Origin of the sequence: Nostoc sp. FACHB-152 (assembly GCF_014697475.1) — a bacterium.
GTDB lineage: Bacteria > Cyanobacteriota > Cyanobacteriia > Cyanobacteriales > Nostocaceae > Nostoc_B.
In genome coordinates, this window is sequence record NZ_JACJRV010000047.1 from 1 (window position 1) to 56,711 (window position 56,711).

Genomic DNA, 56,711 nt, shown 5'->3' on the forward strand with positions numbered 1-56,711 from the left:
CGAACTCTAGCTAGTGCCACTGCCAAACTCAACCTCTGCTTCATCAGGCTCATGATTAAGAGGCTTGCAGGTTCTTCCTAAGATGTCAAATGGGTTCTATAGAATGAAAAACCAAGTTTTCATAAACTTTCAAATGTTTATTTTGGACAAAATATCTTGAGTGTAGATGTTGCTGTTTGCCCTCCTCTCATTACAACTACCAATGACGTAAATCATTAAGGATACAGATGCTCCCTTTGCTAAGAGAGCATCTGTTTACAGAAATTCTGTTAATTTATAATATTTGAGACTTACAGCTAGTAACTCTGACAATAGTTAGAGATTTATGCAACAAACCTGTGTATAGGTTTAAAAAATAGCTCATAATAGCTTTCTTAAGCCATAAATGCAGAGATGAGACAAGTTACAAGGTTTTACCCTTTGTAAAGAAGCTTGTGAATTTTACTTTAAAAACAGCTAAACCCAACATTGATAAAGTTGTTGGGTTCTATGCTTCTTATTGTTGATGCTGTGATTTATTACCAAAGCTTATCCCGGAAGCTGTTTTTTTAACGCTTCCAACCCAGCCCAACGGTTATCAACAGGCTTATCTGAAATATCATTAGCACTGCTCAAAATACCTGGGCAATTAAGGTCACACAGCTGACGCTGAGGTATTTCTAAACACATTTGCTCGTACAACCATTCGCTAGGATAAAAATAGCCATTGGGTGAGATAGTTTCTACCAAATCTTCCATAGCCACTTCTCGCTCTAAAGGCAAGTCTTGTGCTTGACTTGCATCTTCATCCAACCAAATAACTTCTTTGGTGTTTAGCGCCAATCTGTGATTGTACTGCTGCAAACAGCGGTTACAAGTACAAGTAATGATTGTTTCTGCCTTGCCAGTAACTTCTAGGTAGTTACCGTGATGTTGAACACGTAAGCGACCGCGAACGGGTGTCAATGTTTCCAGTCCGGGCAGAAACTCTGTCACTTGAATTTCCTCTGTCCGCTCCGGGGCTTTGGTTAGCTGCGGAATAAAAATTGCGTCCATAGGATTTGTGAGGCATCCTCACGAAAACTGATGTTACAAATCAGCAAAATTGCTGAAGTTAGATATCTATTTTAGCTCTTGGAGCAGTCGAAATTATTGACTGGGTGAGCTTTCATAATTTCAGAGCCGAACGAACAACTAGATGACGATGTGGTTCTTTGCCGCGACTGAATGTTTCCAAATCAGAAAATTCCTTCAAGAAGGTATGGATTTGCCGTCGTTCAGCTGAACTGAGGGATTTTATTTCCACTTCTCTACCGGAAGTACGTACTTCATTGGCTGCATCTTCAGCTAAGGCACGAATTTCTGCTTCTCTTCTCACCCGATAACCATTCAACTCAATGGTATAAGATGCTTGCTCTTCCTGTGGTTGGTTCAGGTTAAGAACAGAATTTGCGAGATACTGAATCGCATCTAGTACAGAACCATCAGCACCAATGAAAATTTGGATTTGCGTTGGTGTTAAGTTGGTTTCGTCAATCGTCAACCAGTAATTATCTGGTTCTGGGGAATCTTCATCTTGAAACTGGGCTATTTCTAAATTGCCCCGGATATCAGCAGAGACACCAGTGAGTTCTAGCAGTGATTTTAACCACTGCTGACCTCGCTGCATGGAACTATTACTCATCTATTAACCTGTAGCCTTTTTCTTAGAACTTTTTGGCTCAAAAGGTAATGACTTTTGTTCGGTGACTGCTTCTTTCTCCTGCGTAGCTACAATTTTTTGTAATTCCTCTGGTAAGGGTTCGCGGGAGAGCAGATAAGTTTGCAAAGTCTGGAAAATATTACCAATTACCATATACATCAGCACCCCAGCCGGTAAGGGGAAGAACAAAAACATCCCAGAAAAAATAACTGGGGTAATTTTGTTGACTGTATCCTGTTGTGGGTTGCCGCCACTGGAGTTCTGCCCAGAAAGTATTTGGCTAACGTAAAGACTGATCCCAAAGAAAATCACCATAGCAACGATATCCCAGTGGATAGTACCGTCGGGATCAATTGCACCAACTCTGCCTAAAGCATCAATGAAGAGGAATCCTTTATCTGCTGCCAGTCCGGGAATTGTACCTTGAAGGGTGACATCTCCTGGCTGCAAGGCTTCAATATTACCTTGGGCATCGATTTTGATTCTTTCTTCACCTTTGGTAATTTTCCATTCGGGAGTTAGCTTTGTTTCTGGGTGTTCGGTTAATAAGACATCAAAAGGTTTACCTTCTAATGTCTGATATTGTATTTTTGTTTTTTCTCCCACTGATAGTTTGTTACCACCAGGGAGGATAGCAGTTACTTTATGGTGTTCCCCATCAGCAACATAAATGTTTTGGGGGGCAGTAGCAAAAGCTTGGGGTTGAATTCTTTCAATTTGTTCAGCAGGAAAGATTTGCAGGTTAACAGAGTAGTTAACTCCAGCAAAAGGTGATCCCCGTAAAGTGGCAAACAGAGCTAACAATACAGGCATTTGCAAAAGCAGTGGCAAACATCCTGCTAAGGGGTTGCCAAACTCCTTTTGGACGTTCATCATTTCTTCTTGCTGCTTTTGCGGGTCGTCCTTATAACGCTCTTTGATTTCTGCCATCCGCTTTTGCATCAGAGGTTGCACAATTCGCATCCGCCGCATATTGCGGATTGAACCAGCACTCAGGGGATAGAGCGCAAAGCGGACTATCAATGTCAAGGCAACGATCGCCAATCCATAGCTCGGCAAAATGCCGTAGAAAAAGTCTATGATTGGCAACATTACGTTGTTTGAGAGGAACCCGATACCAAAATCCATTATTCTGAATTCAACCTGAGGTACTGTAAATTTAACTGAATCTAATTTATCTAAATCGTGATTCGGCTGCGACTATATCTCGCTACGGATAGCCGCACCAGGGCGAAAGTTGGGAGTGGGGAGTGATGTGTAGGGAATGGTATGAGTTTTTGATAAGTGGGAAGTTTTGAATTTTTTATCTTATACAGAATTCCCTACTTCCTACTCCCTATTCCCTACTTCCCATTTTTTATTTAGCACCAGTGTAGGTGGGGTTTTTAGTGGTGATTCTTTCAGTGATGTAGTCATATACTTCACGAAACTTGGGAATTGCCCGCATTTCTAAACGACTGCCATTTCTGAGGGTGACTACCATATCGCCCCAGATGCCTATGCCACGGGGAACTTTAACGATGTTGACAATTTCTGAATAGATAATGTCAGTGCGATCGCGTCCCATCCAACCCCCAGTTACGGAAATCCTGCGGTCTGTAATGCGATAACGTAGCCACAATGCTCTGACAATTGCCCCAATTGTTAAGGGAATAGCCACAACAGTTAGTCCAAGCAGTAAATTGAGAATTAAGTCCCCAATGTGTGGCCCGCCTTCATAATAAACTTCTTCACGAATGCCCATTTAATACCTCAGTTTGTGCCAACAACTGCTTTAATTCTTGCAGAAATTGTTGGCTTCCGCACTCTTGTTCTGCTGCTGTTGGTTTTACAACAAATACTAACCGCCATCCTGGTGCTAATTTTGGCAACAACTGATGCAAAGCTGCTGTCATTTGACGCTTAATTCGGTTACGCACTACTGCCTTTTTACTGACTTTCGTGCTGATTGATATACCAATTTTTGTACTAACAACTTTGGAATTAGTTGCTAGTGTAGTTGTGGCAGCATCCAAAGAAAGATCTTCGGAAAACTTTGGTCGTAAAGCTCTCAATGTGAAATGAGAACTCTGCCGCCGAATTCCTTCTCGGAAAACTGCCTGAAAATCTTGACGAGATTTGAGTCTATTCGCCTTAGGCAAAGCCACAGCTGCTCTGGTTGCTGAAAATGCTCTAAACGCTCAAACGATGACGGCCTTTTCTTCTTCTAGCCCTAATTACATTTCTGCCATCTGGTGTCCGCATTCTGGCACGAAATCCTGAGGTTCTTTTTCTCTTACGGCAAGTGCCGCCTAGCGTTCTTTTCATACTGTTGTCCTCTAAGGCGATTATGATAAAAAGTCACAATCTATAATCTTACCATCGTCTATAGTCAAGAGTCCATAAAATTAATTCTATTAACTATTGACCGTTGACGCTTGATTCAACTGATACTCAAAATCCAAGATCCCAAATAACGCAATAGTGGCACATCGCCAGGCGAAAGAACTTGACAGTTGAAATAGTAAACGCCACCAAAGGATGGATTCTGCACGTTAGATAACACTAAATCGACTCTACTGCCTGCTGGGACAGGTTCTTGAGGAAATATTTCAATTACTCGACCTTCTTTATCCCATTTAACTTCTGAAAGGGGTACTTTTTTGCCTTTCACTCGGACTTCTATTTTTTTAGGATCAAAACTTCCTTTGTAGTATTTAGGATAGGTAATGGCAAATTGAGCAACTGCCAATTTCATCTTTTGTTGGGGAATTTTTAGAATATATCTATCTCTACTGTTAGTCTGTCCACCAAAATCTAAGCGGAAGGGTAGCTGATTTTCTGATTTGACACCGCTAAATAGTGTGAGTCCAGGTAAGCTTTGACCTAAAGCTGTAGTAGTCAAGCCAGTCAGCAGACAGCTACTTACTACTAAAGCCGTAAATACTGCCAAGTGTGGCTTACGTCGCTCAGAATTGCCCCCAAGTAAACGTTGCATAGTTAAGCTCCTCTACCAGATATAGCTTTATTTATGTAAACACCTAAGTTTAGTATTCTTAACTAAACTTTACTACTGAATTCTTGACATTGGACGATAACTTAAAACAAAAAGTGCCGTCACTCATAAAATAATCGAGTCTCAACTCAAAAAATCGCTGAAATTTACTGTCACTATTTGCTAAAAAATTAAGCTTTTGAATTTTGTATTTTTCTGCTTGCTGTCTAAAAAAAGGTGAATATATTACTAAATATGTACAAGTGTATCTAATTTTGATGTCTTTGTCATAAAAATTGATCCAGGCTATTAGCGATCGCCAAGGAAATTAAGCTAGATTGAGAAAAATAAGGTGGCATTACAAAAAGAGTAATCTTTAAAAATTACCTAAAATTATTAAGCTTTCAAACTTTTACAATATTGCAATATGTAAGTAAGGCAAAATTTTCAAATTCCGAAAACAAGCTAAAGACAAAGACCTACACTAAAGAATCAACCTAGGATTGGCAGTATGTGAACCTATGGGTCACTATCAGTAAGCGTGACCAAATCCAAAAAGCAAAGTTAGGCTTTGTCTGCATCAGCAAGAGTAGGAAATATCAAGGTCAAGGTTCAATCTACAAGCAAAGCGCGATCGCGCTGCAATAAGTGCAGATCCACTATCAGCGTGGAAAATTCCTAAACCAAGGAAAATTGCAAATTTTGCAGATATGTAAGTATTTATCTTTAGGAGATTTCATGAGAATAGCAGTTGCTAAAGAAATAGAAGTTTGTGAACGTCGTGTGGCATTAAATCCTGACACCGTTGCCCGATTAGTAAAACAGGGTTTAGAGATATGGGTAGAAAAAGGTGCAGGAGAGCGATCATTTTTTAGCGATTCTGACTATGAAGCAGCAGGAGCAACAATTATTAGTGATGCTGCTCAATTATGGAATCAAGCAGATATTTTACTTAAAGTAAGTCCACCGCAAGAGCGAGAAGATGGACGTTCTGAAATTGATTTACTAAGAGAAGGATCTGTCTTAATTAGCTTTCTGAATCCTTTAGGAAATCCGGTAGTAGCGCAGCAGTTAGCTAACCGTAAAGTTACAGCTTTGAGCATGGAATTAATTCCCCGCACCACCAGAGCGCAAAGCATGGATGCACTCTCTTCACAAGCATCATTAGCAGGTTACAAAGCTGTATTAATTGCCGCCGCCGCATTACCAAAATACTTCCCGATGTTAACAACAGCAGCAGGTACAATTGCCCCAGCTAAAGTATTTATTATGGGTGCAGGTGTTGCAGGACTGCAAGCGATCGCCACAGCTAGACGCTTGGGAGCAGTAGTAGAAGCCTTTGATATTCGTCCCGCCGTTAAAGAAGAAGTCCAAAGTTTAGGCGCAAAATTTGTTGAAGTCACACTAGACGAAGAAACCACCGCAGCAGGTGGTTACGCCAAAGAAATTTCTGAAGCTAGCAAACAACGCACCCAAGAAGTTGTCGCTGAACACGTCAAAAACGCTGATGTGGTAATTACTACCGCCCAAGTTCCTGGAAGACAAGCACCAAGACTAGTTACAGAAGAAATGGTAGCTCAGATGAAACCAGGTTCAGTAATTGTCGATTTAGCTGCTGAACAAGGTGGTAACTGCGCTTGCACAGAACCCGGCAAAGATATTGTTTGGAATGGTGTAACGATTATTGGCCCGATTAATCTACCTTCATCTATGCCAGTCCACGCTAGCCAATTGTATTCCAAGAACCTGACATCTTTACTGCAACTATTAATTAACAAAGAAAAAGCTTTGCAAGTAGACTTTGCCGACGACATCATCGATGCAGCTTGCATTACCCATGCAGGTGAAATTCGCAATCAACGAGTCAAGGATGCGTTACAAGCTATCAATATTCAACAACCAGCAGTTAATTAGAGGTTAGGGACTAGGGACTAGGGACTAGGGATTAGAGGCTAGGGACTATGGGCTAGAAATAAGCAAATTGTGCTTGAATCTGCCCATAACTTTAGAACTAGTTTTTTAATCTACATCTAGCCTCTAACCTCTCACATAAGGAGTTTTTCAACATGACAGACGCATTACTTGCAGCTTTGTTTGTATTTGTGTTGGCATCTTTTATTGGCTTTGAAGTCATCAATAAAGTGCCACCGACGCTGCACACACCTTTAATGTCAGGCTCAAACGCGATTTCTGGTATTGCAGTACTTGGAGCGATTGTGGCTGCGGGTGCTAGAGAAACAAATATCTCGGTAATTCTCGGTTTGATTTCGGTGGTGTTAGCCACAGTTAACGTCGTCGGTGGATTTTTAGTCACCGATAGGATGTTGCAAATGTTTAAGAAAAAGGAGATTAAGGCGTGAGCGACTTTTTACCAACTGGGATTCAGCTGACGTATTTAGTCGCTGCATCTTTATTCATTTTGGGTTTGAAAAAGCTGGGATCACCGGCGACAGCGCGGAATGGGAATGTGATTGCAGCAGTAGGAATGCTGTTGGCAATTGTCGCCACCATGCTGGATCAACACGTATTAAACTACGAAATGATTTTGTTAGGCTTGGCAATTGGTTCGGCGATTGGTGCGATCGCAGCCTACAAAGTCCAGATGACAGAAATGCCCCAAATGGTTGGTTTACTAAATGGTTTGGGCGGTGCAGCTTCCGCACTAGTTGCCGTTGCAGAATTTTGGCGGTTGTTAGATAGTTCTCAACCCATACCCCTGGATGTCAACATTTCCATGTTGTTGGATGTGTTAATTGGTGGTGTCACCTTCACAGGTAGTTTTCTAGCCTTTGCTAAGTTACAAGGTTTAATTAGCGGTTCCCCAATTACATTTCCATTTCAACAACCATTTAACCTGTTACTGCTGGGTGCTTATCTAGCTGGTAGTGCTTACTTAATCGTCACACCAGATAGCTTACCTATATTCTTGGCAGTAGTTGCAGTTTCCTTGGTGCTGGGTGTGATGTTCGTCATCCCGATTGGTGGTGGCGATATGCCTGTAGTCATTTCGCTGTTAAACTCCTTATCGGGGATCGCCGCCGCCGCCGCTGGGTTTGTGGTGATGAACAATATGTTAATCATCGCTGGCGCATTAGTAGGAGCTTCCGGGATCATCCTCACCGAGATTATGTGTAAGGCAATGAACCGTTCTCTATTCAGCGTGCTGTTCAGTGCTTTTGGTTCAGTGAGTGCAACTGGCGGCGGTGCTGCTGGTAGTAGTACAACCGATCAAAGTGTTCGCAGCATTGATCCCGAAGAAGGCGCGATGATGTTGGGTTATGCGCGTAGCGTGGTGATTGTACCGGGTTACGGTATGGCAGTTGCCCAAGCGCAACACAGCGTAAGAGAATTGGCAGATCAACTAGAACGCATGGGTGTAGATGTTAAGTATGCTATTCACCCTGTAGCTGGGAGAATGCCTGGACACATGAACGTCTTGCTGGCTGAGGCAAATGTACCTTATACCCAGTTGTATGACATGGATGATATTAATCCTCAATTAGAACAGGCAGATGTAGCTTTAGTAATTGGGGCTAATGATGTGGTAAACCCTGCGGCGCGTAGCGATACTAATAGCCCAATTTATGGGATGCCGATTTTGGAAGTAGATAAAGCCAAGCACACAATTGTAATTAAGCGCGGTATGAGTGCAGGTTTTGCTGGTGTAGATAATGAGTTGTTCTACAAAGATAAAACCACAATGTTGTTTGGTAGTGCGAAAGATATGGTTGCGAAGTTAGTTTCTGAAGTAAAGCAACTTTAACGAACCGCAGAGGCGCAGAGAGCGCGGATTAAAAAATTAAAGAGTTGGCTTGCCTTGGGAGTGTAATGCTTCTAAGGCAAGTTTTTAATTGGGAAATTAGCCCAAGCATAGGCGCAAAGGACAGAAAATGTATTAGTTATAACCCACCTTCCGCACCCAAATTAGTTACCTTCACCCTAAACTCAAGATTCCTGCTGAAAAATTTACAGATAAAGGCAAAATTCTCAACCACTGTAGACCTAAAAGAGGTTCAGGTATGCCATCACTAGCTAAAACAGGAATAATGTAGTCCTGTTCATCCAAACTTATTTTGCCTTCATATATATTGAAGAAAGCTTCTCCTCTTGCCATTTGCATAATGCTATTACGTTGAATTAAAGGCCATCCTATACTTTCAGCATCTTGTATATCAAGTGCCAACCAGCCAGAGGTAAATCCTGTGTCTAATAAAACCTCGATAGGGTAGTTGTCTCCATCAAACGAAATTATCTCTACATCGAAAATTAGCTCTCCAATCTCACCAAATCTCCCCAAAATCATATCCGTCCACAAGTACCTGTTTCATTGAGACGGAACGTAACAAGCCAACCAGTAGGATATTTTTGGCGTGCTTTTTTGTCAGCAATATTTTCATCTAGATCAATAAAATAATCACCACTGTTTGGTTCAATCACAATAAAACAGTTGTAATGTTCATCTATTAATTGCGGACAAACTTGATCAAAAATAACACGAGCTTTTTGTCCACGAGCATTATTTTCTGCTTTCCGTTTAGCTAATTCTTCTGGTGGTATTGTAAACTCTGGAAAGATTCTTCCTAGTTGACGGCGGCGCACGGGTTTTGTATTAGTCATAGTTGCTTTAATTTTGTTTATCTTTTGGTGTTTATCTTAGCAAGAATATTGGTGCGATCGCTCCAGTTATGATAGTTCATTAACTATTCGTCAATCCACTTTTGATAGCCGCAATTAACTAAAAGTTGTTTTAACTTAGTAATATCTTCAGCTTTGGGAATATCAACTGACTGTACTCGGTATACATCATTGAGTACCACACTATAGTCTTTACCAATGTAGTAGGCGATAACTTCGGCTACGTTTCTATCTGACATTTCCTCACTTAGTAATGCTAAAAGGACTTCATAATTTTCTTCTTCAATTCCATTAGGAAAAGCACATTGAATTAATCTATAGGTGCTTTGTAGATGGGGCGGAATAGTTATTTGCATAATTAATTACCAGTTAACGGAAAAGGTGGATGAATATATACGAGAAAATCCACGCCTTGAGCAGAAGCGGCTCTAACAGCTTTTGTATCTGCTGTTGTGGTCACAATACCTAATTGATCACCTGTACCTAAAATAATAATATCGCTTATTCCTAACCTTCTTGTTGGCTGTAGGTTTAAGGCTCTAGGTGATGGGTTATCTGGAATTATGGTTACTTTTTGCAAAAATCTTCTAGCTCTATCCTGTTCTAATATTCCACCAATACTTTTGACTATATTAGTGAACTCACCAAAAGCAGTTTGAGTCATTAGCATTTTTTGAGCATTTATATATTGTCGCAACAAGTAACGGACAGAAGAACCTTCTGCAATGAAAGCTATAGCCGTTACAGTATCTAGATTCACCATGTTATGGTTAAACTTCAAACCCTCCGGTTGATTGAATCTTAAAATTTATATATTTTCCAAGCCCAAGTACATATAAATTTACAAGTTTGATGCTTTTGTATTGCCATGTAAAATAAGCAAAATTTTTAAATCAATAAAAAAGTAGATAATTCATGAGTGTTTTCATTTGTCGGCTTTATGTAAATTTGACAGTATATATTTGTTGAGTATAAACATAATTTTGCTTTTGAAAAAGTAATAAAAAAAACATATGAAGGAGGCAACATAATATTTATACATATCTCAATAAATTTACAGTCATTCCTCATCTGAGAAAGACTAGTTCCTTGCTGCTTCTGTGACCACATCTGTATCTAGCTTTAATCTTTCTGCTATTTGCTGAATACTTAACCCTAGTTCTAGCAAAAGTGGCACCATTTTTAACTTAGCTTGTATTTCTCCTTTTTCAAACGCTTCTTCATAAACTTTGGTGTTCCGAATCAGGTTTAAATTCAACATGGTTTTTACTTCCTAACAACTTAGATTAGAAAACTTAAAATTGTTTGCTAGAAACTAATACAATTGAGTGTGATAATAATAAGTTTTATGGTTATAAGTAATTTTACGATAATTCTCTAAAAATAACACCCACTTAATAAGCGTAAAAATTCGGAGGCACAGGGATAAAATTACGGAGATGATGTAATTTAGGATGCACAGCAACTTATTTATGTAGCCATTAAAAATAAGTTTCTTGCAATTACATCTTAACTAGTCTCATCTATTACAAAATATGGATTTTATTGATCAAATAAAAGCTGTATCTCAGCAAATTCCAAAACTAAAAGAGCAAGTATTGACTGAAGAAGCTACCAAAAACGCTTTTGTAATGCCTTTCATTAATGCACTAGGGTATAACGTTTTTAATCCAACAGAAGTTTGCCCTGAGTTTACGGCTGATGTACCTGGTTTAAAAGGAGAAAAAGTAGATTATGCAATTAACATGAATGGTGTTCCTATCATTCTTATTGAATGTAAATGGTGTGGTGCGAGTCTAGAACATCCAAAACATAGCTCACAATTACACAGATACTTTCACGCTACAGAAGCTAAGTTTGGTATCTTAACTAATGGTATTCTCTATAGATTTTATACTGATACAGAGAAAACTAATGTTATGGATGAGAAACCATTCTTTGAGTTCAACATGATGGATTTTAATGAATCTATGGTGAATGAGCTTAAACGGTTTTCTAAAATAGCGTTTAATCCTGAGCAGATGGCAGATTTTGCCAAAAATCTTCTTTACACAAAAGAGATTAAGCGACTTATGGCAGAGCAGCTGACTGAACCCTCGCCGGAATTTGTTAAATTTTTTGCTAGCCAAGTATATACAGGAAGATTAACTGTATCAGTCACAGATAAATTTACAGAAATTACAAAGCGTTCTCTCAAGGAATTTATTAATGATCGAATCACAGATAGATTAAAATCAGCTATTGATCTTCCTGATACTATGACTACAGGAACACAATCTACCGCTAATCAAGATACAGAAGTAGATATAGAAGCAGATTCTTCCTTATCTGGAAATGAAGTTCCTATCACAGAGGAAGAAATGCAAGGGTTTTTAATTGTTAAGGCTATTTTACGAGAAGTTATTGATATTAGCCAACTTAAATTTAGAGGCACAAAAAACTATTTTGGAATTAACCTTGATAATAAGGTATCTAAAACTGTTTGCCGACTCTGGTTTAAGTCAAGTAAAAAATATATCGGCATTATTGATGTGGATGGGAAAGAAGCTAAAAAATCCATTTCGAGTCTAGATGAGATTTATGGATTAGTAGAAATTCTAAAAGATAGAGCTAAATATCTAACTCAAAACAGTGTAAAGCAGCCAAAATCAGTAGAGTTATATGAGTCATAGTTATCTATGATTTCGTCTAAGGTTCAGGGGAATAACAGTCTAGCTATAGCAACAAATAAAGAAAAACGGTAGAGGATAAATTTCTCTACCGTTTTTGAATTTTTATTTGAGAATCAAATCCCAAACTTTAATTACGACTCAACACCTTGAGGCATTAATTCTCGGCGCTGTTGAGAACTAACTTGCACGTTGCCGTTTTCATCAACATCAACTAGGGCGATATCGCCATCTTTGATGCGACCAGACAGAATTTCTTCTGCTAGGCTATCTTCCAGCAAGCGCATAATTGCCCGGCGTAACGGTCTTGCACCGTAGCTTGGGCTGTAACCTTCTTGGATGAGGCGGTCTTTGAAGCGTTCGGTGACTTCTAAGGTTATGCCTTTTTCGGTCAATCGACCAAACACTTCTTTGAGCATGATGTCGGCGATTTCGGTAACTTCGGCCTTGCTCAATTGACGGAAGACGATAATCTCATCTAGACGGTTGAGGAATTCTGGACGGAAGTACTGTTTCAGTTCTTCGTTGACCAAGGAGCGAATACGGTTATACTGCGATTCGCTTTGATCTTCGGCAAACTCGAAGCCGATACCGCCGCCGCCTTTTTCAATTACCTTGGAACCGATGTTGGATGTCAAAATCAGCAAGGTGTTCTTGAAGTCAACGGTGCGACCTTTGGCATCAGTTAACCGACCGTCTTCTAAAATTTGCAGCAGCATATTGAAGACATCGGGGTGGGCTTTTTCGATTTCGTCGAATAGCACCACGGTATATGGACGACGGCGTACAGCTTCGGTTAATTGACCGCCTTCGTTATAACCAACATAACCAGGAGGCGAACCAATCAGTTTGCTGACGGTGTGACGTTCCATATATTCCGACATATCCAGGCGGATCATTGCTTCTTCAGAACCGAAGAAGTAAGAAGCCAAGGATTTTGCCAACTCTGTTTTACCTACACCAGTCGGCCCGGAGAACACAAAGCTAGCAATTGGTCGATTGGGGTTCTTCAAACCGACACGCGCGCGGCGAATTGCCCGTGAAACTGCTTTCACAGCATCTTCTTGACCGATTAAACGCTGATGCAATGTGTCTTCCATGTGCAGCAGCTTCTCGGATTCAGATTCGGTGAGTTTGTTCACCGGAACACCTGTCCAGGAGGCGACGATGTGAGCAATGTCTTCTTCGGTAACTACGGGTTCTACGCCGTCACCGCTAGCACCGTTGGTTTTGCTTTGTGCGATCGCCCGGATTTCGGCTTTGATTTCCATTTCTCGATCGCGCAGTTCCCCGGCTCTGTCAAAGTCTTGGGAACGCACTGCATCATCTTTTTCTTTTAAGATTTGGCGCAGTTCTTTATCTAACTCTTTGGCTGCGGGAGGCAGTTGGGAGTTGATTAACCGCACGCGCGAACCTGCTTCATCAATCAAGTCGATGGCTTTATCTGGCAAGTAGCGATCGCTGATATAACGGTCAGACAATTTCGCTGCTGCGACTAAAGCTTCATCAGAAATTTTCAACTTGTGATGTTGCTCGTAGCGATCGCGCAATCCATGCAATATTTCTATAGTTTCATCGACTGTCGGTTCACCTACCATCACTGGCTGGAAGCGGCGTTCTAAGGCTGCATCGCGCTCGATATGTTTGCGGTATTCGTCGAGGGTGGTTGCACCGATACATTGCAATTCACCTCTAGCCAATGCTGGTTTGAGGATGTTGGCTGCGTCGATGGCACCTTCGGCTGCACCTGCACCAATTAGGGTGTGTACCTCGTCAATCACCAAAATGACGTTACCCGCAGAGCGGATTTCATCCATGATTTTCTTGAGGCGTTCTTCAAATTCACCCCGATATTTGGTACCTGCTACCAGCAAACCGATATCTAGTGTGACTACGCGTTTGTCTTCCAGGATGTCGGGGACATCTTTGTTGGCAATACGGCTCGCTAAACCTTCAGCGATCGCAGTTTTACCAACCCCTGGTTCACCAATCAGCACTGGGTTATTTTTTGTCCGGCGACCCAAGATTTGGATTACACGCTCAATTTCTTTCGCGCGTCCTACGACTGGATCAAGTTTATTATCCGTCGCCATCTGGGTTAGGTTCGAGCCGAATTCATCCAAGGTAGGAGTCTTCGTGCGTCCCGATTGCCCGGTCGCCGAAACCTCTGCTGTTTCTCCCAGCATTCGGATGACTTGGGTTCTTACCTTAGATAGATCCACCCCAAGGTTTTCTAGCACCCTGGCTGCTACACCTTCCCCTTCCCGGATCAGGCCCAACAGCAGATGCTCGGTGCCAATGTAGTTATGCCCTAATTGGCGCGCTTCTTCTAGGGATAGTTCTAGAACCCGCTTTGCCCGTGGCGTAAACGGAATTTCCACGGCCACAAAGCCTGAACCCCGGCCTATGATTTTTTCTACTTCAATACGGGCATCTTTGAGATTGACACCCATTGATTTCAGCACCTTGGCCGCAACTCCTGTGCCTTCCCCGATTAGACCCAAGAGGATCTGTTCGGTTCCCACAAAGTTGTGGCCTAAACGGCGGGCCTCTTCTTGGGCCAGCATGATTACCTTAATGGCTTTTTCTGTGAAGCGTTCAAACATGGCATTTTTCCCATCACCTGCGTCGTGCCGGTACGCTGATTTTAGCACAGGCTAAGGTTTTGGGTGTCTGTATCACAAATAATAGACATCCAAAGAATATTACTTAAATTGATGGATGAGGTTATCAACTACTTATAAGTTTTGCTGCGGCTACTATGTTGAGGAGCTTTAATTTACTAGCTTTTGAGCTTGGATTGTAAATACTTAGCCGCTGGTAAACATATATTAATTTTACCAGTCACAAATACTAATTGTTAGCACAATTTGACTCTCAAAGTCAAAATTTTTATGAAAATATTTTATTTACAAATATAAAAAAATAAATTGATTAAATATTCTAATGATTCAAATGTTGTTATTGGTCATTGGTCAATAGCTAATAGTCATTAGTTATCCCTTCTGCCCCTCTGCTCTCTTGATCCCCGTGTTAACTAATTAATTAACTGCCAAGAAAATTGGCTTAACTGTTTGCTAACAGTCGTATGCCAATGATCTAAAGTTTTTTGAAACTGTGGATACTGTAAATCTGATAGCCAAAGAATCAAGGCATCCTCGCCGTTATCTTTGTAATAACCCCGTCGCCGCCCAGCAGTTTTAAAGCCAAATTTCTGATATAAGGATATAGCGGCAACGTTAGAAGCTCTGACTTCGAGGGTGGCACGCTCTAAACCGCGATCGCAAGCTGTCTTCAACAGAGCATACAATAAAGCCTGTCCCAAACCTTGACGGTGGTATTGGGGATGAATCGCCAATATTGTGATGTGGGCTTCGTCTAAAATCGACCAAAAGCAGCCCATACCTAAAAGTTTAATGCTAGACAATGGCGAAAACAAACCCAGTAATTCGCTGTTAGGACTGTCCAACTCTCGTTGGTAGCCTTCTATTGTCCAAAGTCCGCCAAAACAAGCTCGATCTAGTTCTAAGATTGCACTCAGGTCATCTTTTGTGAGCGATCGCAATTTTAAGTCTGATGAAATCACATTTATTTGGATAAGATTACAAGGCCTTTGTAAACTGAAAATCGGGAGACTTCCTCGCGCCCTTAATTTGTACAAGGACAATTTATATAGTTATGGTATCGACTCACCCCACTGAGGTTCAACTTACTGGTAATCAGTATTTATCTCAAAAGCTCAACCCAAACGCAACTATTTCGCCTAACCAGCAACTATTACCATTAACAGCTAAAGTTAATAGTGATGATTGCTTGGAAATTGGTGGGTGTGATGTCACAACCCTAGTTCAACAGTTTGGTTCACCTTTATATATTTTAGATGAAGAAACACTCCGTTCGGCTTGTCGGCAATACCGAGATGCTTTTAAGCAATACTACAAAGGTGAATCCCAAGTATTGTATGCTTCTAAGGCGTGGAATTGTTTAGCCGTTTGTGCGATCGCAGGTTCTGAAGGTTTAGGAATCGATGTTGTCTCTGGCGGCGAACTTTACACCGCTTTAACTGCTGGCGTTAGTCCTGAGAAAATTTACCTACACGGCAATAATAAATCGCAGTCAGAGCTAGTTTTAGCGATTGCATCTGGTGTCACGATTGTCGTGGATAACTGGCAAGAATTGCACACATTGGTGGCATTGAGCCAAAACAGCCAGCCAATTCGGATTATGCTGCGGTTAACTCCTGGTATTGAATGCCACACCCACGAATATATCCGCACGGGACACTTAGATAGTAAATTTGGCTTTGACCCTAACGACTTAGATGAAGTATTTACCTTTGTTAGCAAGCAACCTTCCCTAAACTGCGTAGGATTACACGCTCACATTGGTTCACAAATTTTTGAACTGCAACCCCATCAAGATTTAGCGGCTGTGATGGTGCAGTGGTTCCGAGATACTGCTAAGTACGGTTTAAACTTAACTGAACTAAATATAGGTGGTGGGTTAGGGGTTTGCTATACAGAATCAGATGATCCACCCAGTATTGATGAATGGGTAAAAGTAATTTGCGAAGGTATTCAAGAAACTTGTACTGCGGAAAACTTGCCTTTACCAAAGCTATTATGTGAACCAGGGCGATCGCTGATTGCGACATCTTGTGTCACTGCTTATACCATTGGCGCAACAAAAGTAGTACCAGAAATTCGTACCTACGTATCTGTTGATGGCGGGATGTCAGATAATCCCCGACCAATTACTTACCAGTCAGTTTATCGTGCCGTAGTTGCCAATAAAATGTCTGCTCCTGTAAGTGAAACAGTTACAATTGCTGGTAAACATTGTGAATCAGGCGATATCCTAATTAAGAATGCCCAACTGCCAAAAACTGAATCAGGAGATATTCTCGTAGTTATGGCAACGGGTGCTTACAATTACAGTATGGCATCTAACTACAACCGCTTACCCCGACCCGCAGCAGTCGTAGTCGCAAATAGCGAAGCGAATTTGATTTTGCAACGCGAAACTTATCAAGATTTGATTCGACAAGATTGCCTACCAGAAAGACTAAAAATTAGTCATTAGTTATTAGTCAGAAGTCAATAGTCAAAACCAATGACCATTGACTATTGACTTCTGACAAAAAAGTATTATAGACAGAAAGAAATCCAGATGTCATGAGAGATTGGTCAAAGCATTGGCTGACAAACCTAGGATGGTCGCAGTCCTTGCTATTTAGGACTCTGGATATTGTATTGGTGCTGGCGCTGACTTACATGATACTAGTTATTATTAATGAGCGCCGAACATTGTGGATGGTGCGTGGATTCATTATATTAATGCTGGCATCGGCACTCAGTGGTAGTTTGGGTCTACCACTACTAAATTTTGTCTTAGAAAAATTAGTGATTGGTTGTGCTGTGGCGATGGCGGTGGCGTTACAATCAGAGTTTCGCCGATTTTTGGAACAATTAGGACGTGGGGAATTACGTCAGTTGTTTCAAACCTCCAATTTAACAATCCCCAAATCTGATAGTGTGATTGATGAAATTGTGGAAGCGGTTAAAGAACTTTCAAAAAACCGAATCGGAGCTTTGCTAATTTTGGAAACCACTGGCCCAATTGACGAGCGAGACTTTTCTGTGCCTGGAGTTAAGCTGAATGCTGATGTTTCTAAAGAACTGATACAAACAATTTTTCAGCCGAAAACTTTGTTACACGATGGGGCGACTTTGATTCGTGGCTCACGGATTGTATCATCAGGTATAATTTTACCACTTTCGGGACGCACAGCCTCGCGCCAGTTGGGTACACGCCATCGGGCCGCGATGGGGATTACGGAACGGGTCGAAAATTGTATTTGTGTGGTTGTATCGGAAGAGACGGGTTCTATTTCCTTAGCGGAACGGGGAACCCTAAATAGACCACTGACAATTAGAAAACTTAAAGAGTCTTTAGAGGCTCGATTATCTCCAACTGTAGATCGGGAAGCCGTAGCTCCGGGTTTATTGAGTTGGGTGCGTCAGATTGGTAGTAAGGCACTAGTACTGGTTTCACGTTTACTCGGATTACCATCGACCGCTTCTCGAGATAAAAAATGACTGTACAACACACTGATTTGGAATATTTGCCCCCTGACTTAAAAAAAGAACTACTACCCAAACACGTTGCAGTGATTATGGATGGCAATGGTCGATGGGCGAAACGTCAGGGTTTACCGCGAATTATGGGGCATAAGCGCGGTGTCGATGCTTTAAAAGATTTGTTACGTTGTTGTAAAGACTGGGGGATTCAGGCACTTACTGCTTATGCTTTTTCCACAGAAAATTGGAAAAGACCTCAGGAAGAAGTAGATTTTTTGATGACTCTATTTCAAGTAGTTTTACGCCAGGAACTACGGGAAATGGTTGAGGAAAATGTGCAAATTCAGTTTGTCGGCAATTTGCAAGCTTTACCGCGCTCGCTTCAAGAAGAAATTACCCGTTCAATGGAGGCTACTAAGAATAATCGCAGTATTCGGTTTTCTGTGGCAACTAATTATGGAGGACGGCAAGAAATTTTACAAGCTTGTCGCGCGATCGCTCAAAAAGTCGAGCAAGGTATCCTCAAACCTGATGAAATTGATGAAACGGTATTTGAAAGTCATCTGTACACAGCTGGAATTGCTGACCCCGATTTATTAATTCGTACTAGCGGTGAAATGCGTCTGTCAAATTTCCTTCTCTGGCAAATGGCTTACGGGGAAATCTATATTACTGATACTCTTTGGCCAGATTTTGACCGTACTGAGTTTCATCGTGCTTTGTGTGCATATCAGCAACGAGAGCGAAGATTTGGCAAGGTGTAACAAAGGGAGTTGGGAATGGGGAATAGGGAGTAGGGATATTTACCACTCCCAACTCCCAACTCCCCAATTTACGGGCCAGAAAACACAGCTTGTTCTATATCTTCCCGGCTGAGGGAATACTTAAATGAGCGTTGGATATCTTGGCTATTTTCTCCAGCTTCTATATATCTAACTACGATTTGTTCAATATCCAGCCAGAGTTCAGCTTGCCAACTAGGCCTTTGTAAATGCCAGCAATGAAGTTGTGTTTCATCTTGTTGACAGCCTTGGTCTTTTAACCACTGCTCAATTTGGGGCAGTGGATGATTATATAAAGGTGTATCTGCTGGAAGAAGGGACATAAGAATTTAGGTTGTGATATGGAAAACAGTTTATAGCAGGGGACAGGGGACAGGGGACAGGTTACAGAGTTAAAAACTTTATGGTGTTTAATTTTTTTATATGTTGATATCCTCTGATAAATTTGCAGATGAAAAGTTAAAACTTTGAATTTCCTCACAGCTAGGTGATTGCGATAGATAAGAAATTGGCTTTTCGACTTTGGTGACTGGTTGTGGTGCTTGGGTTTGGAAAGCAGCTTCACCACGTGCAAATCCGATCGCGATTGCGAGTAATAAACATCCCACAAAGGTTAGCCCAAGGATAAATAAAGCAAAGATTTCGCCAGAAGAAAGCGGGCGATCGCTTGCATCTAAGTAAGCGGATTTAGAGTAATCGTAAGAATAACGTACTGGACGATTCAAGTCAGCAGGTGCTTGAATCACACCAAAGCGGGAATAGCCGATTTTCAAGTCATAGCTGAGTCGCCGTTCAGGATGGCTAAGGGTTGCGTAGGCTTCATTAATCTGCTGGAATTTAGTAGTAGCAAGAGTAGCAGGTAATTCTGTAGTGTCAGGATGGTAGCGTTTGCTCAATTCCCTATAAGCACGACGAATATCAATCACCGATGCTGAGGGATGCAGTCCTAGCAGGGAGTAGTATGTGGTACCACTGCTTTGTGGCTTTGCCCCGTTTTGATTCACGGCTGTATGAGTTACTTTGCAAGCGAGTTTTTTTTAATATTGTAAACCTCCTACTTGCACTAAATCCGAACCCACCATCGTAATCGCATCTCCAAGGGACTACAAATACTTATGACTATCATATTAACTAACGATGACGGCATTGACGCTCCTGGAATTAAAGCTTTAATGCAAGCTGTCAAAGGTAAAAATACTATTATTGCTGCGCCTAAAGACCATCAATCTGGCTGTGGTCATCAAGTTACCACAACTCGCCCGATTACTGTCCACAGGCGTTCTGAGACAGAATATGCGATCGCCGGTACACCTGCCGATTGTGTGAGAATTGCAATATCACAAATTAGCCAAGATATTAAATTTGTCTTATCAGGAATTAATGCTGGTGGCAATTTAGGGGTAGATGCTTATATATCGGGAACTGTGGCTGCTGTGCGGGAAGCTGCTATGAATGGTATTCCCGGAATTGCGATTTCTCACTATCGCAAAGCCAAGCAAAATTTTGATTGGGAATTGGCAGCAAAATTAACTGCTGAGGTAATAAATGATTTACTTCAGCGTCATCTAGAACCAGGCTATTTTTGGAATGTAAATTTACCACATCTACAGCCAGGAGAAACAGAACCCAAGATGATATTTTGCCAACCTTGCAATAAAGCTTTACCGATTAATTATCGTGTGGATGGCGATGATTTTTATTATGTTGGGGAATACGGTAAACGCGATCGCACTCCCGGCAGTGATGTGGATGTCTGTTTTTCTGGCAATATTGCTATTACTCAGTTAAGAGTTTAAATACTAAATCAGAAAATTTTAGATTTTGGATTCTCTATTGATTCCGCCGATAAATCCGGGGTCTTTTCTACTAAGAATATCTTGCTAAGGTATCATTCCTCACACCATACACCCTTACACCAATACCTATCAAGATATCTTTCATCAGACTGGAAATCCTTATACCCTTATGCCAATTTATTTATAGCGAGGGTTTTATCTTTTTTTAGTGACTTTAGTATCTGACCCTTCAATCAAAGATGTTAGCCTGTCTAAAGTTTGCGTGAGTTGAGTCAGTTTTTGCAAAGTATGATTTTGAGATTCAGCCAAGCTCTGTACTGTGCCACAGAGTGCAAAAATTTGGTTGCCTTGCTGCTGCAACTGTTTTCCTTGAGCTTCAACTTGCACGCTTAGATAATCTACTCTTTCCGCGAGGCTTTCAATTGTCTCAGTAGTAGTAAGTACTGCTTCCCCAATTTGTTCAACAATTGATTCTAAGCGATTAACTTTAACTTCGACTCCACCTGAAATCATGTCTTTACCACCTCATCATAAAATATTAGTCCTCAGTGCCTCATTCCTTTTTTATTCATGTTGATGTACATAGTTAATAATTACTACGTACATTCTGCAATATATATTAGCTAAGGTTATTTCTAATACATTATTTATTTAAGAGTTTATTACCCTGAGCAAGTAATAATTTCTCAAACAAAGTGTTTGAGATGCCTAACTTATGGAATTAATTAGTGATTAATTCCAAATATTGCAGAATTTCTTGTACATATTAACTAAACTTAATCAACTTCCCAAAGATATATTTTGTAGAATTTACGTAAGTTTTACAAAGTCATCTGTAGCGAAGTTGGGGCTTTCTCAAGCCTATAACCGTTCACTATCACACCAAAATGTAATTTAGTTAATTAAAAGAGCCTTGCAAGAACACAATACTAACAGCGCAGATAGCAAAGCCTACAAAACTTATAATTCTTGGCACAGTACTTGAGACTTCAAGTGTATCGCCAATTTTTTTAGAACTCATAACTACTGCATACTGTGTCAAAATAGCACCAAAAATATAGAATCCTGAAGTTATTGTGTCTGCTCCAACAATTGATTCACTACTAAAATAACCTTGAAATAACCCAGCGATCGCACTGAAGAGAAGTAGGATTAAAAATTTCGGTTGTGGTATCAACAGCATGACACCAAAAGCCACGTTGGTAATGGCGATCGCAATCTCTATACCAGGTACACTTATTTGCGATAGGTGAATTACTGTGCCTAAAATGGCTGCTAATACAAATGAGATAGCTATCCAACTACTGCTAACCATCCGCGCAGCAAGTAAACCAATAGCAATGATACTAACAAAATTACCAAAGCTGAGTACAGGCTCTGCCATTCCCCACAAAAAGCCGTCCCCAGGGTTAGATATCACATGATGAGAAGGTAGCCCACTCCATAAACTCAGCAGACTAATCAAAACTAAAGCAGCGATCGCACCAACAAGGCGATCAAATAACTTATCCTTAAGCATAACAATTTACTCAATTAGTTTTTTGGTACTTTATACTGCCCAATTACCAAAAAAAACTAACATTATACTTACTTATAAAAATAAGCCAGCCTGTAATCTATAACCCAGGAAATATTAACCAGAAGTTATGCATATCGGAATTTGCAGTAAAAACTCTGTTCCCTGCATTGGTGCCGAATTACACTTTAGTTGACCACCGTAATTCTCGACGATGTGATGGCTAATCCACATTCCCATATTTGACCCTGATGTCATATCTTGAGTAGCCAAGAATGGATCAAATATTCTTTGTTTTTCTGTTTCTGTCATCCCACAACCGTTATCAGCAATCCGAATCATCACAGAATGGTTATTGACAACTTTGGTAGAAATATGAATTTGGGGATTTCTAGCTATTATTTGTTCTTTATTAGTGTTGTTTGATGTCTGATAACTATGTATTGATTTTTTCAAACCATCAATGGATTGATTGAGAAGATTGATAAAAACTTGGTTGATTTGTCTGGGATAACACTCAACCTTTGGTAAATCTCCATATTCCTTGATAACTTCGATTTCAGGATAGTTAACTGTACCTCGCAAACGATTTTGCAAAATTATAAGCGTGCTATCAATTCCTTCGTGAACATCAACTACCTTTAATTCAGATTCGTCTAATCGGGAGAAATTTCGTAAAGATAAAACTAATTTGCTGATGCGATCTGCCCCTATTCTCATAGAAGATAAGATTTTTGGTAAGTCTTCCTGAATAAAATAGAAATCTATATTTTCAGTAGCGGCTTGAATCTCTGATGCTGGATTAGGATATTTTTGCTGATAAAGTGCAATTAATTCCAGCAAATCGCCAGCATAGTTTTTGATGACATTAGTATTGCCAGAAATAAAATTAATCGGATTATTAATTTCGTGAGCTAGACAAGCAACTAATTGCCCCAAAGAAGAGATTTTTTCAGTCTGAATTAGTTGTGCTTGAGTGGTTGCAAGTTCTTTTAAAGCAAGTTTGAGTTTGCTGTTAGCGGCTTCTAATAGTGCTGGACTTGGTAAAGCTAAAGCTTGAGGAATTATTGGTAGTAAGACAAGGGCTGTGTAAACCGATATAAAAGCCGTAAAAGCTTTGACAGTACCAGACAGCCAGTAGGCGGGATGCCAAAGTGTCCAGATGTCCAACAGATGGGTTGTACCGCAGGAGACAATAAAAATTCCAAACAATACCAGTAATGATTTGAAAGGTAAATCCTGACGTTTACGGACAAAGTAAAGCAGGGCAATTGGGATAGAATAATAGGCGAGAGCAGTTAGCGCATCTGATAAGATATGCAGCCAAACTAAACCTGGTTTCCAAAGGTAGCAATGGCCGTGTGGAATAAATGAGCCATCAGTAAAAAATCCTTGAATCAATTGCAACATGAGGAACGAGTATATTTTTGTCAGTAATAAACGAAAAATTATACTCGCTTCATACAAACATCGTCTTCAGTAATAAAACTTTAACGTAGCAACTCTTCAACTTGATGTTGACTCCATAAATTTCTATAAAGACCTTCTTCTTGAAGGAGTTCTACGTGATTACCAGTCTGGACAATTTTACCTTTGTCCATCACTAAAATTCTATCTGCGGCGGCTGCTGCTGATAACTGATGAGTAATAAAAATTACTGTTTTACGGACAGTACCACTAGAAAGATTTTTAAGAATTTTTGTGGCTGTTTGATTATCAACGCTAGATAAAGCATCATCCAAAATTAAGACTGGGGCATCAACTAGCATGGCTCTAGCTAAAGCTGTACGTTGCCTTTGTCCACCAGAAAGGGTAATACCACGTTCCCCAACGATGGTTTCGTATTGTTGGGGAAAATTCGTAATTTCTGAATGAATCTGAGCCATTTTAGCTACAGATTCTACATATTCTTGCTCTCTAGCGGGATCACCGTAACGAATATTATTTTTGATGGTGGTGCTGAAGAGAAAACTGTCTTGGGGGACATAAGCGATCGCACTCCGCAAATCTGCCAATGCTATTTTGGTAATATCTACCCCGTCTAAAAATAATTGTCCTGGGCCAATATCTAATAATCTGGGTAAAGCATTTGCCAATGTGGATTTCCCGGAACCAATTGCGCCAACAATAGCCACGGTTTCCCCTGGCGTAATTGTAAAGTTGAGATTATCTAAAGCAGATGTAGTTGCATCAGGGTAAGTGAAGCTGAAGTTTTTGGCGGTAATTTCTCCTTTAACTTCTGCTAGAGATAAATTTACAGTGTCAGCTGTATCTTCAATTTTAGGTCTGACGCTGAAGATTGATTCTAGACGATCAATGCTGACTTCACCCCGTTGATAAGTAGTAATTGTGAAGCCTAACAAAGCAGTGGGAAATACCAGACGTTCAACATAAATAAGTAGTGCTAAAAAATCGCCAACTGCTAGACTTCCTCCAGAAATACGGACTGTTCCTAACCAGATGATAATTAAGGAACTGATATTAGCTAAACCACCAATCAAAGGAAACAAAATATTGCGGCTTTTTGCTAGTTGCAGGTTTGCTGTTAATAGCTGCTGATTTTTCTTAGCAAAAGCACGACGCTCGTTTTCTTCTTGGGCGTAGATTTTAATCAGGGCAATACCGCTAATATCCTCTTGAATCAGTTCACTCATATCAGAGAGTTGCTCTTGCACAGTTGCTTGTTGTTTGCGGAGGCGATTACTAAACAAATGCACCATCAAGAACATGAAGGGATACACTGCTAATGAATATAGTGTCAGATCTACACTAATTGTTAGCATCACAGGCAGTGTTAAAAGGTAGGCAAAGAAGGTATTTGCCAAACTTAAAACGGCAAAACCCAACAACCGCCGAATATTTTCGACATCGCTAGTAGCCCGACTAATCAAATCCCCAGCAGTGTTAGTGGCAAAATAAGCTGGCTCTAGCTTTAATAAATGTTCAAAAATTCTTTGTTTGAGGTCAAATTCTACCTGTCGCCCTACCCCAAATAACCAGATCCGCGATGCCATACGGATGAGCCACATTGCTGTACTCAACAAAATAATGATGACTACATAATGTATTAGTTGGCTCCAGTTAAATTCAGTAGAGAGTTTATCAACACAGGCGCGAATTAACCAAGGAATATAAACGCCCAAACCATTGACAGACAACAAAGCAAAAATGCCTAATGTTGCCTCTACCCAGTGGGGACGTAGGTAAGCACCAAGTTTAGCAAGTCGTCGAGATTGTGCCATTCCAGCAGTTTTGCAACTTAATCATCGTAAACCTACAAAATGTAGGTTGATATTTTATCGAGAAAAATCAAACTAAGGTTATATGACTAGGGGATGAATCAACAGGATTTTTATCTGGATTCAGGCTTTTTGAGAGCGTGAATCAGGAAAAGTGATGTTTTTATGGCAATAGCCAAGGTCGTTAGGATTAATGATCAAACTTAGACAATAAAAGACTTTGAACTCTATAACCTGTCACCTATCACCTGTTACCTGTTACCTATCCCCTGCTATACCTCCTACCTTGACCTTAAGTTTAGGAATGTTTATTGAACAATTAGGTGGAAGTTTAAATTACCACCTAATTGTTTTGTGAATTTTGCATTCTGGATTTTGCTTCAATTGAAGTTCAGCATTTAATTCTACTATCTTTACCTTCAAGGTATACCCTTGAAAAAGCGGCAAGTTGCCCCAAAGAAATCTGCTTAAACTTCTGAGTTTTTAAATAAGGCCAGCCACCAGGGCATAGTGTTGTGGCCTTGTTAATTTTACTTTTTTAAGTTTAGGACTGGCGACCACGTAAGAAAAAGTAAACCTGGTTGAGATAACTTTCCCAAACTTGAGTTGTGAGTTGTAGTGTTTCGGCACTAGGTACAAAATCCTCTAGCCGCAAACCGCGTTCCCGAATTTGCTGAGGATTTTGTAAGAGGTAAGGTGGGATGTTGAGATTTAAGGATGCGATCGCTGTACTGTCTATTTGGCTATCTGAGAGAATAGTGTCTCCCATTAAATCATTAGTTGTCGTTGTTGGTGCTGATGCGATGAGTATTTCGGGTGCAGCCGCATTGGGCAGATAATGACTGACAAATGTCGGATTTGCTAGAGTGAGATTAGTTGTTGTGGCGATCGGTGTTCTCAGTAAGAAGTAAGCGATCGCTGGTGTACTAGACAATAGCAGGATTGTCAACGCCCAACCAATTAAATATCCTCCTGGTTTATCTATTCCACCGCCCTTAATTTTTTGGGCGGCAAAAATCATCATTAATATTGATGCTCCCAAAGGTTTGAGGGGAAATGATATTACCCTCCACAAAGATGCGACAGCTGGTTCATTGGGGTTAACAAACGATAAAGCTAAAACAACCAGAATAATTGCTAAGACTAATCGCCCAGCAAAAGTTCCTTGAGGATAGAACCTCTGAAACAAAGAATAAACGATAGTGCCAATCAGCAGCCACAGCAGTACCCGGCTTAACAATATGAACATAGTTTAACTCTCGAATTTTCTGAGGCGGTGAGCCAGTCAAGTTTTGGGAGCCTCTGCAATGCAGGGTCATTCCCTAACTTACTGACTAACCTGATAAAGGTCAGCCTTGGGTTTGGAGCAAGATGTATATTTGACCGTCAAATTGTAATCGCACTTTTACTTGAGAGCAAATATTACCTGCTTTACACCTAAAGACTACCGTCGTAGTGATTTTAGAGCAATTTTTTCACACTGCGTTCATTATTTATAATTTTCCCAGTGAGTCAAAAAATAGGGGTGTGAGGGTAGGTGTGAAGCAAGTTTGGCTACAACTCCTTTGTTTCTTAAGTTCCAACTTAGTTCTTTCCTATACACCCGCTCCTTTGGGGCTTGGTTATGTAGCATCAGTAGACTAGATTAGTTGAGTAATTGTCAACTCAGTGAGAAAAAATAATTATGTCGTCTGAAAAGCCTAGCATTTTAGTCACAGGGGGAGCAGGATATATTGGTTCTCATACGGTACTAGCTCTCAAGCAAGCCGGCTATGACGTAGTGATACTTGATAACCTGGTTTACGGTCATCGGGAGTTGGTAGAAAAAGTTTTACAAGTAGAACTTGTAGTGGGTGATACAAACGATCGCCCGCTACTGGATGACTTATTTAAAACCCGTAAGTTTGAGGCTGTAATGCATTTTTCTGCCTACGCTTACGTAGGGGAGTCAGTAACTGATCCAGCAAAATATTACCGCAACAATGTTGTGGGGACGCTGACCTTGTTAGAAGCAATGCTGGCTGCGTCAATTAATAAGTTTGTCTTTTCTTCTACCTGCGCTACCTACGGAGTCCCAGAAGTCCTACCAATTCCTGAAAACCATCCCCAAAACCCTATTAATCCTTATGGTGCTACTAAGCTGATGGTAGAGCGGATTCTTGCTGATTTTGATGTAGCGTACAACTTCAAATCAGTGCGTTTCCGTTACTTTAATGCGGCTGGTGCTAATCCTGATGGTTTGCTAGGTGAAGATCATAACCCAGAAACTCATTTAATTCCCTTAGTATTGTTGACAGCCTTAGGCAAACGCGAATTTATCTCTATTTTTGGTAATGATTATTCAACCCCTGATGGTACTTGTATTCGTGACTATATTCATGTTAATGATTTAGCCGATGCTCATGTTTTGGGATTGGAATATTTATTAAAAGGTGGCGATAGCGAGGTTTTCAATTTAGGTAATGGGAATGGTTTCTCTGTGCGCGAAGTAATTGCAGCAGCCCAGACAGTTACAGGATTGTCTATTCCCGTGAAAGAATGCTCCCGCCGTCCTGGAGATCCCCCTGTTTTAATTGGTAGCGCTGAAAAAGCCAGAAATATTCTCGGTTGGCAACCACAATACCCATCTATTCAAGATATTGTGAGCCATGCTTGGCAGTGGCATCAACAACGACATAAATAAAAATCAGGGTTTAGACCAGGGTGTAGGGGTATAGGTGTGTAGGGTGTGAGTGACTAAAACCCTGACCGACAAACCCTTACACCCACTCTCAACAATCAATATGAGTCCGTAAGTTCTAAATGTTATAACGTTGACTCTTAAGGTTACGATATTAAGTCTTAACGCTAGAACATCAAGCCTTTAGATTACGATATTAAGCCTTAAAGTCACAACATTAAGTCTTAAGGTAAAAGCGATCGCAGTTAAAACTAACTTCTTGTCTTTTTAAAAAATGTAAAAGCGATCGCTATCAGTACCAAGATGGGAATAGCGATCGCCCACAATGGTAAAGTATTATTATTTTCCTGAGCTACATTACTATTGACATTTTGTGTATTTTGTGGATTAGCTGTACCAGCAGCCACAGTAACTTCAAACTTGAGTTCAAAAGGTTTAAATTTAGCTCCTTGTGCAGGCTTACCATTTAGCTGTAGTTCATAAAGCCCTGGCTTAGGAAAGGTAATTTCAGTTCCGGGAATACCTTGGAAGCGTTCTGCTGTGACTGGTTCTAAGGATGGTTCTAATAATGCAGGTTCTCCAGGGGTATAGGGTTGGGCATAAACTGCTAACTTGCAGTTACATTGCGCTAGAGGAATAACTTGCCCACCTTTGCGAGTCAGAGCAAACCAAGCTTGTGTAGGTTCACCAGCACGAGGATTATCATTAGGTTCAAGATGCAGCGTCGCGCCTACATCTGCGGCTACTTGCACTTTATGCGCCAATACAGGCTGAATAGTAGTAATTACTGTAGCGATACAAAATAGCAAGAATATATATTTTTTGGCTTTTTTGTTTATTTGGTAAAACTTCATCCTGACCCTGCTTGTGTCTTTAACTTAACGCTTTGCCCAACGCAATAGTAAAACACCAAGGGTGGCAATTCCTAACACCACTGTTGCTAAGTTATTCCCCCAAGTTGTTTGAGAACCTAGATAATGGGAACCAATTAACATCGTATGAAAGACACTCAAGATTAGAGCAGGCAAACTTAATAGATGTATCTGCCGCCAATGCTTACCCCAAGATTTCTGCAATGAGTCCCAACTAGTTAAAGCAGCTGGGGTCATTAATAGCAATGCTACAGCACCCGCAGCCATAGCCCAACGAAATTCTGCGGGAAAAAACCAAAAAGCGGCAAAATTCCATTGTAGGGAATGTTCAATCATGTGGACGGTGTGAACCACAGATAAGACAAAAGCTCCCACCCCGATAGCCCGACGATAACGCATTGGTGCTGCCCACCAGTTACTAATAGGACGAGCAATCAGAGCTAACATTAGACAAAATAAGGCGGCGTGTCCGGTGTAGTCTACCATTGTGTCGCCAGTCCGCAACAAGGTAATTGCGCCAATGGCAAGTGTTACCCAACCGCCTAAACGAAATAATTGACTGCGCCTGTCTTTGCTTACCAACGAGGTGGAAACGCCAACTCCAAGCATTGTGGGTAAGGTTCCTAAACCAAAAGCCAGCATAGTAGTTGCACCCATCCAGAGGTTGCTAGTTTCTGCGGCTTTGATTTGGGCTGCATATAGAAAGCCACAGGGCATTAAACCCCAAGTCATCCCTAAAATTATTGGTGTCCACCATTTGTCTTGAAAGGAAAGATAAAGCATTCCTCGACTCAGGCGATCGTGTAAGCTGCTTTTTAGTAGAGGGTGTAATAGCGGAATCTGTGGCAACCAGTTGGGTTTGATTTGTCCTAAACCAAACCAAATCAGCATTACACCAGTAATAATAGCCATGAAGCGGCGAAAGTCACTGCCAATACCCGCTAGTTCTCCACCTCCCTGTAATATTGAACCTAATGTAGCGATCGCAGCACCAACTAGGGCATAGCTTAACATTCGTCCAAGGTTCAATAAAAAGTGAAATTTTAATTGCTGTTGCCAACTAGCAGACTTTTCTGAAGAATTTGCTTGTGGCGTTGTCTGCTTTCCAGATAAGGAAAAAGCCACTGTTAACGGGCCGCACATCCCAAAGCAATGCCCAAAACTTCCTAGAAACCCTAGGATTGCAATTAGCCACAAATCTAACATATTCCTAGGAGATAGGAGTTAAGCATAGGTGTAAGGGAGGCAGGTTAAGTATTGAATACTTATAACTTTCCCAATATGGAACAATATGCCAAATTCGTACCTCTGTCAAAAGACAAGCTGTCAAACTTTGCGTTTGCGCTACCCTAGGTCTGAAAGGCAGAGTTCAAGGCAAATGAAAAAACGGATTTGGCTGGTGCTGTTGGCACTGGTGGCGGTGGTAATTATCGGTAGTCGAAGTAATGCATTTAACAGTTTTTTCTCACAACGTCCCTCAACAACAATTGATGAGAGAAGACCAATAGAACAAGTTCAACCACAGTCAAAACCGCTAATACAGGAAATTAGACAACAAATTTCGGCTGATAATTTGCTTGCCCATATTCAAAAGTTAAATTTTCCACGTTATACAACATTACAGCGATCGCTTACTCGTACATATATCACAACCCAATTAAAAAAATTAGGCTGGAAACCGCAGTTAGAAAAATTTGCTAACGGTGTAAATATTTTTGCCAAACGTTTAGGTACTGATAAAGCAGCCGGAGCGATTCTTGTTGCCGCACACTACGATACAGTGCCAGAATCTCCTGGTGCTGATGACAATGCTACGGGGGTAGCTGTGGTATTAGAAGTTGCCAGATTACTTGGCTCTCAGTCCACACCACGGACTTTGCAGTTAGCTTTTTTTGACAAGGAAGAAGCCGGACTGTTGGGTAGTACAGCTTTTGTCTCTAAAACAAAACGGCTAGAAAATTTAAGTGGTGTAATTGTGATAGATATGGTGGGTTATGCTTGCTATACTTCAGGTTGTCAGCAATATCCGCCGGGTTTACCTGTAACTCAAACCAGCGACAAAGGCGACTTTTTGGCGGTGGTTGGTGATATGGAACATTTGCCTTTGCTGAATGCTTTTCAAGGTGAGAACTCAGCTAATTTGCCTTCAGTGTTGACAGTACCAATTCCATTAAAAGGGTTACTCACACCTGATACTCTCCGCAGCGACCATGCACCGTTTTGGTATCAGGGAGTAGGCGCAGTTTTGGTTACAGATACAGCTAATCTTCGTACTCCCCACTATCATGAATCTAGTGATCAGCTTGAGACTGTTGATCGCACTTTTTTTGCAGGCGCAGCGCAGATTGTTCTCAATACTACTACTGTTTTGTTACAGAAGCTTGATAGTCTAGCAACTCAACCGTCTGTTTGATATTAAGTAGAGCCAGGCAATAGGGAAGAGGCAATAGATTTGTTTGAAACTCCTACACGGACTGCTATAAATTATCCAGATATTACTTGATAGGTTTGGCTTGTGGGTAAGTCAAAGTCCAGTTCTGTTTATCGTTGAGTTGAAAGTACAAGCCTTGAAGCATTAACCGCAAAGCGATGCGAGTTCTCAGGTAATACCTAATCAAATGAGTTCCTGGCTCGGCAAAAACATCATTATAGTTTTGGCTGTAACCAAATGGTTTGGAACAGTAGCTATCACCACCGGGAACTGTTAACACGAAAAATGGTGTTTGCTGATATTCGTCGGGAACCATAAAAATGCCATATACATGATGTTCGCCAAACCAGGGCTGCACCACAATTTGAGAAGCCTGTACTGAAAATTTTTGGGTTGTTGATGCCAAAAAAGCTTTCCAGTTACATTGAGAGCCATTAACAGGCCACCAAAGTGTAATGATTAACATCGAAAACAGCACAATCAAAATATAGATTATTTGGCGACGTATAGTTAGACAATTGTGCATTTCGGATTTTGATCAGGTATCTTTATCGTGCATCTGGTTACTATATCTAAGGTTGTACAGTAAAGATAAAGTTAGTAGACAGAAAACTTTCCTGAAAGGTCTATTTGAATTTAGGCAGACTGCGTTTTCAAGGAAAAAAAAGCACTGGTAAAACTTATAAAAAAGTTTTCGGTCTACTAACGTTGTGTTCATCTTAGCGTTCAGCTTGCTTGTAGCTTAAAAGCGTTACGGGTTCGTTTAGAGACTAATAACATATCTACAAGTTCCTTAAAACTTTGGTATCAACCGCCATCTTTGATCTGAACTTCTACCACCATTGGGGTTAAATCCAGAGAGTTCGCAATCCCACAGTTGCAATGGAGTACCATTAGCGGTGGCTGGATTTCCAGTTACATCAATGCATTTGTTGGATAATTGATTCTTGATAAATCCCGCGCCAATGTATTCCCACTTTTGATCTGTGGGACTACCGGTATTGGGGCTAAATCCAGAGAGTTCGCAATCCCACAGTTGCAATGGCGTACCATTGACTGTGCCTGGATCTGCTGCTACATCAATGCATTTGTTGGATAATACATTTCTAATAAATCCCCCACTAATGAATTCCCACTTTTGATCTGTGGGACTACCGGTATTGGGGCTAAATCCAGAGAGTTCGCAATCCCACAGTTGCAATGGCGTACCATTAACTGTGCCTGGATCTGCTGCTACATCAATACATTTGTTGGATAGTTCGTTAATTATAAAAATCCCGCTTCTGATTTGTGAATTAGCAGCTTGACTTGCCAGAATGCAAGTTACTACTGTTGCTACAAAGGAAATTGTGCTATGAAGTAGAATTCTTTTTTGCATGATTCTCCACGCTCTTATAGTAGTCATAAATCACTTCTGAATTAGTCCGCTTTTGCCAGTTGTAGACAATTCAATAGACCGAAGTTTACGGGGCTTTAATTCTTACTTTTTGTCTATTTTTTTAACTTCTCTGAGAAAATAAAACCACAAACCTTCCTGAATTTAAAGCTTTAAGATTTTGCTTCAATTATTTTTTGTCGAGAGTGGCAAAATAGGGTTGAACTAAGGCTTACAAAAACAGTAAACAATCAATGAGTGAGCTTGCGCTATTCTAATAATTAGAAAAAAATTTTGAGGAACTTGTGAGTAATTAAAAAACTTTGTGCTTCTTAACATAATTTTTAGGTGAAATTCTGCTCTTGACTATTATTTGAAGCTTGGAATTGCCCTTTTGACCTTCTCAGTATTCGTCAAATCTGAAAATATCCGTTATAGTGTCCCGTCAGGATGCATTGACTAAAATTTTTATGAGAATGAATTGGCGAAGTCTAAATTTATTGGCTGGGTGCTTTTGTGCTATTGCTTTCGCAAAATTTTTGGGTGTAACTACATCTGCAAAGGCTGCTGAAACAGTTGTTTTGCGTTATGGCTTGTTAGCGGAATCTGTATCTTTGGCTGAGTTACAAAAAGCAGCAGAAATGGGGGACTTACCTAAAGATTTTAAAATTTATGGAAAAAGTTTGTCTACACAACAGCGTCGCTTCTTAGTAGATACGCTGAGGAACCCAATTCCGATGGATGTTGTGACTGTTAATAGGTTGCTGAATACTCAGATTGGGACAACAATTCTCAATGATTTCTCTAAAGCTGTGGTTCGTAAAGATAAAGCTGGTGTACAAGCTATTAGAGCCGGATTAGTGTTAGGTTCGACTGCACCGCAGGGTTTTTCACTACTTAGTTTTATTGCTAATTATCCTAGTCAACGCCTGGAAATTGATCTACCCCAAGCTTTTAAAATTTCTAAGAGTCTGAATACGGGATTTTGGCAAACTCAACAATTTATGTTAGCGATCGCTCCCCTATTCAATCAACAAAAGCTACAGGTTTCTTTACCTTTTGACCCCAGCCAACCTGGTACAGATGCAGTACAAGTCCTGCAATACAATTGGCATGACCAACAGCGTAACCGTAAAATTCCTGTTGATGTTTACTGGTCATCTTCTGCAACTACTGCAAAACCTGTAATTATTTTTTCTCACGGGTTAGGTTCTGTTCGCACTGATTTACGCTATCTTGCACAACATTTAGCTTCCTACGGTTATGTGGTGGCTGCTGTCGAACATCCTGGTAGTAATCAGACAAATACTGATTTTGGCTTTAAAGGTAAAAACAGACTCCTCAAACCGCAAGAGTTTTTAGAACGTCCTCAAGATATTAGTTTTGTTTTAGATGAATTAGCCAAGATTAACCAAACTGCTAATAATCCTTTAGCAGGAAAATTAGCAACTGATAATGCAATGATTGTTGGTTATTCTTTTGGTGGCGGAACAGCTTTAGCTCTTGCTGGTGCTGAGTTCCAACTTGATAAACTTAAACAACGCTGTCAGCAAAATTTAGCTATTTTCAGTTTAGGCGAAACTGCTCAGTGCGTTGCTCAAGAATTGCCAAAAAATAGTTATTTATTACGAGATAATCGCATTAAACAGGCGATCGCACTTAGTCCCACAACTTCTTTGATTTTTGGTGAAACTGGTTTAACTAAGGTGCAAGTTCCAACTTTGATATTGGCAAATTCCGCAGATAAAACAACTCCAGCTTTGAGTGAACAAGTTATGGGATTTCAAAAGCTGCCTACACCTAAATGGTTAGTTGGTGTACTGGGAGGTACTCATCTCAGCGTCAAAGACCCCAGCACTACTTTAGATCAAGTAGGAGTACCAAATACTCCTTTTAGCGGTGGCGAAGTTGTTGGAGATCAAGCCGCAGATGTTCGCAAGTTAGTAAAGACTATAGTTTTGGCAATGGCTGCACAGTTAACCCCAGAGGCTAAACAATATGCTATCTTTTTGACTCCTAATTATGCTCAGGCTGCTTCAACAAAAGCATTTCCGTTTCGCCTAGTTACAGAAATTCCTCCTGATGCTTTAAAAGTGCTGAAGGATTATGTAGAAAAATAATTAATAAATTTACTTATTGATGAAGTTGTTGGAATCTGTCGAGACGTTGTATTGCAATGTTTCTATATTCGTATACAGATTTATATAAGTTTATGTTATGAAATAAGAATTAGAGCCAGGAGCAGATAAGAGGATGGAAAGGCTCTTAGTGTAATTGTTTGATTGTTATGTATCTTCATAAGCTATCTGAAAACAGACATTAAAGATATTTAACTTTTTTTGTCAATTTATGTTGACTTATCTTAATAATCTTGTTACAGTTATTTACATAAGTTAATAAATAAAGAAACAAATTCAATCATCGCTACTAAGAGAAAGGATATTAATTTGGCTTCTTTTGCAGTTAGCTAAGAACAACGGATTTCTGTATCGGTAACTCCCATCGACATTTGGACTTCTCCTAATCACCTCGGTCTAAACAACAGCCGAGGTTTTTTCTTTTAATACCAATTCCTATAGGAATCTGGTTTGATTACTGAACATACTGTAGTCAGGCAATAGGCAATGGGCAATAGGCAATAGGTAATAGGCAACAGGCAACAGAAAAGAAGGCCGGTAACGATGTACTGATTTTTTCAAAAACCAAATATGAGTTCTATAGAACTGTATTGGCTTATAAATCATCATTATTAGTCAGAATACGTTGACAATACCGGAAATATTGGTATTTATTCCAACTTTTTTGGTATTGTCTTCTAAAGTTGACTCTACGTAATAATTTAAAAATTATCTATGAGCAAGAAAAAATTTGTTACATGGATGGCTGGGGCAATTATTAGCTTAATAGTGGCGATCGCTTTCCCAACGTTAATTTCTGTACCAGTTACAGCACAGGCAGCACCGCCAACGCCCCAGTTTACAACAACCGTCACATCACCAAGTGCCACAGCAAGTTTGAGCGTTTACGCTGCGTCTAGTTTGTTAGAAGTGCTAACAGATTTAGAAAATGCCTACAACAATAGCACCAGCACACCGAAAATTAACTTTACGAATAGTCTAGATTCTTCCGGAATTTTGTTACAAAACATCAATTATGCACCAAACGAAACAGCTGGTATTCCTGATGTTTTCATTTCAGCAGCAACATCTCAGATGAACACGTTGCAAACTGCTGGGAAACTAGCTTCTGGTTGGCCGCAAAACATAGCTAGAAATAGGCTCGTCTTAATCAAACCTAATACATTTAATGCTCCTGCTCCCAAAGGCTCTACCGCGATTACGAATTTTAGTACACTGGTCAACAACTCATCTTCTAGAACTGGTATTCGCGGCATAGTTATAGGCAACCCCACAAGCGCCCCAGTCGGAGAGTATGCCCGTCAACTTTTAACTAACACCTCCAGTAGTTGTGGCGCAGGTACTTACAATACATTGCTGAATCGGCCAGTACCTAATAAATTGTATTTTGCTAGCAATGCACGTAACGTTTTAAGAGCAGTTGAAACTAAAAACCTTGATGGTAATATCATTGATGCCGGTATAGTTTATGCAACCGATAAACAAGTTTCTACTCTCTCATCACAAGTAGGCTCATCTGCCCCTTCAAGCTGCCTCAGTACTCCCATTGTTTATCCAGAAGCTGTACTCAAAAGAACTAGAAGATCTACCTCTGCTAATGCCTTTGCTAACTTCCTTATTAATAATCAAGCAGCCAGAAATACTCTAACAAATCGTGGTTTTCTTCTACCTTAAAAGCTGTATAAATTTCATAATTCTACAGATATTCACAGCATTTTTTCTATAACTTTTCTCTGCAAATAATTAGAGATATTCGGAATTACTTCTCATGAAATTAACACACCCCTTGAAAGTAGTTGTGTCTGGTATCACCAGCACTGTTGTAAGTATTGCTTTTATTGCTGGTACTGGTATTTTTAAGGCACAAGCAGCAAATCTAGTGGTCAATGGAAAATTTACAGCAGATTCCCTATTAAACCCCAATGATTCTACTCGGAATAATCCTTTTATTACAGGATGGTTTAATAGCACACAAAATGAAAGTTTATACACAAACTTTCTAGATAATTATACTGTTGATGATGCAGATCAATCATCTTTGAGCGTGCGTCTTGCGGCATATCGCCCTGACTTTACTTATATTTCACAGAATTTAAATACTGTTATAGGTCAGAAATATAAATTGAGTTATTACTTAGCTAATTCCGACGAAGACCAAAACAACACATTTCGGACTTATGTAGGCGGTAATTTGTTAGCTGAACAAGTTAATTTGCCTCTACAAGATTTTCAAAAATATGAGTATGATTTTGTCGCCACATCAAACTTTACTGAATTAAAATTTTCTAGTTATCAATTTTATGCTTGGTACAACTTAGATAATGTCAATGTCACACCTGTACCTGAACCATCAATGATTGCTGGTATTGGAGTTTTAGTATTGATACCAATTTTACGTAAGCGCAAGCAAACAGCTTAGACTTACTGGAGGATTACTACTATCCTCCGTTTTCTGTTGCAGAATCAGATGTACCAAGTCAAATTAACTACTTTATGTTTAAGCTAAAAGGCGAACAATTTTAGACTTCAGACTTCAGACTTCATTTGGTTATCTAAGCGACGAAATAAATATAACCAAACTGGTAAAGAACTGTTAATCGCAATGAGTCTGACTAAATGACCTGTGGTCACAATTTCCACATTATGATCTAAGGACAGGGAGACTAAAATCATTTCTGCGGAACCCCCTGGTGCTGTGACTAACAAACAAGTCAACCAGTCCCACGATGTTAAATGCATGGCTAGTATAGCAGCGATCGCTCCTGCAACCAGAGTCAAAACTACAGAGATAAGGGCATAACCTACAGTTCGTTTCCCAAAAGCAGGTTTTTCTCCCCAATACTCACCAATGGTAATTCCTAACAGCATTTGTCCCACTATATTAATTAATGGTTGAGGACTCAGGTGCATTTCACCCATAAAAGGTAGGCAATGTAATAAAGAATTAAAAGCTATACCAATCAACAATGCGCCAAAAAAATCGCCGGCGGGAATTTTGAAGGCGATCGCCAAGTAAACTATTAATGCAGTTAACAGCAAGGCTACGAATAGCAGTTCTAGCTGCGATCGCTCTAAACTGAGCAAAGTATATTTTATGGGAAGTGTTGCCGAATTCCAGTAATTACCAACTGCGCTTCTAGCAATGAAGGGAATTAGCAACACTACAGAAGTGACGCGAATTGCTTGCACTAACGCTACTAAGGTAACGTTTTTATTGTAATCTGCGGCAATTGATGACATAACTCCCACACCACCGGGAACTGTAGCCAGCATTGCTGTTAATAAGTTGGTTTTGCTGAAGCGGGAATAAAAATATCCAATACAGCTACCACAAAGTAATAGAAATAAAGTCAGAACAATAAATATCGGAATCCCAGAAGCTAAATTAAAAAAATTACTATTGCTATTGGATAAACCAACCGTCAACCCGACAAGTCCCATACCAACTTTTCGGGCAGTTCTGTTAGGTTTGGGCGTGTATTGATAAAATATGCGACATCCTTGAAGTATGACTGTACCTGCGGCAATACCAGCAAATATCCAAGCAATACCGCCAATGTGAAACTTTACCAAGCCTATACCTAGTGGTAATGCTAATAGCATTTCCAAAGCGAGAACAATTAGTTGGCGTACAATTGGCTTTTGAGCAACAGTAAGGCTTTGATGGGAGGATTCCTCCTTATGGGCAATAAAACTAACAATTTGACTCATTGATACAATTTTTTAAATTAATTTAACTATTTACATAATTTCCGGCGATCGCATGACAGCACTATTAATAAAATTTAAACATAAGATTAAGTTTTGTTGCCATATAAAAAAATTATCTAAATCACAATAAATAGTAGGAAACATTTGTTTCCTACAGATAAATTATGTTTCTCATGGAATTTTTAGCTGAGAAACCGCAAATAGCCTTTAGTCTTCATCCAATGGGGGGAAAGCTTCCTCGAATTGCCACAATTCATCCTTATATTGGAGAAACCAATTACGAGTTGCGATAGTTAATTGTTCCCAAATAATTGTCCCTGGAATATCAGGGCAAGCATATCGATATTGTTGACCAAGCAATCTTAAATTTTCCTCTACGTCAACAGGAATACCAAACTCTTGCCAGTCAACTTCTATATATCTTCCTGAAATTCCTGCTGCGGGGTCAAAAATTAATTGTGCAGCCCTAATTAAATCAGCAAAGTGGCGTGGTTTAAGGTCAGATATCTGCTGAATCTGAAGCGATTCGTTATAGTCTTGAGACATTTTCACTGGAGTTAAAAAAGTTTACCATTTCAGGAAATTACTGCCAGAGATTACTATCCCAATAGCTCTAGTTTAGCGCAAAGTATATAGAGCCTATCTTAATCAATTTTGACTTACTTAATATTTATGAATTATCTAACTCAGGATATAAATTTAGAGTAATAATTTACTCATGATTGACGGTATCAAATATTAATAAATTTGCTAAATCGTTACTCATGTCTCTTATGCTACTTGATTTAGCTAGCTATAGGACTCATATTTGATTTTTGAAAAAAATCCGTACATTCTTAACTGCCTTCTTTGCAAGCATTTTGGAGGTAATAACTATGATGACAGCATTTTGGTTATTAGTTTTTGGTTTTATTTGGCTTGTTGGCTTATCTCTAATAGCAGAAATTTGGTTTGCTGAAGAAGAAGAGCAAATGTAAGCTGCTTAGGGCAGGCAATAGGGAATAGGCAACAGGCAATAGTAATAAAATCCTTCCTGAAACCTGGATTAGTAGCACCATTATTTCTTGATGAGCAGAAGTAAAACATTTATTTCTCATCCTTCCCGTCTCGAAATATACATTTTAGGGATTTCCAACCCATAACCTATTGCCTATTGCCCATTGCCTATTCCCTTCTTTAATTGCCCAATTGAGCGATAAAGTGAAAAGTGGAATATTCCTAGGAGATGGCTGTGGGGCGTAAACGCTTAGTAATTGAGATGGGGATGGGTGTAGATCAGCACGGACAGGAACCCACTGTAGCGGCTGCAAGAGCGGTACGAAATGCGATCGCTCATAATGCTTTACCAGGAGTCTGGGAAGTTGCTGGTTTAAATGATCCTAATGAGATGATTGTCGAAGTTCAAGTCGCAGTCCCCTATCCTGAACAAGTCAGAACAGATGAAGTTTTAGCTGTACTACCTTTTGGTCGCAAAACTATCACTGTTGAGTCTGGAGGAATGGTTGTTCAAGGACGTGCTATTCCCTCTCTCAATGATAAAAACGATGAGATGTTAATTGCGATCGCGGCTGTGACTGTCTTAGTTGAAAATGACTGAAATTTATCTAAACTTACTTTTCAGATTTTTCACTATCCTCAACAGAACTAGAAATTGCAGCTAGGGGTTGGGTGGAAGCATCTAGCTGTGTTGTTTCTAGTGACGCAGTTGATGCAGTCATGGAAGTGTCGCTGAAGTAATAACCAACAAACTTGTCGTAGTTAGAAGCAACGGCTAAAAATGCTCCACCTAAAATATAAATGGGTAATGGTAGAGAAAAGTCTTTTAACCAGTCAAACAGTTCTGCTAACGCAAACAGTAGCACAAAGCACGCAAGCCAAACTCTCATGTTTTCATCCTTTGTTACCAAGCAACTCTACTAGTTTACTAATAGAGTCTATCTTCCGCATTTTAGATTAGGCGATCGCTAAATTAGATAAGTTACCTTTATATCCACTAATCTCAATCACCGCATCTGTGAGGGCAGAAAAACCCTTAGTATCATCATTAAGCGCGAGAAAAGTTCGCTGATGATTATCTGTAGCTAAAATAAAAGTTGCTGCACCTTTAGCTGCAAAAGCAGTTGCAGTTAATACCTTTTCTACATCTGACAAATTCAGACTCGTAACAGTACCAAGTTGAACCACATTGCCAGCTGAAACCTTATTCACACCATCAATTTTATCTTGGTCAATGTTGAGATCAGTAATCCTATCAAAGCGGGGCAACAAGGAATCACTCAAGCTGCTAAACACGAATTTATCAGCACCATGACCACCTATAAGGATATCACCACCAGCACCACCATTAAGTGTGTCACAACCTTTGCCACCAACTAGTTTGTCATTTCCAGCTAATCCCAAGAGTTTGTCGTTGCCGTTTTTGCCGACAATATGATCATTGCCTACATTACCTCTAAGGGTATCTTTGCAGTTGCCTCCATACAAGGTTTTACCCTGTACAGTTCCTTCTTTGGTAGTCTGGCTAATCAATTTTCCCTTGGTATCATACAAATAACTGGCAACTGCATCAATGATGCCATCACCGTTATTGTCTATATCTGCGGAAATCAACTTACCATTGGCATTGTAATTGTAAGTCGTAATTTCGTTACCAATGCCATCATTATTTTTATCTACTACTTGGGCAGTTAGTTTGCCTTGAGTATCGTAGCTGTAAGCAACCACCTCGTCAACAAGGCGATCGCGATTATTATCAATCTCCTGTGATTTCAGCTTGCCGCTAAAATCGTAGATGTAAGTGCCAACTGCATCAATTACACCATCATTGTTCTTGTCATAGCTGGCGGTTGTGCGTCCATAAGTATAGGTAGAGATGTCGATAGAATCAGCAATTCCATCGCCGTTTGTGTCAGAACTATAAGATGTCTCGTTACCGTAAATATCATAAGTACGGGTAAAGACTCGCTCAACTATGCCATCGCCGTTATCATCATAGCTAGTTGATGTCTCATTACCCTTGGCATCATAAGTATAGGTAGTGATAGAACTATACTTAGTGTCGCCATCATAATATTCAGAGCTAGAAGATGTCTTATTTTCATCGCTATCATAAGTATTGCTAAAGACGCGATCAACTATGCCATCACCGTCTTCGTCAATATTTTCTGATGTTTGATTACCCTTGGCATCATAAGTATAGGTGTAGACTCGTTCAGCTTTGCGATCACCATCATCATCATAGCTAGAGGATGTCACCTTACCATTTTCGTCATAAGTAGAAGTGGAGATTTCATCAAATATGCCGTTACCGTTTCTGTCAATACTTTCAGATGTCCGGTTGCCTTTAGTATCATAAGTAGAGGTTTTGACATAATCAATAATGCCATCATCCGCATAATCAATGCTTTCTGATGTTTGGTTGCCGTTGGCATCATAAGTATATGTCGTGACCGAAACATCATTATTCTCGCCTTTGTAGTCAACCTTTTGAGAAATTAAGTTGCCGTTGACATCATAGTTATAACTAGTGATGCTATCAAAAGCCTCACCAACGGTGTCATAGTTTTGGTTTATCAGCTTGCCGTTGGCATTGTAAGTATAGGTAGTGACAGAATCTAATAAAGGAGGGCTGGTTTCACCAGCATAAACTTGTGCATCAATTATATCGTTGCCATTATACTCATATCTTTCAGATGTTTTGTTCCCGTTGGCATCATAAGTAGTAGTGTAGAATCGTTCAGCGATGCCATCGCCGTTGGTGTCAAAACTTTCAAATGTTTTGTTACCTTTAGCATCATAAATATAAGTGTAGACTTGCTCAACAATGCCGTTGTCGTCGTAGTAAAAAGTTTTAGATATCCGGTTGCCATTGACATCATAGGTATAGGTGTTGGTAGTATCAGCTATACCGTCGCTGTTGTAGTCATGGCTATAAGATGTGCGGTTGCCATCGACATCATAGGTATAGGTTTCAGTATCGTTGTAGTAATACTTTTTGGATGTTGCGTTATAGGTGTAGGTAATAACTGAGTCTGTTATCCCATCACTATTGTTGTCTACTTTCTCAGATATCAGCTTACCATCAGCATCATAAGTATAAGTTGTGGTTGAGGTCATAAGCTTATATTCCTGAATAAGGAAAGAAGGGAAAGCTACATCTTGAAATCTCCTAATAATTATGGTATTTTCTCTAACTCTATTGCGAACAATTTTTGTGCTAGTAGATAACTAGTAACAGCAAAAAGGCTATATAGTACGCAGATTGTATAATACCTGCTGTTGACTGAAATACATAAAAGAAAAGGCTCAAGTATTACTACTTGAGCCTTTGCTAAATTAAATTAATTAGCTGATGAACTTAGTAGCGGTTACGGTTGCCGTAGCCACCACCACGATTACCACCACCACCACCACCATAAGAAGAACCACGCTCTTCTCTAGGCTTGGCTTTATTGACTTTGAGGTCACGACCCATCCACTCTGCACCATCTAGTGCATCAATGGCTGCTGTTTCTTCAGCATCGGAACTCATCTCTACAAAGGCAAAGCCGCGCACACGACCTGTTTCGCGGTCTGTGGGTATCTGAATGCGCTTTACAGAACCATATTCTGCAAAAACATTGTTTAGCGCATCTTGTGTAACTTCGTAAGAGAGGTTACCTACATAAATTGACATAAATAGTTATCCGAAATCGCAAGTTTGCAGAGATTTAGATTTCGGGGAAAAGTCTGTAAATACCAAAAGGAAATGCCCATCAATACTAAAAACAAACGCTATCGCCGAATTAATTCTCACACCCCATTATTACACAGAATGCCACTCTTGAGAAAAAACTATAAAAAACTTAATAAAAAGATATATGGTAGAGAACAGGGTTGAAAGCCGCTTAGTGTTCTTGTTGTGATGATGAGATTTTGTTTGAACCTATCCGGTTGTTAGGTGAGTCTGCGATCGCTTTTAGGTTCAAATGTTGTAGCGATCGCTACAATCTACCAACTTATTGAGTATTAATCTAATCAGGGTAGTAGCTAATTATATAAAGCTTTTACATCAGCGATTCAAAAATTTTTAGATTTCTATGTATTTGCATAATTTTGATGTTTTCTACCAACTTTTTAAATGCTAAGTTGGTAAAAACCCATTAGTTGAAAAACTGGTAGAGAGATTTTCAATGACTCGTAAACGTGTTTTGGCTTTTGCTTGTTGGCTATTATGTTGTTGCCTGTTAGTTGTGGGGTGTAGCCAAAAGACACCTAACTCTGTCTCAAATCCTAGCCCAACAACACAAACAACAAGTTTGACTATCTCTGCGGCCGCCAGTCTCAAAGACTCATTAGAAGCACTCAAGCCAATATATGCCAAGGAAAAACCAAACATTAAACTAGTCTACAATTTTGGCTCATCCGGTGCTTTGCAGCAACAGATAGAACAGGGTGCAAAAGTTGATCTGTTCATCTCAGCAGCAACTAAACAGATGGATGCGCTAGAGAAAAAAGGTTTGTTAGTTGATGGTACACGTAAAAAGTTATTGAGCAATCAAATGGTGTTAATCACACCGCAAAATTCTACAGCAATATCAGATATTAAAGATTTAACTTCGCCTCGCATTAAAAGAATTGCTCTAGGTGAACCTAAGAGTGTACCTGCTGGACAGTACGCACAACAAGTTTTAACTTCATTAAAAATTGCTGACAAAATCAAAAATAAAGTTGTTTACGCTAAAGATGTACGTCAAGCTTTAAATTTTGTAGAGTCAGGTAACGCTGATGCTGGACTAGTTTACCTTTCAGACGCGAAAATTACCCCGAAAGTAAAAATAGTCACGATTGTAGAAGAAAGTACACATTCTCCAATTGTCTATCCAATTGCGGTACTCAAAAGTAGTAAAAATGTCGATGCTGCTAAGGAGTTTGAGCAATTCTTATTTGGTGGCGATGCTAAAACTGTTTTTGAAAAACAAGGTTTTACACTAGCAGGCAAGTAAGACAGGAGAAATTTGATGACATCAAGATTTTTCGCCATAAGAAAACGAACTGCTAAGGGCGCAGAGAACGCTAATAAAGAGAGAAAAGTCTAACAAAAATCAAATTTTAAAGACTACATCCAACCCTACAAATTTATCCATTTATTTCTTGAAATTTGATTCATATCAACTAATTTGTAAGATTACTATGCCACAGGATTTAACACCGCTTTGGATATCACTTAAAACTTCATTATTGGCAACTTTTATTACTTTTTTTGTGGGGATTGGTGCTGCTTATTGGATGCTAAGTTATCGCGGCAAAGTTAAATCTTTAATTGAAAGTATTTTTGTGGCACCCTTGATTTTGCCGCCGACGGTTGTGGGCTTTTTATTACTACTATTTTTTGGCAAAAATGGCCCCGTAGGTAAATTAATGGAGTCTTTTGACATAACTATTGTTTTTACTTGGTATGGTGCGGCGATCGCGGCTACTGTGGTTTCTTTTCCGTTAATGTATAAAACTGCGTTGGGAGCCTTTGAACAAATTGATCGCAATTTGTTGAGAGTAGCAAGAACTCTGGGTGCAAGTGAATCAACAATATTTTGGAAAATTAGTTTACCTCTAGCCTTCCCAGGGATTTTAGCCGCCACGACTTTGGCCTTTGCCCGTGCTTTGGGTGAATTCGGGGCTACATTAATGCTGGCTGGTAATATTCCCGGACAAACCCAGACGATTCCAATGGCTATTTATTTTGCTGTAGAAGCAGGGGCGATGGATGAGGCTTGGTTTTGGGCGATCGCAATTATGGTAATTTCTCTGTCAGGGATTATTGGGGTGAATCTTTGGCAAGAAGTACGAGAGAAGCGAGGGGAGAAGGGGAAGCGACGAGGAGAAGCGACGAGGGGGAGTAGGAGAGCAGAGGAGCAGGGGAGCAGGGGAGCAGGGGGGCTGTTTGTAGATATTGAAAAAAAATTGCCCAGTTTTCATTTGCAAGTATCCTTTAGTACAAATAAGCAAACACTAGGCTTATTGGGGGGTTCAGGTGCAGGAAAAAGTATGATCCTGCGGTGTCTAGCAGGAATTGAAACCCCAACTAAAGGGCGAATAGTTTTAAATGGTAGAGTTCTGTTTGACTCTGAGAAAGGAATTAACGTACCTAGCCGCGATCGCCGCATTGGTTTTTTAGTCCAGAACTATGCACTGTTTCCTAACATGACGGTGGCGCAAAATATTGCCTTTGGTTTACCTAAAGGCTTATCTGCTGGAAGTATACGAGTACAGGTTGAAGAACAACTAAGCGCTATGCAACTAGAAGGATTAGGCGATCGCTATCCACACCAACTCTCAGGCGGTCAACAGCAACGCGTCGCCTTAGCTAGAGCCTTAGCCAGTCAACCAGAAGCATTACTTTTAGATGAACCGTTTTCGGCACTCGATACCCATCTGCGTAGCCAATTAGAACAGCAAATGACGGAAACTTTAGCAGAATATCAAGGTGTAGCTTTATTTGTCACCCATAATATGGAAGAAGCTTACCGAGTTTGCCCTAACTTGTTGGTGTTGGAGCATGGTCAAGCAGTGCATTATGGTTCTAAATACGATATTTTTGAGCATCCTGCAACTATGAGCGTTGCTCAATTAACAGGCTGTAAAAATTTCTCTCGTGCTGTTATTCAAGGAGCGCAACAGTTACAAGCTCTTGATTGGGGTTGTAACCTTGAAGTTCTCGAACCAATTCCTAGAGAATTGTCTTCCGTTGGTATTCGCGCCCATCAAATCATTTTTAGCCATGATTCATCCCAAGCCAACACCTTTCCCTGCTGGGTGGTAAGAACCAGTGAAACACCCCACCGGATGACATTATTTTTAAAACTACATAGTTCTCCAAATAACCCTCACGACTATCACTTGCAAGCAGAGGTCTTTAAAGAAAAATGGGCGCAGATTAAAGATAAACCTTTGCCTTGGTACGTGCGTTTAGACCCTATGCGCTTGATATTGATGGAGTGATGTAATAGGGAGTGGTGAGTGGAGAAGACCTCTTACAAAAGTAGTTTTTGCAAGAGGTGGGAAAAGGGAAAAGGTTAAAGGGGAAGGGGAAAGGGGTAAAAGAAAACCTATGTGCTGGTCATTTGTCATTGGTCAAAATTCTCCCCTGCTCCCTGCTCCCTGCTCCTCTACTCTCCCGCTCCCCTGCTCCCAAACCTCCATTCCCCGTTAAAATTGAATGAGTTTTGTAACCGCCACTTTACACAGCGCGGATAAGAGATAAATAAAATTGAAATTTATGGGCAAGCAGCGTGTTCTTTCTGGAGTTCAACCAACAGGCAATTACCATTTAGGCAACTATTTGGGAGCCATTCGCAACTGGGTAGAAGGCCAGAGCGAATACGAAAATTATCTCTTTGTGGCTGATTTGCACGCGATTACAGTGCCACATGACCCCACTATGTTAGCATCTGATACTTATACCCTAGCTGCTCTCTATCTGGCTTGTGGGTTGGATTTAAATCATTCTACTATCTTTGTGCAATCTCATGTTTCTGCCCACAGCGAACTCACTTGGTTGCTTAACTGTATTACGCCGCTAAACTGGCTAGAAGATATGATCCAGTTTAAGGAAAAGGCTGTCAAACAGGGTGAAAACGTCAGCGCAGGTTTATTAGATTATCCTGTACTGATGTCCTCGGATATTTTGCTTTACCAAGCAGATAAAGTACCAGTAGGTGAAGACCAAAAACAGCACTTGGAATTGACAAGGGATATTGCAGCTCGGTTAAATCACTTATTTGGAAAACCAGATCAGCCTGTATTGAAGTTACCAGACCCTTTAATCCGTAAAGAAGGTGCGAGGGTGATGAGTTTGGCGGATGGAACACGCAAAATGTCCAAGTCCGATCCTTCTGACTTAAGCCGGATTAACTTGCTAGATACACCAGAGCAAATTCAATACAAAATTAAACGTTGTAAAACTGATCCAATTCGGGGTTTAACCTTTGACGATCCTGAGCGTCCAGAGTGTAACAACTTGTTAACGCTGTATATGCTGCTGTCTGGAAAGAGTAAGGAAGCGGTAACTGCGGAGTGCCAAGATATGGGCTGGGGACAATTTAAGCCATTGTTGACAGAAACAACAATTAATGCGTTAAAGCCAATTCAAGAAAAATATCAAGCAATCATGGACGATCGCAGTTATTTAGAGTCTGTATTGCGTGATGGGAGAGAAAAAGCCCAAGCGATCGCTAATCAAACTCTAGCGCAAGTTAAAGCTGCTTTAGGCTATTCAATGCCTTTATAAGGCTTTCGCTTTGAGGTGTGATTCGTAATACTCTGTAAGAAAGCAGACGATTAATTGTATGTATCACACCCATAGCCCAACAGCTTTGAGTCTATTTCAAAAAGCCGCGCAAGCAGGCGAATTCTTAATTACCGCAGAGGTAGCACCTCCAAAAGGGGTAAATCCTTCCCACATGATTGAAATGGCGGCGACCCTTAAGGGGAGGGTTCATGCTGTCAACATTACTGATGGTAGCCGTGCTGTGTTGCGGATGTCATCGCTAGTAGCTTCGGCAATTTTATTGCAAAATGGCATCGAGCCGATTTGTCAGATTGCTTGCCGCGATCGCAACCGCATTGCTTTGCAAGCCGACCTCATGGGCGCTCATGCCTTGGGCATTCGTAATATTTTAGCTTTGACAGGCGACCCAGTAAAAGCAGGCGATCACCCCGATGCTAAAGCTGTATTTGATTTAGAATCAGTGCGGATGCTGAAACTAATTCAGAAAATGAATCAGGGTTTTGATTGCAACGATAAACCCTTAACCGATGGTGCAACAAATTTATTTACTGGTGCAGCCGTAGATCCGCAATGTAGCAGTTGGTCAGGCTTGCAAACTCGCTTTGAACGCAAAATTGAAGCCGGAGCGCAATTTTTTCAAAGTCAATTAATCACTGATTTTGAAAGGCTAGAAAAGTTTATGGACAAGATAGCTTCTGTCCATAACAAGCCAATTTTGGCAGGAATTTTTCTGTTGAAATCAGCAAAAAATGCCCAATTTATTAATAGGTGTGTTCCAGGTGTAAATATTCCCGAACACATTATTGATAGATTAGCAAAAGCCAAAGACCCACTAGAAGAAGGTGTAAAAATTGCTGCCGAACAAGTTCAGACTGCGCGGCAATTATGTCATGGTGTCCACATGATGGCCGTCAAGCGGGAAGATTTGATTCCCAAAATTTTGGATTTGGCAGAAGTGAAGCCTGTTGATTTAGTTCTAGCGAAGTAATTCAAGTTAGGCGATCGCATTTTTTATCAAAGCAGCTGGTTAATTGCAGCTGCTTTCTTAATTTAATGAGTGTGGAGATTAAGAATAATTGGCTATGTTGGTCGTCATCTTCCTACCAAATATAAAACTTAGTAAAAAGAGAGCGATCGCCTCTCCTCCCCTTCTATTGCTAAACTAAAAAACAACCCTTACCTCTGCAAAGGTGTTTTATGACCTCTGCAATCAATCAAACCACTGAAGAACTCACGCCTTTCCCAGATCATACGCAGCTACCTGAATCAGACGGCACTTTCGTGAAGAACTTTCAGGAACATCCCCAAAGTATTCTACTCACAGATTCGATTAAACCTGTATTGCAAAAACGGCATCCTGATGGGCAATACTGTATTGGTCAAGATAGCGGTATCTACTGGCGCATGACTGATCCCCCAGAGAAAGGCGCAGAAGCACCGGATTGGTTTTATGTACCAAATGTACCACCCTTGCTGGATGGACAAACACGACGCTCCTATGTATTGTGGCGAGAGTTTATCGCACCGTTAATAGCATTAGAATTTGTGTCTGGTGATGGTAGTGAGGAGCGCGATAAAACTCCTTGGAAAGGTAAATTTTGGATTTATGAACAGGTGATTCATCCGGCTTTTTACGGCATTTATGAAGTAAGTAAAGCCAGCGTAGAAGTGTATAAATTAATTGGTGGGCAATATCAGTTATTAGCAGCAAATGAACGGGGACATTATACTATTGCACCCTTGGGTATTGAGTTAGGTATCTGGCAGGGAGAATACCATAATATGGAATTACCTTGGCTGCGCTGGTGGGATAGCGAAGGTAATTTGTTGCTGACTGGTGAGGAAAGAGCAGAACAGGAACATCAACGGGCTGAACAAGAACGCCAACGAGCCGATCGCCTGACTGAACAATTGCGATCGCTCGGTGTGGAGCCAGACGTATAATGCACTAAAGAGAATTTGGATCAATGCCTAATTCTTGCAGTTTTGCTGCCAAGCGATCGGCTCGTTGTGTCTGTTGATATGCAACTTCTTCTGGTGTGGGAACTAATTCAGCTTCCGCCGTAAAAAAGCGTAATTTATCTTGATCAATTCCTAAATATAAATCTAGCTGCTGACTCCATAACCAACCTTGTGCGTTAGGTTCTAATGGTTGATACTTACCAGCCACCAAAACAAACCCTGCAAATTCTAAATTATTGGGGTCAAACCAGAAGTATTCAGGAGTGCGAAAGGTGTTCTGATAAATTTCTTTTTTTAAGCCTCTGTCTGTTGCGGCGGTAGAATCTGATAGTAGTTCGATAATCACATTGGGATATTTACCGTCTTCTTGCCAGACAACCCAGCTTTTACGGGGTCGGCGTTCTGTCCCCAACACTACCAAAAAATCTGGCCCGCGAAAATCTTCTGACTTGAGTTGGCGAGGGCTGTAGTAAATTGTAATATTACCAGAAACATAAAAATCATTGCGGTTGCTCCACCACAACTCCAGACACTGAATCAGCAGCGTCATTTGTAATCGATGTAAGTCACTTTCCAACGGTGGTTCGTCACTATATAAATCCCCTGGGGGATTTATCACATCTTCCGTAGTTTCTAAATCTGGGGCAACAGACATGATTGCAACTATCTCATTGCTCTTAGTTTAGCGTAGCGGCAATGGCTGCACTGGTGGGATTGACCGTAAAATACAACAGGCTTTTTTAGCCTTTAGCACTAGCACTTAAATTTCACCGAAAACGATATGATTGCCTGAGCTAAATCAAATCTACAATAGGGATAGGCAATTATCGCTTCATTCCCGTAAAGTGATGAAAAACAAAATCAAACCTGATTGGGCTGGTGAAAGCTTACTCTCCAAGTTCGTAAACCTGCTTATCCAGACTAAACCTGTTTACAATGTGATGAAACACCAAGCTAGGCAGGTATTAATTACAACAGCAGAAAAAAATGGTATTCCCTGGCGCAAAAACGCTGAAGCCCTACAAGCACTGATGACAAAACAACTGCTTGGGTCTGTTACTAACCACGAAGTTGTATATCCCGAATACTACAAAGTACCATTTCATGCTTATGCTGAGGGTAATCTTTGCTGGGAAGCTGCTTTTGAAGCGGAGTCAGCTACCTATGCAATGGCTTTACGTGTCTGGCCGCAAGAAAACCTGAGTTGGGAAGCTGCCCATGCCAGACTTAGAGGCACTTTTCATGATGTTTTGGCAGCCTACGGCCCGGTACAGGTGAGAGAAGTTCTCGATATAGGGTGTTCAATTGGTTTATCTACCTTGGCATTGCACCGTTACTACCAACAAAAACAAGAACAGCCAATTCGCACCGTTGGTCTAGATTTGTCACCATATATGCTGGCGGTTGCCAAAGCTAGGGATGTTAATCATGAAATTTCCCAGTGGGTTCATGCTAGAGCCGAAAATACAGGCTTGCCAGATAATTCCTTTGATTTAGTGACTCTCCAGTTTGTGTGTCACGAGTTGCCCAGCGATGCCAGTAAACAAATTTTTGCAGAAGCTATCCGGCTACTAAGACCAGGTGGTTATATTGCCTTGGTAGATAATAACCCGCGATCGCCTGTTATTCAAAACCTACCACCTGCCCTTTTCACTTTAATGAAAAGCACTGAACCTTGGACTGATGATTATTACGGTTTCGATATTCAAGCCGCTTTACAGGAAGTAGGCTTTTCACCAACCATTGAAGTTGCCAGCGACCCCCGTCATCGAACGATTATCGGTAAAAAGCCATTATAAGTGCTAAGTAAGCTCTTAATTTTAGTGGACTGACCAAGCCCCGTTGGGGCGGGGTGTGGGGTGTGTGGGATAGGGGAAGAGACAGCCCCAACAAAGGGTGGGTCACAAGCCCACCAATGCGTCTTTCCTACACCCTTCTTCTTGACTTTTTGGTGGGATAGGCATCTTACATACACCACAAAAGTTATATTTATGCACTGTTTTCACTGGGTTACGCCAGTAGGTTTCCCTCGACAATCATTGCTTGTAATGGAGCAGGAGTTACTTGAGAATTTCTTACCGTTGTATATTCATCACAATTCCACAATTTCACTGCATCCTCCCGTGACGGACACTCAAAAACTATTGTCTGCTGTGCCGGAGCAATATCTAAAGAGCTAACAGTAATCATTCGACTACCATAGCGTTGGATAATTGGTTTTACACATTGGGCATACTGCTCAAACAACTGTGAATCACTGATGACATCTTGGATAACAAGATAAACAGCCATACTCTGTTGTATTTATGAAAGTGATGTTAAATCAGGTTTAATTGAATAACCTTGCTCAAAAAAATCTTTTGTAGCCACCGATGACATATGGTTATCATATATGTTAATGGTGTCACAACCATCCAAAATATTAAAATTCCACTTATAGTTTTCTTACGCAAGCTAGTTGTAGCTTACCTGTGACTGAGTACTACGAAGAAACTACGCGGACAGATATCTTGCACCTACGGAAGACTAGCTACAAGTGCAAAGTCTGCCTAGCCTGTGGTAACGGCAAAGCTAAATGCAGGCTATGCAGGCGGTTGGTATCTTGTGTCAGCATAGCAACTTTTTTAATGGTGTTGGCTGTCAACTATAAACAACTCCATAAAGCACTGACGTAATACATAACTGCAATTGTGCGGAGCCTTGGATATCTCCAATTTACTAAATACCGCAAAAACACGGTTACATTCAATTACCCTTTTAAGCAAAACTGCAATCATTGAAGTTGTGAAGGTGCATTTATGAATTATTCTGCAATGCAAAATATCCAAGTCAGCCAGCAACTAAGTTCTGAGCCATTAGAAATGGCGGTAGCAGCAACAGAAATAGATTCAGTAATGTTAGCTGAGAAACTGACCGAGTATGAAGTTCCCTTAAAGGTTTTGTTGCAAGCTCTAGCTATTGCTGCTTACGATGGTGCAGCTGCTATTCGCTACGCTGAACAATACTTAAATAAGCGTAACAAGCAAAAACAGATTCTATTAAGGTCTTTCTCTAATGCCAGACGAAAGAGATTTTTACAGAAACAGAATTTTTTTAGCTTAACTAATTAAATTTTTGCTGATCAAATCCCAAAAACTTAAGCTAATCATGATTGCTAAACAGAGTTAGCTAAATTAAATTTTTACTAGATAAATCAACTAATAAATTAAGGATATAAATTACAGTGTCACAAGAAAACAAAGACAAATTTCTTTATACTCGTAATCATTATTACGGGAGAGTTAAACCAGAAAACATAGCATTTAATGCCAATCTTCAAGAATTTTCTCAAAGAGTTGGCTATATTGTCAACCTAGAAACAGGTGGCAAGTTGCCTCCCGAAGAAGCTTTCAATCAAATTGAAAAACTTTGGGAGAAGTTGCAACGTAGTAAACAGGGGCTAATGATTGGGATGGATAATAATTAGAATTGAAAAATTGGATTTTTATACTTATAAATATTGGCACTTTTCGCTGTAATTACTGTTGAGTACTTACAGCGAAATTTATTTTATTATTTATAATTTTTTGAAAATAAATCGGCTCCATTTAAGAAATTTATTGATTATATAGCCATCCTATTTGATTTACAAACTGCTTATGGAGCCAGGCAATAGATTTGTTTGCAACTGATTTAGGGTTGCTATAACTTTTGACTTCCGCTTTGCGGTACTAGTCTTTTACTCCCGTAGTCCCAATAACTATTGTGGTTGATACAAACGAAAACGGCTGCATAGGACTCATATTTGATTTGGGAAAAAATCAGTACGCTCAGACAAGGCTTATTTCGCACTCTCTACTCCCTGTCTACACAAGTAAATTCGGAAATCGAACCGGATTCTTATATCAGTGTTTGTCTAATTCTCTACTTTTGGTAGAAGTCAACCTAATCAAGAGATTTTTATAATAAAAATATCAAATAAAGTTACTCGTAAAACAAACAAATCGAAATTTTTATTTACTTAAATTAATAGTTAATTTACGCAATATATGTATTTCTAATCCTAGAACAGAGAAATTTCAATAAACAAGAGGTTTTAATGAAATTAGTAAATTTTGATAATAGTGGAGTTGAAATATCTGTTAAAAGCGATTATCAAAATGCTGATGACTGTAAAAAATTAATACATCCACGTCCACAGTTACAGCGATCGCATTGGCAAAGCCTCAATGGTTTGTGGAAGTTTGCATATGATGACGAGGGAAAATGCATTCAACCCAGCGAACTCAAGCAATGGACTCATGTAATAAAGGTACCTTACGCGCCTGAATCTATCAAAAGCGGCATAGGAGATCAAAATTTTCATCCCAATTGTTGGTATGAGCGGGAATTTGCTACACCAGAAGGTGATGGTAGATTACTATTGCACTTCGGTGCAGTAGACTACCGCGCTCGTGTGTGGGTAAACGATCAATATATAGCTGAACATGAAGGTGGACACACAAATTTCTCGCTCGATATTACCCATGTCTTGAATGACAGTGGCACCACAAAAGTTACAGTCTGGGCGCAAGATGATCCGCAAGACTTGGCCAAACCTCGCGGTAAGCAAGATTGGCAATTAAAACCGCACAGTATTTGGTATCCGCGTACTAGCGGTATTTGGCAGACAGTCTGGCTTGAGCAAGTTGGTAAGACTTATCTTGGCCATCTGTGCTGGAATTCTGATTTTGAGCGATGGGAGGTTAGTGTTGAAGCGGCGTTAGCAGGTGATCTGCCTACCCACGGTGTCCAAATTAAGATGAAATTAAGCATTGGCGATAAAGTCTTGGCGAATGATACTTATGAAGTGTTGAATGGAGAAATCAACCGCCGCATAGCACTTGGTGATCCGGGAATTGATGACTTCCGTAACGAATTATTGTGGAGTCCAGAAAAACCAACGCTAATTGATGCCGAAATTCAACTTTGGAGTAATGGGCAGCTACTCGATGAAGTAAAATCTTACACCGCAATGCGAACTGTCAGCATACAACGCGATCGCTTTATGCTTAATGGTCGCCCCTACTATTTACGTCTTGTTCTCGATCAAGGCTACTGGCCAGATACGTTAATGACTCCACCCAGCGATGAAGCATTGCGGCGTGATGTAGAACTAATCAAAGCAATGGGTTTCAACGGAGTACGCAAACACCAAAAAATTGAAGACCCTCGCTTTTTATATTGGGCAGATGTTTTAGGTTTATTGGTATGGGAAGAAATGCCTAGTGCTTATCGCTTTACCCGCACAGCCGTAGAACGCATGACACAGGAGTGGACTGAAGTTATCAAGCGAGATTCTAGCCATCCATGTATTGTTGCTTGGGTGCCGTTTAATGAATCTTGGGGCGTGCCAAATTTAACCGAGACAGCAGCCCACCGCAACTATGTTTTAGCAATGTATCACTTAACCAAAACTCTTGATCCAACTCGGCCAGTGATTGGTAACGATGGCTGGGAAAGTACAGATACAGACATTTTGGCGATTCATGACTACGACACCAAGCCACAGCAATTACTTCGTCGTTATGGGCCGGAAATGAAACTGTCCGATATGCTCAATCATAAACGCCCTGGAGGACGTATCCTCACACTCGACAACTATCCCCACCAAGGGCAACCAATTATGCTGACAGAGTTTGGTGGTATTGCTTATGCGCCGGATGATGAGCCAAACGCAGATAAGGCTTGGGGATACGAGCGCTGCTGGAGTATTTCAGAGTTAGAGATGAAATACACTGCCTTGCTCGAAACAATCAATAATATTGAACTGTTCAGTGGATTTTGTTACACCCAATTTACTGATACTTTCCAAGAAGCCAACGGTTTATTGTATAGCGATCGCACCCCGAAATTTCCCATTGAAGTAATCCGGGCTGCAACCCTCTCAGATGGAGGATTCTGTACTCCTAGTAGGTGTTAAACAAATTCGCAATTCCTTGTTGTAACAGGGATTTAGTTAAAAGTTCTGATAAATTAGGGTGTGTTAGCTTACGGCATAACACACCCTGATAAACGATAACTAAACTTTTCTCACGCAAAGGCGCAAAGGTATTTCATACTTTGATTCAGCAACGCCAATATTTTTATAGCAAGCCTAGATGAGCTCCAAATAAACCTATTATCTATTGCCTGCCCCCACGAGTAATTTGTAAATCAAATAGGATTGCTATACTATCGCCTCCTGCTATATTTCCCCTAGTTTGATTCTTGTTTCAGCGATGCGATATCAATCACAAAACGATACTTCACATCACTTTTAAGCATCCGCTCATATGCTTCGTTAATCTTCTGTATCGGGATGAGTTCGATATCACAGACAATATTGTGTTCAGCACAGAAGTCGAGCATCTCTTGCGTCTCTTGAATTCCACCAATGAGTGAACCAGCAAGCGAGCGGCGTTTAAAAATCAAATTAGCAATACTGGGTGATGGATGTGGATGTTCTGGTACACCAAGCAAGCATAGCGTACCACCACGCTTGAGTAACTGAGTATATGCGTCTAGGTTATGCGATGCCGAAACCGTATCAAGAATGAAGTCGAAGCTGTTGATGTGCTTGTTCATCTCATCTTCGTTTTTGGAAATCACAACCTCATCGGCTCCAAGGCGTTTAGCATCTTCGGTCTTATCTGGCGACGTTGTAAACAGGATAGTATAAGCACCAAAAGCGTGAGCAAATTTTAGTGCCATATGTCCTAACCCACCCAACCCGACGATCCCAACCTTATCACCTTTGCTAACATTCCAGTAGCGCAAAGGCGAGTAAGTAGTAATCCCGGCACATACAGCAGTTTCCTGTGTTATGAGGTACAGTAACAGCAATTAGTAAACCAGTTTCTTAAATGTTGAGGATTCATTAAGTTGAGTGCAACTGAGATAACTGT

The 56,711-nt window shown here is 40.4% G+C and carries 57 protein-coding genes; 24 read left to right on the forward strand and 33 right to left on the reverse strand.

Annotation, left to right across the window (positions count from 1 at the left end; all coding sequences use genetic code 11):
* Positions 1-528: 528 nt before the first annotated feature.
* The 7 genes from H6G76_RS23840 to H6G76_RS23870 form a co-directional block, all read right to left on the reverse strand.
* Complete coding sequence (locus tag H6G76_RS23840; protein WP_190706489.1) at positions 529-1,035, reverse strand: DUF177 domain-containing protein; 507 nt, start codon at positions 1,033-1,035, stop codon at positions 529-531.
* Positions 1,036-1,147: 112 nt separating this feature from the next.
* Positions 1,148-1,663, reverse strand: a complete 516-nt coding sequence (locus H6G76_RS23845) for a R3H domain-containing nucleic acid-binding protein (RefSeq protein WP_190706492.1) — start codon at positions 1,661-1,663, stop codon at positions 1,148-1,150.
* A gap of 3 nt (positions 1,664-1,666) precedes the next feature.
* Positions 1,667-2,809, reverse strand: a complete 1,143-nt coding sequence (gene yidC, locus H6G76_RS23850) for a membrane protein insertase YidC (RefSeq protein ID WP_190706495.1) — start codon at positions 2,807-2,809, stop codon at positions 1,667-1,669.
* 229 nt (positions 2,810-3,038) lie between these two features.
* Positions 3,039-3,425, reverse strand: a complete 387-nt coding sequence (locus H6G76_RS23855; RefSeq protein WP_190706497.1) for a PH domain-containing protein — start codon at positions 3,423-3,425, stop codon at positions 3,039-3,041.
* Positions 3,412-3,828: a ribonuclease P protein component gene (rnpA, locus tag H6G76_RS23860; protein WP_190706499.1), complete on the reverse strand. Its 417-nt coding sequence runs from the start codon at positions 3,826-3,828 to the stop codon at positions 3,412-3,414. Before rnpA ends, H6G76_RS23855 begins: the two co-directional genes overlap by 14 nt.
* A gap of 25 nt (positions 3,829-3,853) precedes the next feature.
* Positions 3,854-3,988 (reverse strand): 50S ribosomal protein L34, encoded by a 135-nt coding sequence (gene rpmH / locus H6G76_RS23865; RefSeq protein WP_190691740.1) that lies wholly within the window; start codon positions 3,986-3,988, stop codon positions 3,854-3,856.
* A 115-nt stretch (positions 3,989-4,103) separates the two neighbouring features.
* The gene (locus H6G76_RS23870; protein WP_190706501.1) at positions 4,104-4,658 is read right to left on the reverse strand and encodes a DUF2808 domain-containing protein; all 555 of its coding nucleotides are present in this window, start codon (positions 4,656-4,658) and stop codon (positions 4,104-4,106) included.
* 510 nt (positions 4,659-5,168) lie between these two features.
* On the opposite strand from H6G76_RS23870, the gene H6G76_RS37805 reads away from it, so the two are divergent.
* The 4 genes from H6G76_RS37805 (at position 5,169) to H6G76_RS23885 (ending at position 8,418) form a co-directional block, all read left to right on the forward strand.
* Complete coding sequence (locus tag H6G76_RS37805) at positions 5,169-5,303, forward strand: hypothetical protein (protein ID WP_277883125.1); 135 nt, start codon at positions 5,169-5,171, stop codon at positions 5,301-5,303.
* 90 nt (positions 5,304-5,393) lie between these two features.
* Positions 5,394-6,569 carry a Re/Si-specific NAD(P)(+) transhydrogenase subunit alpha gene (locus tag H6G76_RS23875; RefSeq protein WP_190706504.1) on the forward strand — a complete coding sequence of 392 codons (1,176 nt, stop codon included), beginning with the start codon at positions 5,394-5,396 and terminating at the stop codon, positions 6,567-6,569.
* 152 nt (positions 6,570-6,721) lie between these two features.
* Positions 6,722-7,015 carry an NAD(P) transhydrogenase subunit alpha gene (locus H6G76_RS23880; RefSeq protein WP_190706507.1) on the forward strand — a complete coding sequence of 98 codons (294 nt, stop codon included), beginning with the start codon at positions 6,722-6,724 and terminating at the stop codon, positions 7,013-7,015.
* A complete protein-coding gene (locus H6G76_RS23885; protein WP_190706511.1) occupies positions 7,012-8,418 on the forward strand; it encodes an NAD(P)(+) transhydrogenase (Re/Si-specific) subunit beta in 1,407 nt (468 codons plus the stop codon). Before H6G76_RS23880 ends, H6G76_RS23885 begins: the two co-directional genes overlap by 4 nt.
* Positions 8,419-8,589: 171 nt before the next feature.
* On the opposite strand, the gene H6G76_RS23890 is transcribed toward H6G76_RS23885, so the two are convergent.
* From H6G76_RS23890 to H6G76_RS23910, 5 genes are all read right to left on the reverse strand, one after another.
* Positions 8,590-8,958, reverse strand: coding sequence for an aspartyl protease (locus tag H6G76_RS23890; RefSeq protein ID WP_190706514.1), 369 nt, complete (start codon positions 8,956-8,958; stop codon positions 8,590-8,592).
* Positions 8,955-9,272 carry a hypothetical protein gene (locus H6G76_RS23895; protein ID WP_190706517.1) on the reverse strand — a complete coding sequence of 106 codons (318 nt, stop codon included), beginning with the start codon at positions 9,270-9,272 and terminating at the stop codon, positions 8,955-8,957. The genes H6G76_RS23890 and H6G76_RS23895 overlap by 4 nt, the downstream gene beginning before the upstream one ends.
* An 83-nt stretch (positions 9,273-9,355) precedes the next feature.
* Positions 9,356-9,646, reverse strand: a complete 291-nt coding sequence (locus H6G76_RS23900) for a DUF3349 domain-containing protein (RefSeq protein ID WP_190706520.1) — start codon at positions 9,644-9,646, stop codon at positions 9,356-9,358.
* A gap of 2 nt (positions 9,647-9,648) precedes the next feature.
* Entirely contained in the window at positions 9,649-10,053 is a 405-nt protein-coding gene (locus tag H6G76_RS23905; RefSeq protein ID WP_190706522.1) for a DUF1308 domain-containing protein, read from the reverse strand.
* Between the two features lie 318 nt (positions 10,054-10,371).
* On the reverse strand, positions 10,372-10,551 hold the full coding sequence (locus tag H6G76_RS23910) for a hypothetical protein (protein WP_190706525.1): 180 nt from the start codon (positions 10,549-10,551) through the stop codon (positions 10,372-10,374).
* Positions 10,552-10,825: 274 nt separating this feature from the next.
* Here H6G76_RS23910 and H6G76_RS23915 point away from each other — a divergent pair, with 274 nt between their 5' ends.
* Positions 10,826-11,962, forward strand: a complete 1,137-nt coding sequence (locus H6G76_RS23915) for a type I restriction endonuclease (protein WP_190706527.1) — start codon at positions 10,826-10,828, stop codon at positions 11,960-11,962.
* A 131-nt stretch (positions 11,963-12,093) separates the two neighbouring features.
* On the opposite strand, the gene H6G76_RS23920 is transcribed toward H6G76_RS23915, so the two are convergent.
* Both H6G76_RS23920 and rimI read right to left on the reverse strand, forming a co-directional pair.
* Entirely contained in the window at positions 12,094-14,565 is a 2,472-nt protein-coding gene (locus tag H6G76_RS23920) for an ATP-dependent Clp protease ATP-binding subunit (protein WP_190706629.1), read from the reverse strand.
* A 431-nt stretch (positions 14,566-14,996) separates the two neighbouring features.
* On the reverse strand, positions 14,997-15,545 hold the full coding sequence (gene rimI / locus H6G76_RS23925) for a ribosomal protein S18-alanine N-acetyltransferase (protein ID WP_190706531.1): 549 nt from the start codon (positions 15,543-15,545) through the stop codon (positions 14,997-14,999).
* A gap of 92 nt (positions 15,546-15,637) precedes the next feature.
* Between rimI and lysA the strand changes: the two genes are divergently transcribed.
* The 3 genes from lysA to uppS all read left to right on the forward strand — a co-directional run bounded on the left by lysA (position 15,638) and on the right by uppS (position 18,803).
* Entirely contained in the window at positions 15,638-17,041 is a 1,404-nt protein-coding gene (lysA, locus tag H6G76_RS23930; protein ID WP_190706533.1) for a diaminopimelate decarboxylase, read from the forward strand.
* A 92-nt stretch (positions 17,042-17,133) separates the two neighbouring features.
* On the forward strand, positions 17,134-18,057 hold the full coding sequence (gene cdaA / locus H6G76_RS23935) for a diadenylate cyclase CdaA (protein ID WP_190706536.1): 924 nt from the start codon (positions 17,134-17,136) through the stop codon (positions 18,055-18,057).
* Positions 18,054-18,803: a polyprenyl diphosphate synthase gene (gene uppS, locus H6G76_RS23940; RefSeq protein ID WP_190706539.1), complete on the forward strand. Its 750-nt coding sequence runs from the start codon at positions 18,054-18,056 to the stop codon at positions 18,801-18,803. Before cdaA ends, uppS begins: the two co-directional genes overlap by 4 nt.
* A gap of 68 nt (positions 18,804-18,871) precedes the next feature.
* Here the strand turns inward: uppS and H6G76_RS23945 are convergent, their stop codons facing one another.
* Positions 18,872-19,144, reverse strand: coding sequence for a DUF3143 domain-containing protein (locus H6G76_RS23945; RefSeq protein WP_190706542.1), 273 nt, complete (start codon positions 19,142-19,144; stop codon positions 18,872-18,874).
* Between the two features lie 96 nt (positions 19,145-19,240).
* Positions 19,241-19,825: a J domain-containing protein gene (locus H6G76_RS23950; RefSeq protein ID WP_190706544.1), complete on the reverse strand. Its 585-nt coding sequence runs from the start codon at positions 19,823-19,825 to the stop codon at positions 19,241-19,243.
* Positions 19,826-19,936: 111 nt separating this feature from the next.
* On the opposite strand from H6G76_RS23950, the gene surE reads away from it, so the two are divergent.
* Positions 19,937-20,617 (forward strand): 5'/3'-nucleotidase SurE, encoded by a 681-nt coding sequence (gene surE, locus H6G76_RS23955; protein ID WP_190706547.1) that lies wholly within the window; start codon positions 19,937-19,939, stop codon positions 20,615-20,617.
* A gap of 195 nt (positions 20,618-20,812) precedes the next feature.
* On the opposite strand, the gene H6G76_RS23960 is transcribed toward surE, so the two are convergent.
* The 5 genes from H6G76_RS23960 to H6G76_RS23980 form a co-directional block, all read right to left on the reverse strand.
* Positions 20,813-21,130 carry a hypothetical protein gene (locus H6G76_RS23960; RefSeq protein WP_190706550.1) on the reverse strand — a complete coding sequence of 106 codons (318 nt, stop codon included), beginning with the start codon at positions 21,128-21,130 and terminating at the stop codon, positions 20,813-20,815.
* 385 nt (positions 21,131-21,515) lie between these two features.
* A complete protein-coding gene (locus H6G76_RS23965) occupies positions 21,516-22,136 on the reverse strand; it encodes a HupE/UreJ family protein (RefSeq protein WP_190706552.1) in 621 nt (206 codons plus the stop codon).
* A gap of 114 nt (positions 22,137-22,250) precedes the next feature.
* Positions 22,251-23,543, reverse strand: a complete 1,293-nt coding sequence (locus H6G76_RS23970; RefSeq protein ID WP_190706555.1) for a sensor histidine kinase — start codon at positions 23,541-23,543, stop codon at positions 22,251-22,253.
* Positions 23,544-23,623: 80 nt separating this feature from the next.
* Positions 23,624-25,375, reverse strand: a complete 1,752-nt coding sequence (locus H6G76_RS23975; RefSeq protein WP_190706557.1) for an ABC transporter ATP-binding protein — start codon at positions 25,373-25,375, stop codon at positions 23,624-23,626.
* Positions 25,376-25,916: 541 nt separating this feature from the next.
* Entirely contained in the window at positions 25,917-26,621 is a 705-nt protein-coding gene (locus H6G76_RS23980) for a hypothetical protein (RefSeq protein WP_190706560.1), read from the reverse strand.
* A 435-nt stretch (positions 26,622-27,056) separates the two neighbouring features.
* Here H6G76_RS23980 and galE point away from each other — a divergent pair, with 435 nt between their 5' ends.
* Positions 27,057-28,055: a UDP-glucose 4-epimerase GalE gene (gene galE / locus H6G76_RS23985; protein ID WP_190706563.1), complete on the forward strand. Its 999-nt coding sequence runs from the start codon at positions 27,057-27,059 to the stop codon at positions 28,053-28,055.
* A 248-nt stretch (positions 28,056-28,303) separates the two neighbouring features.
* Here galE and H6G76_RS23990 read toward each other — a convergent pair whose 3' ends face one another.
* A complete protein-coding gene (locus H6G76_RS23990; protein ID WP_190706566.1) occupies positions 28,304-28,906 on the reverse strand; it encodes a hypothetical protein in 603 nt (200 codons plus the stop codon).
* Positions 28,907-28,930: 24 nt separating this feature from the next.
* Positions 28,931-30,130, reverse strand: coding sequence for a sulfite exporter TauE/SafE family protein (locus H6G76_RS23995; protein WP_190706568.1), 1,200 nt, complete (start codon positions 30,128-30,130; stop codon positions 28,931-28,933).
* A 172-nt stretch (positions 30,131-30,302) separates the two neighbouring features.
* Here H6G76_RS23995 and H6G76_RS24000 point away from each other — a divergent pair, with 172 nt between their 5' ends.
* Positions 30,303-31,337 (forward strand): M20/M25/M40 family metallo-hydrolase, encoded by a 1,035-nt coding sequence (locus H6G76_RS24000; protein ID WP_190706571.1) that lies wholly within the window; start codon positions 30,303-30,305, stop codon positions 31,335-31,337.
* 82 nt (positions 31,338-31,419) lie between these two features.
* Here H6G76_RS24000 and H6G76_RS24005 read toward each other — a convergent pair whose 3' ends face one another.
* Positions 31,420-31,863, reverse strand: coding sequence for a hypothetical protein (locus tag H6G76_RS24005; protein WP_190706632.1), 444 nt, complete (start codon positions 31,861-31,863; stop codon positions 31,420-31,422).
* Positions 31,864-32,148: 285 nt separating this feature from the next.
* The gene (locus H6G76_RS24010; RefSeq protein WP_190706574.1) at positions 32,149-32,733 is read right to left on the reverse strand and encodes an RICIN domain-containing protein; all 585 of its coding nucleotides are present in this window, start codon (positions 32,731-32,733) and stop codon (positions 32,149-32,151) included.
* 467 nt (positions 32,734-33,200) lie between these two features.
* Here H6G76_RS24010 and H6G76_RS24015 point away from each other — a divergent pair, with 467 nt between their 5' ends.
* The 3 genes from H6G76_RS24015 (at position 33,201) to H6G76_RS24025 (ending at position 37,287) form a co-directional block, all read left to right on the forward strand.
* Positions 33,201-34,850: an alpha/beta hydrolase gene (locus tag H6G76_RS24015; RefSeq protein WP_190706576.1), complete on the forward strand. Its 1,650-nt coding sequence runs from the start codon at positions 33,201-33,203 to the stop codon at positions 34,848-34,850.
* A 732-nt stretch (positions 34,851-35,582) separates the two neighbouring features.
* Positions 35,583-36,542 carry a molybdate ABC transporter substrate-binding protein gene (gene modA, locus H6G76_RS24020; RefSeq protein WP_190706579.1) on the forward strand — a complete coding sequence of 320 codons (960 nt, stop codon included), beginning with the start codon at positions 35,583-35,585 and terminating at the stop codon, positions 36,540-36,542.
* Between the two features lie 94 nt (positions 36,543-36,636).
* Positions 36,637-37,287 (forward strand): PEP-CTERM sorting domain-containing protein, encoded by a 651-nt coding sequence (locus H6G76_RS24025; RefSeq protein ID WP_190706582.1) that lies wholly within the window; start codon positions 36,637-36,639, stop codon positions 37,285-37,287.
* A 107-nt stretch (positions 37,288-37,394) separates the two neighbouring features.
* Here the strand turns inward: H6G76_RS24025 and H6G76_RS24030 are convergent, their stop codons facing one another.
* On the reverse strand, positions 37,395-38,579 hold the full coding sequence (locus H6G76_RS24030; RefSeq protein ID WP_190706585.1) for an AbrB family transcriptional regulator: 1,185 nt from the start codon (positions 38,577-38,579) through the stop codon (positions 37,395-37,397).
* A gap of 207 nt (positions 38,580-38,786) precedes the next feature.
* Entirely contained in the window at positions 38,787-39,125 is a 339-nt protein-coding gene (locus H6G76_RS24035; protein WP_190706588.1) for a hypothetical protein, read from the reverse strand.
* Between the two features lie 685 nt (positions 39,126-39,810).
* On the opposite strand from H6G76_RS24035, the gene H6G76_RS24040 reads away from it, so the two are divergent.
* Positions 39,811-40,176: a Lin0512 family protein gene (locus H6G76_RS24040; RefSeq protein ID WP_190706591.1), complete on the forward strand. Its 366-nt coding sequence runs from the start codon at positions 39,811-39,813 to the stop codon at positions 40,174-40,176.
* 13 nt (positions 40,177-40,189) lie between these two features.
* On the opposite strand, the gene H6G76_RS24045 is transcribed toward H6G76_RS24040, so the two are convergent.
* The 3 genes from H6G76_RS24045 to H6G76_RS24055 form a co-directional block, all read right to left on the reverse strand.
* The gene (locus H6G76_RS24045; protein ID WP_190706594.1) at positions 40,190-40,465 is read right to left on the reverse strand and encodes a hypothetical protein; all 276 of its coding nucleotides are present in this window, start codon (positions 40,463-40,465) and stop codon (positions 40,190-40,192) included.
* Between the two features lie 67 nt (positions 40,466-40,532).
* Positions 40,533-42,695, reverse strand: coding sequence for a bluetail domain-containing putative surface protein (locus tag H6G76_RS37810; RefSeq protein WP_190706597.1), 2,163 nt, complete (start codon positions 42,693-42,695; stop codon positions 40,533-40,535).
* Positions 42,696-42,936: 241 nt separating this feature from the next.
* The gene (locus H6G76_RS24055) at positions 42,937-43,254 is read right to left on the reverse strand and encodes an RNA-binding protein (RefSeq protein WP_190706600.1); all 318 of its coding nucleotides are present in this window, start codon (positions 43,252-43,254) and stop codon (positions 42,937-42,939) included.
* Between the two features lie 496 nt (positions 43,255-43,750).
* On the opposite strand from H6G76_RS24055, the gene modA (H6G76_RS24060) reads away from it, so the two are divergent.
* From modA (H6G76_RS24060) to H6G76_RS24080, 5 genes are all read left to right on the forward strand, one after another.
* Positions 43,751-44,563 carry a molybdate ABC transporter substrate-binding protein gene (gene modA, locus H6G76_RS24060; protein WP_190706603.1) on the forward strand — a complete coding sequence of 271 codons (813 nt, stop codon included), beginning with the start codon at positions 43,751-43,753 and terminating at the stop codon, positions 44,561-44,563.
* 187 nt (positions 44,564-44,750) lie between these two features.
* Positions 44,751-46,556, forward strand: a complete 1,806-nt coding sequence (modB, locus tag H6G76_RS24065) for a molybdate ABC transporter permease subunit (RefSeq protein ID WP_190706606.1) — start codon at positions 44,751-44,753, stop codon at positions 46,554-46,556.
* Between the two features lie 277 nt (positions 46,557-46,833).
* Entirely contained in the window at positions 46,834-47,844 is a 1,011-nt protein-coding gene (gene trpS / locus H6G76_RS24070) for a tryptophan--tRNA ligase (RefSeq protein ID WP_190706609.1), read from the forward strand.
* Between the two features lie 58 nt (positions 47,845-47,902).
* Positions 47,903-48,832: a methylenetetrahydrofolate reductase gene (locus tag H6G76_RS24075; RefSeq protein WP_190706611.1), complete on the forward strand. Its 930-nt coding sequence runs from the start codon at positions 47,903-47,905 to the stop codon at positions 48,830-48,832.
* Between the two features lie 209 nt (positions 48,833-49,041).
* Positions 49,042-49,788: a Uma2 family endonuclease gene (locus H6G76_RS24080; RefSeq protein WP_190706613.1), complete on the forward strand. Its 747-nt coding sequence runs from the start codon at positions 49,042-49,044 to the stop codon at positions 49,786-49,788.
* A 4-nt stretch (positions 49,789-49,792) separates the two neighbouring features.
* On the opposite strand, the gene H6G76_RS24085 is transcribed toward H6G76_RS24080, so the two are convergent.
* Entirely contained in the window at positions 49,793-50,461 is a 669-nt protein-coding gene (locus H6G76_RS24085) for a Uma2 family endonuclease (RefSeq protein ID WP_190706616.1), read from the reverse strand.
* Positions 50,462-50,654: 193 nt separating this feature from the next.
* Between H6G76_RS24085 and H6G76_RS24090 the strand changes: the two genes are divergently transcribed.
* Entirely contained in the window at positions 50,655-51,605 is a 951-nt protein-coding gene (locus tag H6G76_RS24090; protein ID WP_190706618.1) for a class I SAM-dependent methyltransferase, read from the forward strand.
* 211 nt (positions 51,606-51,816) lie between these two features.
* Here H6G76_RS24090 and H6G76_RS24095 read toward each other — a convergent pair whose 3' ends face one another.
* Positions 51,817-52,098 carry a DUF1330 domain-containing protein gene (locus tag H6G76_RS24095; RefSeq protein ID WP_190706621.1) on the reverse strand — a complete coding sequence of 94 codons (282 nt, stop codon included), beginning with the start codon at positions 52,096-52,098 and terminating at the stop codon, positions 51,817-51,819.
* 506 nt (positions 52,099-52,604) lie between these two features.
* On the opposite strand from H6G76_RS24095, the gene H6G76_RS24100 reads away from it, so the two are divergent.
* The 3 genes from H6G76_RS24100 (at position 52,605) to H6G76_RS24110 (ending at position 55,747) form a co-directional block, all read left to right on the forward strand.
* The gene (locus H6G76_RS24100; protein WP_190706623.1) at positions 52,605-52,916 is read left to right on the forward strand and encodes a hypothetical protein; all 312 of its coding nucleotides are present in this window, start codon (positions 52,605-52,607) and stop codon (positions 52,914-52,916) included.
* Positions 52,917-53,029: 113 nt separating this feature from the next.
* Positions 53,030-53,272 (forward strand): hypothetical protein, encoded by a 243-nt coding sequence (locus H6G76_RS24105; protein ID WP_313934825.1) that lies wholly within the window; start codon positions 53,030-53,032, stop codon positions 53,270-53,272.
* Positions 53,273-53,884: 612 nt separating this feature from the next.
* Entirely contained in the window at positions 53,885-55,747 is a 1,863-nt protein-coding gene (locus H6G76_RS24110; RefSeq protein WP_190706626.1) for a glycoside hydrolase family 2 protein, read from the forward strand.
* A gap of 275 nt (positions 55,748-56,022) precedes the next feature.
* Here the strand turns inward: H6G76_RS24110 and H6G76_RS24115 are convergent, their stop codons facing one another.
* Positions 56,023-56,649: a zinc-binding dehydrogenase gene (locus tag H6G76_RS24115; RefSeq protein WP_199337504.1), complete on the reverse strand. Its 627-nt coding sequence runs from the start codon at positions 56,647-56,649 to the stop codon at positions 56,023-56,025.
* Positions 56,650-56,711 lie beyond the last annotated feature (62 nt).

What these genes read in the sequence shown, in the direction of transcription:
- H6G76_RS23995 (WP_190706568.1), bottom strand. Translation starts at nt 30,130, where the DNA reads ATGTTAGATTTGTGGCTAATTGCAATCCTAGGGTTTCTAGGAAGTTTT.
- H6G76_RS23845 (WP_190706492.1), bottom strand. Translation starts at nt 1,663, where the DNA reads ATGAGTAATAGTTCCATGCAGCGAGGTCAGCAGTGGTTAAAATCACTG.
- H6G76_RS23905 (WP_190706522.1), bottom strand. Translation starts at nt 10,053, where the DNA reads ATGGTGAATCTAGATACTGTAACGGCTATAGCTTTCATTGCAGAAGGT.
- H6G76_RS23910 (WP_190706525.1), bottom strand. Translation starts at nt 10,551, where the DNA reads ATGTTGAATTTAAACCTGATTCGGAACACCAAAGTTTATGAAGAAGCG.
- modA (WP_190706579.1), top strand. Translation starts at nt 35,583, where the DNA reads ATGAGCAAGAAAAAATTTGTTACATGGATGGCTGGGGCAATTATTAGC.
- H6G76_RS24085 (WP_190706616.1), bottom strand. Translation starts at nt 50,461, where the DNA reads ATGTCTGTTGCCCCAGATTTAGAAACTACGGAAGATGTGATAAATCCC.
- H6G76_RS24045 (WP_190706594.1), bottom strand. Translation starts at nt 40,465, where the DNA reads ATGAGAGTTTGGCTTGCGTGCTTTGTGCTACTGTTTGCGTTAGCAGAA.
- H6G76_RS24000 (WP_190706571.1), top strand. Translation starts at nt 30,303, where the DNA reads ATGAAAAAACGGATTTGGCTGGTGCTGTTGGCACTGGTGGCGGTGGTA.
- H6G76_RS23900 (WP_190706520.1), bottom strand. Translation starts at nt 9,646, where the DNA reads ATGCAAATAACTATTCCGCCCCATCTACAAAGCACCTATAGATTAATT.
- H6G76_RS23890 (WP_190706514.1), bottom strand. Translation starts at nt 8,958, where the DNA reads ATGATTTTGGGGAGATTTGGTGAGATTGGAGAGCTAATTTTCGATGTA.
- H6G76_RS23840 (WP_190706489.1), bottom strand. Translation starts at nt 1,035, where the DNA reads ATGGACGCAATTTTTATTCCGCAGCTAACCAAAGCCCCGGAGCGGACA.
- H6G76_RS24010 (WP_190706574.1), bottom strand. Translation starts at nt 32,733, where the DNA reads ATGCAAAAAAGAATTCTACTTCATAGCACAATTTCCTTTGTAGCAACA.
- modB (WP_190706606.1), top strand. Translation starts at nt 44,751, where the DNA reads ATGCCACAGGATTTAACACCGCTTTGGATATCACTTAAAACTTCATTA.
- H6G76_RS24055 (WP_190706600.1), bottom strand. Translation starts at nt 43,254, where the DNA reads ATGTCAATTTATGTAGGTAACCTCTCTTACGAAGTTACACAAGATGCG.
- H6G76_RS24025 (WP_190706582.1), top strand. Translation starts at nt 36,637, where the DNA reads ATGAAATTAACACACCCCTTGAAAGTAGTTGTGTCTGGTATCACCAGC.
- galE (WP_190706563.1), top strand. Translation starts at nt 27,057, where the DNA reads ATGTCGTCTGAAAAGCCTAGCATTTTAGTCACAGGGGGAGCAGGATAT.
- H6G76_RS37810 (WP_190706597.1), bottom strand. Translation starts at nt 42,695, where the DNA reads ATGACCTCAACCACAACTTATACTTATGATGCTGATGGTAAGCTGATA.
- H6G76_RS23915 (WP_190706527.1), top strand. Translation starts at nt 10,826, where the DNA reads ATGGATTTTATTGATCAAATAAAAGCTGTATCTCAGCAAATTCCAAAA.
- H6G76_RS24100 (WP_190706623.1), top strand. Translation starts at nt 52,605, where the DNA reads ATGAATTATTCTGCAATGCAAAATATCCAAGTCAGCCAGCAACTAAGT.
- H6G76_RS24035 (WP_190706588.1), bottom strand. Translation starts at nt 39,125, where the DNA reads ATGTCTCAAGACTATAACGAATCGCTTCAGATTCAGCAGATATCTGAC.
- H6G76_RS23875 (WP_190706504.1), top strand. Translation starts at nt 5,394, where the DNA reads ATGAGAATAGCAGTTGCTAAAGAAATAGAAGTTTGTGAACGTCGTGTG.
- H6G76_RS23970 (WP_190706555.1), bottom strand. Translation starts at nt 23,543, where the DNA reads ATGTTGCAATTGATTCAAGGATTTTTTACTGATGGCTCATTTATTCCA.
- H6G76_RS24110 (WP_190706626.1), top strand. Translation starts at nt 53,885, where the DNA reads ATGAAATTAGTAAATTTTGATAATAGTGGAGTTGAAATATCTGTTAAA.
- H6G76_RS23870 (WP_190706501.1), bottom strand. Translation starts at nt 4,658, where the DNA reads ATGCAACGTTTACTTGGGGGCAATTCTGAGCGACGTAAGCCACACTTG.
- H6G76_RS23880 (WP_190706507.1), top strand. Translation starts at nt 6,722, where the DNA reads ATGACAGACGCATTACTTGCAGCTTTGTTTGTATTTGTGTTGGCATCT.
- H6G76_RS23975 (WP_190706557.1), bottom strand. Translation starts at nt 25,375, where the DNA reads ATGGCACAATCTCGACGACTTGCTAAACTTGGTGCTTACCTACGTCCC.
- H6G76_RS24080 (WP_190706613.1), top strand. Translation starts at nt 49,042, where the DNA reads ATGACCTCTGCAATCAATCAAACCACTGAAGAACTCACGCCTTTCCCA.
- surE (WP_190706547.1), top strand. Translation starts at nt 19,937, where the DNA reads ATGACTATCATATTAACTAACGATGACGGCATTGACGCTCCTGGAATT.
- H6G76_RS23945 (WP_190706542.1), bottom strand. Translation starts at nt 19,144, where the DNA reads ATGTCCCTTCTTCCAGCAGATACACCTTTATATAATCATCCACTGCCC.
- yidC (WP_190706495.1), bottom strand. Translation starts at nt 2,809, where the DNA reads ATGGATTTTGGTATCGGGTTCCTCTCAAACAACGTAATGTTGCCAATC.
- H6G76_RS24075 (WP_190706611.1), top strand. Translation starts at nt 47,903, where the DNA reads ATGTATCACACCCATAGCCCAACAGCTTTGAGTCTATTTCAAAAAGCC.
- H6G76_RS24015 (WP_190706576.1), top strand. Translation starts at nt 33,201, where the DNA reads ATGAGAATGAATTGGCGAAGTCTAAATTTATTGGCTGGGTGCTTTTGT.
- trpS (WP_190706609.1), top strand. Translation starts at nt 46,834, where the DNA reads ATGGGCAAGCAGCGTGTTCTTTCTGGAGTTCAACCAACAGGCAATTAC.
- uppS (WP_190706539.1), top strand. Translation starts at nt 18,054, where the DNA reads ATGACTGTACAACACACTGATTTGGAATATTTGCCCCCTGACTTAAAA.
- H6G76_RS23855 (WP_190706497.1), bottom strand. Translation starts at nt 3,425, where the DNA reads ATGGGCATTCGTGAAGAAGTTTATTATGAAGGCGGGCCACACATTGGG.
- H6G76_RS24095 (WP_190706621.1), bottom strand. Translation starts at nt 52,098, where the DNA reads ATGGCTGTTTATCTTGTTATCCAAGATGTCATCAGTGATTCACAGTTG.
- modA (WP_190706603.1), top strand. Translation starts at nt 43,751, where the DNA reads ATGACTCGTAAACGTGTTTTGGCTTTTGCTTGTTGGCTATTATGTTGT.
- H6G76_RS23990 (WP_190706566.1), bottom strand. Translation starts at nt 28,906, where the DNA reads ATGAAGTTTTACCAAATAAACAAAAAAGCCAAAAAATATATATTCTTG.
- H6G76_RS23965 (WP_190706552.1), bottom strand. Translation starts at nt 22,136, where the DNA reads ATGCTTAAGGATAAGTTATTTGATCGCCTTGTTGGTGCGATCGCTGCT.
- H6G76_RS23920 (WP_190706629.1), bottom strand. Translation starts at nt 14,565, where the DNA reads ATGTTTGAACGCTTCACAGAAAAAGCCATTAAGGTAATCATGCTGGCC.
- H6G76_RS23960 (WP_190706550.1), bottom strand. Translation starts at nt 21,130, where the DNA reads ATGATTTCAGGTGGAGTCGAAGTTAAAGTTAATCGCTTAGAATCAATT.
- H6G76_RS23895 (WP_190706517.1), bottom strand. Translation starts at nt 9,272, where the DNA reads ATGACTAATACAAAACCCGTGCGCCGCCGTCAACTAGGAAGAATCTTT.
- H6G76_RS24090 (WP_190706618.1), top strand. Translation starts at nt 50,655, where the DNA reads ATGAAAAACAAAATCAAACCTGATTGGGCTGGTGAAAGCTTACTCTCC.
- rpmH (WP_190691740.1), bottom strand. Translation starts at nt 3,988, where the DNA reads ATGAAAAGAACGCTAGGCGGCACTTGCCGTAAGAGAAAAAGAACCTCA.
- cdaA (WP_190706536.1), top strand. Translation starts at nt 17,134, where the DNA reads ATGAGAGATTGGTCAAAGCATTGGCTGACAAACCTAGGATGGTCGCAG.
- H6G76_RS23980 (WP_190706560.1), bottom strand. Translation starts at nt 26,621, where the DNA reads ATGTTCATATTGTTAAGCCGGGTACTGCTGTGGCTGCTGATTGGCACT.
- H6G76_RS24030 (WP_190706585.1), bottom strand. Translation starts at nt 38,579, where the DNA reads ATGAGTCAAATTGTTAGTTTTATTGCCCATAAGGAGGAATCCTCCCAT.
- lysA (WP_190706533.1), top strand. Translation starts at nt 15,638, where the DNA reads ATGGTATCGACTCACCCCACTGAGGTTCAACTTACTGGTAATCAGTAT.